50 protein-coding genes, 1 tRNA gene and 1 pseudogene (1 of these 52 cut by a window edge) are annotated in these 57,082 nt (G+C 65.8%); 27 read left to right on the forward strand and 25 right to left on the reverse strand.

From position 1 onward, the window contains the following. Positions 1-48: 48 nt before the first annotated feature. The 12 genes from Q376_RS0115540 to Q376_RS0115590 all read right to left on the reverse strand — a co-directional run bounded on the left by Q376_RS0115540 (position 49) and on the right by Q376_RS0115590 (position 8,783). Positions 49-822 (reverse strand): hypothetical protein, encoded by a 774-nt coding sequence (locus Q376_RS0115540; protein ID WP_027351086.1) that lies wholly within the window; start codon positions 820-822, stop codon positions 49-51. 439 nt (positions 823-1,261) lie between these two features. Next, complete coding sequence (locus tag Q376_RS22985) at positions 1,262-3,163, reverse strand: DUF927 domain-containing protein (RefSeq protein WP_081803596.1); 1,902 nt, start codon at positions 3,161-3,163, stop codon at positions 1,262-1,264. Beyond that, positions 3,160-4,215: a toprim domain-containing protein gene (locus tag Q376_RS22990; protein ID WP_052365390.1), complete on the reverse strand. Its 1,056-nt coding sequence runs from the start codon at positions 4,213-4,215 to the stop codon at positions 3,160-3,162. Before Q376_RS22990 ends, Q376_RS22985 begins: the two co-directional genes overlap by 4 nt. After that, positions 4,208-4,717: a DUF222 domain-containing protein gene (locus Q376_RS0115555; protein WP_027351087.1), complete on the reverse strand. Its 510-nt coding sequence runs from the start codon at positions 4,715-4,717 to the stop codon at positions 4,208-4,210. The genes Q376_RS22990 and Q376_RS0115555 overlap by 8 nt, the downstream gene beginning before the upstream one ends. Then, positions 4,710-4,982 (reverse strand): hypothetical protein, encoded by a 273-nt coding sequence (locus Q376_RS0115560; protein ID WP_027351088.1) that lies wholly within the window; start codon positions 4,980-4,982, stop codon positions 4,710-4,712. Before Q376_RS0115560 ends, Q376_RS0115555 begins: the two co-directional genes overlap by 8 nt. After that, the gene (locus tag Q376_RS0115565) at positions 4,975-5,226 is read right to left on the reverse strand and encodes a hypothetical protein (protein ID WP_027351089.1); all 252 of its coding nucleotides are present in this window, start codon (positions 5,224-5,226) and stop codon (positions 4,975-4,977) included. The genes Q376_RS0115560 and Q376_RS0115565 overlap by 8 nt, the downstream gene beginning before the upstream one ends. Continuing rightward, the gene (locus tag Q376_RS0115570) at positions 5,219-5,461 is read right to left on the reverse strand and encodes a hypothetical protein (protein ID WP_027351090.1); all 243 of its coding nucleotides are present in this window, start codon (positions 5,459-5,461) and stop codon (positions 5,219-5,221) included. The genes Q376_RS0115565 and Q376_RS0115570 overlap by 8 nt, the downstream gene beginning before the upstream one ends. 518 nt (positions 5,462-5,979) lie before the next feature. Beyond that, the gene (locus tag Q376_RS0115575) at positions 5,980-6,207 is read right to left on the reverse strand and encodes a hypothetical protein (protein WP_027351091.1); all 228 of its coding nucleotides are present in this window, start codon (positions 6,205-6,207) and stop codon (positions 5,980-5,982) included. Continuing rightward, positions 6,204-6,491 (reverse strand): helix-turn-helix transcriptional regulator, encoded by a 288-nt coding sequence (locus Q376_RS22995; RefSeq protein ID WP_052365392.1) that lies wholly within the window; start codon positions 6,489-6,491, stop codon positions 6,204-6,206. The genes Q376_RS0115575 and Q376_RS22995 overlap by 4 nt, the downstream gene beginning before the upstream one ends. 219 nt (positions 6,492-6,710) lie before the next feature. After that, positions 6,711-7,268 (reverse strand): hypothetical protein, encoded by a 558-nt coding sequence (locus Q376_RS24945; protein WP_155834378.1) that lies wholly within the window; start codon positions 7,266-7,268, stop codon positions 6,711-6,713. Between the two features lie 76 nt (positions 7,269-7,344). Next, complete coding sequence (locus Q376_RS23000) at positions 7,345-8,538, reverse strand: tyrosine-type recombinase/integrase (protein ID WP_043448272.1); 1,194 nt, start codon at positions 8,536-8,538, stop codon at positions 7,345-7,347. Positions 8,539-8,706: 168 nt separating this feature from the next. Then, positions 8,707-8,783 (reverse strand) — tRNA-Arg (locus Q376_RS0115590). A gap of 132 nt (positions 8,784-8,915) precedes the next feature. Between Q376_RS0115590 and Q376_RS0115595 the strand changes: the two genes are divergently transcribed. From Q376_RS0115595 to Q376_RS24485, 3 genes are all read left to right on the forward strand, one after another. Then, the gene (locus Q376_RS0115595; RefSeq protein ID WP_043448275.1) at positions 8,916-9,677 is read left to right on the forward strand and encodes a methyltransferase domain-containing protein; all 762 of its coding nucleotides are present in this window, start codon (positions 8,916-8,918) and stop codon (positions 9,675-9,677) included. 41 nt (positions 9,678-9,718) lie between these two features. Next, on the forward strand, positions 9,719-10,729 hold the full coding sequence (locus Q376_RS0115600; protein ID WP_027351093.1) for a methyltransferase: 1,011 nt from the start codon (positions 9,719-9,721) through the stop codon (positions 10,727-10,729). A gap of 197 nt (positions 10,730-10,926) precedes the next feature. After that, positions 10,927-11,262, forward strand: coding sequence for a hypothetical protein (locus tag Q376_RS24485; protein WP_081803597.1), 336 nt, complete (start codon positions 10,927-10,929; stop codon positions 11,260-11,262). Between the two features lie 25 nt (positions 11,263-11,287). Here Q376_RS24485 and Q376_RS0115610 read toward each other — a convergent pair whose 3' ends face one another. Both Q376_RS0115610 and greB read right to left on the reverse strand, forming a co-directional pair. Further along, positions 11,288-11,917: a DUF4136 domain-containing protein gene (locus Q376_RS0115610; RefSeq protein WP_081803598.1), complete on the reverse strand. Its 630-nt coding sequence runs from the start codon at positions 11,915-11,917 to the stop codon at positions 11,288-11,290. 67 nt (positions 11,918-11,984) lie between these two features. Continuing rightward, complete coding sequence (gene greB, locus Q376_RS0115615; protein WP_081803599.1) at positions 11,985-12,512, reverse strand: transcription elongation factor GreB; 528 nt, start codon at positions 12,510-12,512, stop codon at positions 11,985-11,987. A gap of 269 nt (positions 12,513-12,781) precedes the next feature. Here greB and Q376_RS0115620 point away from each other — a divergent pair, with 269 nt between their 5' ends. The 5 genes from Q376_RS0115620 (at position 12,782) to cysN (ending at position 17,243) form a co-directional block, all read left to right on the forward strand. Continuing rightward, positions 12,782-13,438, forward strand: a complete 657-nt coding sequence (locus Q376_RS0115620; RefSeq protein ID WP_052365393.1) for an NUDIX domain-containing protein — start codon at positions 12,782-12,784, stop codon at positions 13,436-13,438. Continuing rightward, positions 13,435-13,896, forward strand: a complete 462-nt coding sequence (locus Q376_RS0115625; protein WP_027351097.1) for a DUF1249 domain-containing protein — start codon at positions 13,435-13,437, stop codon at positions 13,894-13,896. Before Q376_RS0115620 ends, Q376_RS0115625 begins: the two co-directional genes overlap by 4 nt. Positions 13,897-13,926: 30 nt before the next feature. Continuing rightward, entirely contained in the window at positions 13,927-14,661 is a 735-nt protein-coding gene (locus tag Q376_RS23010; RefSeq protein ID WP_052365395.1) for a metallophosphoesterase family protein, read from the forward strand. Positions 14,662-14,806: 145 nt separating this feature from the next. Further along, positions 14,807-15,751 carry a sulfate adenylyltransferase subunit CysD gene (cysD, locus tag Q376_RS0115635; protein ID WP_027351098.1) on the forward strand — a complete coding sequence of 315 codons (945 nt, stop codon included), beginning with the start codon at positions 14,807-14,809 and terminating at the stop codon, positions 15,749-15,751. 55 nt (positions 15,752-15,806) lie between these two features. Continuing rightward, on the forward strand, positions 15,807-17,243 hold the full coding sequence (cysN, locus tag Q376_RS0115640; protein WP_027351099.1) for a sulfate adenylyltransferase subunit CysN: 1,437 nt from the start codon (positions 15,807-15,809) through the stop codon (positions 17,241-17,243). Positions 17,244-17,362: 119 nt separating this feature from the next. Here the strand turns inward: cysN and Q376_RS0115645 are convergent, their stop codons facing one another. The 3 genes from Q376_RS0115645 to cmoA form a co-directional block, all read right to left on the reverse strand. Next, entirely contained in the window at positions 17,363-18,337 is a 975-nt protein-coding gene (locus tag Q376_RS0115645) for a ChuX/HutX family heme-like substrate-binding protein (RefSeq protein WP_027351100.1), read from the reverse strand. A gap of 184 nt (positions 18,338-18,521) precedes the next feature. Next, complete coding sequence (cmoB, locus tag Q376_RS0115650) at positions 18,522-19,517, reverse strand: tRNA 5-methoxyuridine(34)/uridine 5-oxyacetic acid(34) synthase CmoB (RefSeq protein ID WP_027351101.1); 996 nt, start codon at positions 19,515-19,517, stop codon at positions 18,522-18,524. Between the two features lie 17 nt (positions 19,518-19,534). Continuing rightward, entirely contained in the window at positions 19,535-20,284 is a 750-nt protein-coding gene (gene cmoA / locus Q376_RS0115655; RefSeq protein ID WP_027351102.1) for a carboxy-S-adenosyl-L-methionine synthase CmoA, read from the reverse strand. Between the two features lie 247 nt (positions 20,285-20,531). On the opposite strand from cmoA, the gene pgi reads away from it, so the two are divergent. From pgi to Q376_RS0115685, 6 genes are all read left to right on the forward strand, one after another. Beyond that, positions 20,532-22,169 (forward strand): glucose-6-phosphate isomerase, encoded by a 1,638-nt coding sequence (pgi, locus tag Q376_RS0115660; protein ID WP_027351103.1) that lies wholly within the window; start codon positions 20,532-20,534, stop codon positions 22,167-22,169. Between the two features lie 211 nt (positions 22,170-22,380). Further along, positions 22,381-22,968, forward strand: a complete 588-nt coding sequence (locus tag Q376_RS0115665) for a YqiA/YcfP family alpha/beta fold hydrolase (RefSeq protein WP_027351104.1) — start codon at positions 22,381-22,383, stop codon at positions 22,966-22,968. A 67-nt stretch (positions 22,969-23,035) separates the two neighbouring features. After that, positions 23,036-24,916 (forward strand): DNA topoisomerase IV subunit B, encoded by a 1,881-nt coding sequence (gene parE, locus Q376_RS0115670; RefSeq protein ID WP_027351105.1) that lies wholly within the window; start codon positions 23,036-23,038, stop codon positions 24,914-24,916. A 48-nt stretch (positions 24,917-24,964) separates the two neighbouring features. Next, positions 24,965-27,238, forward strand: coding sequence for a DNA topoisomerase IV subunit A (gene parC / locus Q376_RS0115675; RefSeq protein WP_027351106.1), 2,274 nt, complete (start codon positions 24,965-24,967; stop codon positions 27,236-27,238). Beyond that, positions 27,235-28,446 carry a phosphoserine phosphatase SerB gene (gene serB, locus Q376_RS0115680; RefSeq protein ID WP_027351107.1) on the forward strand — a complete coding sequence of 404 codons (1,212 nt, stop codon included), beginning with the start codon at positions 27,235-27,237 and terminating at the stop codon, positions 28,444-28,446. Before parC ends, serB begins: the two co-directional genes overlap by 4 nt. Further along, positions 28,427-28,870: an NUDIX hydrolase gene (locus tag Q376_RS0115685; RefSeq protein ID WP_027351108.1), complete on the forward strand. Its 444-nt coding sequence runs from the start codon at positions 28,427-28,429 to the stop codon at positions 28,868-28,870. The genes serB and Q376_RS0115685 overlap by 20 nt, the downstream gene beginning before the upstream one ends. A gap of 115 nt (positions 28,871-28,985) precedes the next feature. Here the strand turns inward: Q376_RS0115685 and Q376_RS24490 are convergent. Beyond that, positions 28,986-29,258, reverse strand: a pseudogene (locus tag Q376_RS24490) (isocitrate lyase/phosphoenolpyruvate mutase family protein); the annotation flags it as partial. 343 nt (positions 29,259-29,601) lie between these two features. Here Q376_RS24490 and leuA point away from each other — a divergent pair. Continuing rightward, complete coding sequence (gene leuA, locus Q376_RS0115695; protein ID WP_027351110.1) at positions 29,602-31,311, forward strand: 2-isopropylmalate synthase; 1,710 nt, start codon at positions 29,602-29,604, stop codon at positions 31,309-31,311. 122 nt (positions 31,312-31,433) lie between these two features. After that, positions 31,434-32,630 (forward strand): MFS transporter, encoded by a 1,197-nt coding sequence (locus Q376_RS0115700; RefSeq protein WP_081803601.1) that lies wholly within the window; start codon positions 31,434-31,436, stop codon positions 32,628-32,630. A gap of 35 nt (positions 32,631-32,665) precedes the next feature. On the opposite strand, the gene gcvA is transcribed toward Q376_RS0115700, so the two are convergent. Then, complete coding sequence (gene gcvA / locus Q376_RS0115705; protein ID WP_043448280.1) at positions 32,666-33,586, reverse strand: transcriptional regulator GcvA; 921 nt, start codon at positions 33,584-33,586, stop codon at positions 32,666-32,668. Positions 33,587-33,813: 227 nt separating this feature from the next. Here gcvA and Q376_RS0115710 point away from each other — a divergent pair, with 227 nt between their 5' ends. Then, a complete protein-coding gene (locus tag Q376_RS0115710) occupies positions 33,814-35,130 on the forward strand; it encodes an aspartate aminotransferase family protein (RefSeq protein ID WP_027351113.1) in 1,317 nt (438 codons plus the stop codon). Positions 35,131-35,264: 134 nt separating this feature from the next. Further along, on the forward strand, positions 35,265-36,293 hold the full coding sequence (locus Q376_RS0115715; RefSeq protein WP_027351114.1) for an amino acid ABC transporter substrate-binding protein: 1,029 nt from the start codon (positions 35,265-35,267) through the stop codon (positions 36,291-36,293). 133 nt (positions 36,294-36,426) lie between these two features. On the opposite strand, the gene Q376_RS0115720 is transcribed toward Q376_RS0115715, so the two are convergent. The 3 genes from Q376_RS0115720 to Q376_RS0115730 all read right to left on the reverse strand — a co-directional run bounded on the left by Q376_RS0115720 (position 36,427) and on the right by Q376_RS0115730 (position 41,304). After that, positions 36,427-38,904 (reverse strand): glucose/quinate/shikimate family membrane-bound PQQ-dependent dehydrogenase, encoded by a 2,478-nt coding sequence (locus Q376_RS0115720; RefSeq protein ID WP_027351115.1) that lies wholly within the window; start codon positions 38,902-38,904, stop codon positions 36,427-36,429. A 400-nt stretch (positions 38,905-39,304) separates the two neighbouring features. Beyond that, positions 39,305-40,174 (reverse strand): transporter, encoded by an 870-nt coding sequence (locus Q376_RS0115725; protein WP_052365397.1) that lies wholly within the window; start codon positions 40,172-40,174, stop codon positions 39,305-39,307. A gap of 122 nt (positions 40,175-40,296) precedes the next feature. Then, on the reverse strand, positions 40,297-41,304 hold the full coding sequence (locus Q376_RS0115730) for a carbon-nitrogen hydrolase family protein (protein WP_155834379.1): 1,008 nt from the start codon (positions 41,302-41,304) through the stop codon (positions 40,297-40,299). Positions 41,305-41,466: 162 nt separating this feature from the next. On the opposite strand from Q376_RS0115730, the gene Q376_RS0115735 reads away from it, so the two are divergent. Further along, the gene (locus tag Q376_RS0115735; protein ID WP_027351118.1) at positions 41,467-42,420 is read left to right on the forward strand and encodes an AraC-like ligand-binding domain-containing protein; all 954 of its coding nucleotides are present in this window, start codon (positions 41,467-41,469) and stop codon (positions 42,418-42,420) included. Between the two features lie 196 nt (positions 42,421-42,616). Here the strand turns inward: Q376_RS0115735 and Q376_RS0115740 are convergent, their stop codons facing one another. Beyond that, on the reverse strand, positions 42,617-45,022 hold the full coding sequence (locus Q376_RS0115740; RefSeq protein ID WP_027351119.1) for a glucose/quinate/shikimate family membrane-bound PQQ-dependent dehydrogenase: 2,406 nt from the start codon (positions 45,020-45,022) through the stop codon (positions 42,617-42,619). Between the two features lie 308 nt (positions 45,023-45,330). Beyond that, positions 45,331-46,389 carry an EF-P beta-lysylation protein EpmB gene (gene epmB, locus Q376_RS0115745; RefSeq protein ID WP_027351120.1) on the reverse strand — a complete coding sequence of 353 codons (1,059 nt, stop codon included), beginning with the start codon at positions 46,387-46,389 and terminating at the stop codon, positions 45,331-45,333. A 124-nt stretch (positions 46,390-46,513) separates the two neighbouring features. Here epmB and efp point away from each other — a divergent pair, with 124 nt between their 5' ends. Together efp and epmA are read left to right on the forward strand one after the other, a co-directional pair. Then, positions 46,514-47,080: an elongation factor P gene (gene efp, locus Q376_RS0115750; RefSeq protein WP_027351121.1), complete on the forward strand. Its 567-nt coding sequence runs from the start codon at positions 46,514-46,516 to the stop codon at positions 47,078-47,080. Between the two features lie 92 nt (positions 47,081-47,172). Beyond that, positions 47,173-48,168, forward strand: a complete 996-nt coding sequence (gene epmA, locus Q376_RS0115755) for an EF-P lysine aminoacylase EpmA (protein ID WP_043448283.1) — start codon at positions 47,173-47,175, stop codon at positions 48,166-48,168. Here the strand turns inward: epmA and Q376_RS23015 are convergent. After that, a complete protein-coding gene (locus Q376_RS23015) occupies positions 48,085-49,107 on the reverse strand; it encodes a LysR family transcriptional regulator (protein WP_052365399.1) in 1,023 nt (340 codons plus the stop codon). The two genes, epmA and Q376_RS23015, sit on opposite strands and share 84 nt — an antisense overlap. Before the next feature lie 256 nt (positions 49,108-49,363). Here Q376_RS23015 and Q376_RS0115765 point away from each other — a divergent pair, with 256 nt between their 5' ends. The 6 genes from Q376_RS0115765 to Q376_RS0115790 form a co-directional block, all read left to right on the forward strand. Beyond that, positions 49,364-50,851 carry a M81 family metallopeptidase gene (locus Q376_RS0115765; protein ID WP_027351123.1) on the forward strand — a complete coding sequence of 496 codons (1,488 nt, stop codon included), beginning with the start codon at positions 49,364-49,366 and terminating at the stop codon, positions 50,849-50,851. Positions 50,852-50,983: 132 nt separating this feature from the next. Further along, entirely contained in the window at positions 50,984-52,582 is a 1,599-nt protein-coding gene (locus tag Q376_RS0115770; protein WP_081803603.1) for an ABC transporter substrate-binding protein, read from the forward strand. A 50-nt stretch (positions 52,583-52,632) separates the two neighbouring features. Next, positions 52,633-53,550 carry a LysR family transcriptional regulator gene (locus Q376_RS23020; protein ID WP_052365402.1) on the forward strand — a complete coding sequence of 306 codons (918 nt, stop codon included), beginning with the start codon at positions 52,633-52,635 and terminating at the stop codon, positions 53,548-53,550. Between the two features lie 97 nt (positions 53,551-53,647). Next, positions 53,648-55,039, forward strand: coding sequence for an amidase (locus tag Q376_RS23025; RefSeq protein WP_043448286.1), 1,392 nt, complete (start codon positions 53,648-53,650; stop codon positions 55,037-55,039). A 61-nt stretch (positions 55,040-55,100) separates the two neighbouring features. Further along, a complete protein-coding gene (locus Q376_RS0115785) occupies positions 55,101-56,711 on the forward strand; it encodes an ABC transporter substrate-binding protein (protein ID WP_211266690.1) in 1,611 nt (536 codons plus the stop codon). 167 nt (positions 56,712-56,878) lie between these two features. Then, on the forward strand, positions 56,879-57,082 hold the beginning of the coding sequence (locus tag Q376_RS0115790; protein ID WP_027351126.1) for an ABC transporter permease. It continues 738 nt past the right edge of the window; the window shows 204 of its 942 coding nt (coding positions 1-204); its start codon is at positions 56,879-56,881; its stop codon lies beyond the right edge, outside the window.

Genomic DNA, 57,082 nt, shown 5'->3' on the forward strand with positions numbered 1-57,082 from the left:
AAAAGGCCGCGCGGTGCGCGGCCAAGGCTGGGTGAGCGTCGTTGGCGGTCAGCTGCGCTGGCGCTGTCTGGCTTGCTCTCGCTCCACGCGTCTGCGGTGGCGATACGCAGGAGAATGCACCTTCTGGGCGTCGCCTTCGCGCCTATCACGCTGGATCAGGCGCATCGACTCGGGCAATGGATCCTGCTTAGGCTCGCCTTGCCGATGTCGTTCGACCAGCGCTTCGAGCCACTCACGGTAGCGGTGCGTCGTGACCTGCCGCTCCTCGACCTGACCGGCAAGGGTGGGCGCGGAGATACCGAAGCTGCGCCCGACGACGGGGTCTTGCGCGACCTGCTCCTCGATCAGCGCGCGGTGCGAGGCGATCGCCGCGAGTAGTGCCTGCCCCGCCTCGGTGCCGAACACCTGCTCGGCCAGGGTATCCACGCGGTAGCGGCGCCATCCCTCCCTGGCGGCCCGGTAGTGGCCCAGGTAGGCGGTGCGACGATCGGCATTGTCGAAGCGTACCTCCTCGAGGTCGGCCTCGAGCGTGTCGGCGAGTTGCTCGTACTCCCCGGCTAGCTCCGCATGCTCGGCCGCCTTGGCCTTGAGCTGGCGAATCGGCTTGGTCAGTTCACCGTCGGCGTCACGGAAGCGGTCACGCCATTGCCGGGTCGCCTCCTCGGCTTCGAAGCGGGCGGCGTTCGCCGCCTGGCGGTGTTTGTCGACCCGGTCGGCCATGGCCAGGGTCTTGGTGCGGCTCTCCTGATAGCCGGCCTTGGCCTGGTCGTGGGCGTCGAGTTGGTTGACGAGCAATTGGGGCAGTGTGGCGCGGTCGTTCATGGTCGTTCCTTGGGGTGGTGTCGGTGTCGTGGTCCTGGTCTTTTTCGCCGGCCAGGAAGGCGGATCCGGTCGCGTTTCGGGGGTGTCGGTGGAGTGTGTCCTCCCTATAAAACGTTCCTCTCTGTATAAAATCGGCTGCAACACGTGCAACGAGGCAACAACCCATCAACCATGCGGGTTACAGCGCGATTTCGATGTGCAACGGCCCCGTGCAGCAGTGCAACGGACCTCCGTTTTCGGAATAAGAGAAAGAAATGGTCTTAATAAAAAGCTATATGTGTTGCCCCGTTGCCTCCTTCTTTTTTAGCGGTGCAACGCTTGCGCCCAGCAGTGGCGGGGGCGTTGCACCGTTGCCCGTGTTGCCCCGGCTTTTTCTGCCGGGAAACCAATGCCCTCACCTTCGTTGTCTCTTGGGTCGTCGCTTCGAGGTGATGTTTTGCTAGCAGGCTAAGCTTTTTCTTCCGTGCTCGGCATCGCGATCGACCTCCCTTTCCTGGCCAGCGAATACCTCGAGGCGGGTAGGATCGATGACGTAGAGGCGGGTCTGTCCGCCGTTCTTGAGCCGGTAGTTCTTTTGCCATTTGCCGGCATCGCGTTTGGCAAGCGCCTCGGCGGCGACGAGCGCCTTGACGATGCGATCGAGCCCGAACCCCGGCGCGGCCTCGGCAAGTCCGGCACGGTTGAACAGGTACAGCCGTTGATCGTCCTGGAGCTCCCAATAGCCGGCGCGCTGGTTGACCACCACGAAGCTATCGATGCAGGAGAAGCGGCTATCGCCGTGGCGGTCGATGAAGTCGGCGATGCTGGCGAGAATCTGGCGATCCTCGGCGTTGCCGTCGCCCACCCGGGCCAGCCACTCGGCAAACAGTTGGCGGCAGGCATTGAGCGCATCACCCTCCTGCCAGGGCAGCAGTGCCTGGTCGATGGCCAGTTCTCCCGCCAGCGCGATCAAAGCGAAGCGATCGGCGACCCGGCCAGCCTGGGCGTTACGGACGTCGAAACCGTTGCGGATCTCGGCGAAGCGGGCACACAGTCGGTCGAGGTCGTCATGCTCGAGCAGCCGCTCGACGAACACCGGGCCGGCATGGCCATAGCTGCCATGGGTGGCCACGGTCAGGGTGCGGTGGAATTCCTCGCCGCTCAGGCCGTGGAGGTCATCGAAGGCGCGATGGCGACGGGAGCCGGCGTTGACGTCGACCATGCGCAGCTCGGCGCCGGCGTGGGCCGGGTTGCCGGAGATGGCGGCATGCTCACTCAGCGAGCGTTCACCGCTGGAGAGCGCCAGCAGTCGCCAATAGAGCTTGGGCCGCCCCTCGCGCTCGCGGGTCATCGTGCCCTTGCCGGTGCCGTTGGCGATCGCATAGGCCATCTCCTGCACCCGCTTGGGATCCGCCCGCTTGATCTCATCGAGGATCAGAATGGTGTCGTTCCGGCTGGTGGCCTCGATCTCGACCCCGCCCTTGGAGATGTCCCAAGAGGCGGCAAACACGCCGGGATCGCCCCAGACCGAGGCGGCGACTAGCTGGGCGAGTGATTTTCCGCTCGAGGAGTCGCCAACCAGGTGCACGCCGCCGCCGTGGACGCCGACCTTGTAGAGCAAGGGGCCAGCGAGCGCGCAGCACAGCGACAGGATCAGCACCGGGTTGCCGAGGCAGGGCCTGGCCACCTCGGCTTGCCAGGCGGCCAGCGTGCCGGCCTGGGTGAACAGGCGCACCCCGCGCCCGCTCTCCTGGTAGCGCACCTCGGCCTCGCCGATGATCCTACCCGGCAGCACGAAGGCGCCGGAGGCGGCGTGCCAGCCCGGTTTGGTGGTAGTGGCCAGCACCTGGTCAAGCCGGTGGTGGCTGGCGATATAGGCCGGGATCAGCTTGCGCTGGTAGTACTCGACCACCAGGCCCTGGCGCATCAGCGCGCGCAGCAGCTCCTCGCCCTTGCCGGCGAGCGACTCCATCGCCATCACCCATTCGACAGTGCGGCCGCGATAGTCGAAGCGCAGTAGCCGGCCGACGCTGCCATCCTCACTGTCGACGGTCTCGGCGACCACGAACAGCGGCGCGCAGATCCAGTGATCGACCGGGATCCCTCGGTCATCGCCGGGGCTCTGCTTGAGCCCGTGGTACCAGGTGCCGGCGACGTAGTGCTTGCCCTCGACCGTGGTCGGCTCGGTGTAGACCGCGAAGCATGGACGCGGCGGCATCAAGCGCTCGACGGGCGCCTGGTCCTCGCGGACACCTTCCGCGATAAGGGTCAGTTGATCTTCCTTACGCCGAGGTGCCGTCTCCCCGGACGTCGGGAACCGCTCGGCCTGGTCAGGTACTGCTTCATGGGAACGACGACTCATGGGCGGCCCTCCTCGCCGAAGGCGTCATTCATCGCCGCCTGGCTGGACGGGCCAGGAAGCCGCCCGAGCCGCCAGCGATAGAGGTCGTTGAAGTCGGTCAGCCCGTCCGGGCTCCCTACTGGCCAGCGAGGAAACACCACCCGCGCCCCGTGCGCCTCGGCGGCGACGATCGCCGCCTGACGTCCGGGATTGCCTTCGGTCTGGCGGTCATCGTCGCCGGTGACGATCAGCCGGGCGGCCGCGCCATAGCGTTCGCGCAGGCGGGCCACCACCGCCGCGAGGTTGCCGGCATGCATCGCACAGGCGACCGCCCGCCCGGTGACATGATGCAGCGTCGCGCCGGTGGCCCAGCCCTCACAAATGAACAGCGGCGCCCCCTGGGTGACGCGGCCAAGGGTGGCATACGCGCCGGCGACCCGGCCGCCGCGCAGGAAGCGCTTGCGGCCGTCGATGCCGATGCATTGCAGGTTCACCAAGCGCCCATCGCCGTAGAGCGGCACCAACAGGGTGCCGTCGCCACCCTGGCGCAGCTTGAACGGCGGCAGCGCCTTGGCCACCAAATAGGGATGCGAGGGACTGGCCGGCTGCGCCGCGTCCCACAGCCAGCGCGCACGGCGCTCGGCATCGCGATGGCGGCGGCGCTGTTCGGCCTGGGCCTGCCGCTCGCGCTGCGCACGCTCGGCGATCGCCTCGGTGGATGCAGGCGCCGCCTCGCTATCGCTTGGGGACGATGAGGAAGTAAAAGCACCGAGCCCCAGGGCACGATCGATCGCCATCGCCGCATCGACCTGGCGGCAGCCGTGCAGGTAGGCATATAGCGACACCAGGTCGCTGCCGTGGGCGGCATGTGAGGCGAAGTCGTTCCACTTGCCGCTGACCAGCGAAACGCCGAAGGAGCCGGCCGCACGGTCGCCGCGGGCCGGGTTGCGAGCGACCCACTCGCTACCCTGGCGCTTACCCTCGGGCAGCCAGGTGGCGACCAACCGCTCGGCGGCCGGGAGCGCCCGCTGGGCCACGGCGCGGATCTTGGCGAAAGTGGCGTGCTCATTCATCGCTCGGCCCTCCCTGGGTGGGGGTCGCGTCATGGGCAGCGCCAAATGACACGCGCTTGACGATCCGCGCGACGTAGCAGAGATGATGGCGGGCACGCAGCGTGGTCGCCTTGAGCTCGCCGCCATCGGCGAGCGCTGCACACATGCCCAGCAGCAAATGGAGGTTCTCGGTCAGCTCGGAGCCCAGGGCCAGCGCCTGGCGATGGCTCGCCTCGGCCCGCTGTGCCGCTTGTCTCGGTTGGAGCTCGGCGGGATCGGCGATCGCGATCGCGAACTGCTCCTCGAGCGCGGTGAGGGCTCGCTCGAAGCGTTTGGCCTCGTGCTCGGTCAGCCAGCCGGCGGCGAAGGCGAACTGGATCTGGCCATGGGTCATCCAGATGTTCGCCGCCCGCGCCGAGCGCGGTGCGCGGCGTACCGCCTCGAGCCGGCGTTCGAGTAGCTCGGTGACGCGGGGGCGTTGGAGGTCGGTGGGAATCGCGCTCAGGGTGGGACGCTCAGCCATGGTGCACCTCCGCCCGCTTGGCCTGGCGATAGGCGGTGAACAGCAGCGCCTCGGCGTGCTCGAGCAGCAGCTGGATAGCGGCGGCGACCTGGGTCACGTCGCGGCCGTCGCTGGTCTCGTCGAGCTTCACCAGGGTGAAGGTGTCGGCCAGCCCGCGGGCGGCGTTGAGGTAGCGCTCGCCGTCGGCGAACAGCGCTGCGTGGCTGACGGCCGGATTGATGATCAGCGCCGGAGCGGCATGTTGAGGAATCGCAAGATCAGCCATGGCTCACCTCCTGACCGCGACGGTGATAGGCGTGACCGAGCAGCAGCGCGGCGTCAGCGACCAGCAGCTGGGCGGCCACGGTGATGGCGTGGAGGTCAGCTTGGCCGGCGCCGTCGAGGTCGTGGCGGTTGGCACAGGCCAGGAGCTCGAGCACGGCGCAGAGCCGGCGGTCGCCTTCCTCGAACAGCGTGCGATCGGAGGCGTGGGTATCGTCCAAGTGCGGCGGGAGCAGAGAGTTAGCCATGCGCCACCTCCGACGGCTGGAGCTGGTCGAGGATGGTGGTCAAAGCCTGGTGTTCTGGGGTGGGGAGTGCGCCGAGGGCTTGGGCCATCGCCAGCATGCCGAGCAGCTGCTCGCGCTGTGCGGGACGGCGATTGACGCGATAGACGATCAGCCGGGCACCGAGCTGGGCGACGGCGATCTGTTGTAGCGAGGGAGATTCGGGACGTGCGGGCGCACGACTGGCGTGAATGGCCATGGGGTAAGACTCCTTTCAGTTCCTTGGAGTCGCCCTCAATCGTTCTCACACAATTGGGGGCGACCGTACGCGGGGTGAGAAACCGGTCTGAAAGGACACCGGCCGGACCGAAGCCCGCCCACGCACGGCCGCCATAACACATTGCAAGCGTAAAAAAAGCGCCAGCAATGATAGGGGCGCTACTGCGCCTTTCAGAACTCGGGTTCTCACGCCCGGTCACGGAATTTGCCGTGACCGGCGCATCATAGCCAGCCCGGCGAAGGCGAGGCAAGCCCGGAGAGGAAAACCCTAGCCGTTGCGTCACCCTTGAACCGGGGTGATAAAGGCCGCTAGGCCGCTCGCCATAGGGTATGGGCGTGATATCTTGATCGTGATCGATCGAGGTGAGGATCCCGGCAGCGTTGGCGCGCTGACCGGGGTTTTTGCGTTGTTTGGGCACGACAAGGCTCCTGCCGCCCGATGGCGGGCATCGGGCAGTGATCGAATCGAGAGGTGTTGAGGGGGCCGGCGAGCGCGGCCTAGTAGTCGACTTGCTCCGAGTCGAGCGCGTCGTTGGCGGCATCGCGTTGCGCGAAGCCGTGGCGGTCGTCCTGCATCACTACCGAGACGAGACCGCTTGCGCCATAGCGCTGGATCCGCGCACCGGGCCGCTGGGTAGCACTGGCCAGCGCGGCCTGGATGGTGTCGATGTCGTCCTCGGTGAAGCTGAGCGTTTGTCCAGCGACGGTCATGGTGAAGCGTTTCATGCGCGGGCCTCCTGGCGGATCTCGAACGGAGCGTTCAGGGTCTGGTTGCGGGCGGCGACCCGCTCGGCGATCCAGCGATCGATCTCGGCTTCGAGCCAGGCGACGCTGTTCTCACCGATCGGCACCGGCGCCGGAAAGGTGCCCTTGTGGATGCCGTCGTAGATCGCCGAGCGGCTCTTGCCGGTCTTGAGCTCGACCTCGCGGCGGCGCAGCAGGCGGTTGCCAAGCTTGAGCGCATCGACGGGGGCGAAAGGTCGGTCGTGGTCGGGGTGTGGCGTGGTCATCTCTTGTCCCTGTAAGTCGGTCGTCGATTCCGAGCCTGGCGATACCCACGTTCCAACGGGGTAGGCCGGCTCGGGACAGGGACAGCTTGCCGGGGACGAGCAGGGGCCGCGAGCGATCGGCGTTGTAAAAATGGGTTTTACAACGCTGTTGTCTAATGGGGGAGGAGGTTGGCCTCTGGGAGATATTCGAATGGAAGAGAATTTATGTGGCACTGGGGCCTATTTTTTTTTCAACTCGTTCGGATCTGATAAGTACATTTTTATTATGTCTCCGTGTTGTAAGCCAAAATTACTATTTCCGAGATCACTTCGAATGGCCTTGTAAACATTGTCTACAGCTATCAAAATGTCTTCAGGATTATTGGGCCCCGAATTATGCGATTTAAATTTTAACCATGCTTTTATTACTTTTGGTGAAGACCAAAGTACGATGCCATCATTTAACTTGTCGAATTGATCCTTGTAATTTTCAAAAATTTCTTCCGGTGTAGAAAGCTCGCTATTCATTCGCTGCTGATCTCTTAACTCTCTTACTACATCAAAAAATATTTGATAAACTTCTATCTTATTCTCTCTGTGGCTTTCTGATATTTCCCTTTTTTTGCTCTGCCATTGAGAAAATATGATTCCGCATAAACCTATGAATGCTGCAATAATAGTTGCTAAGGCGGTTTTTTCCATATTGTGCAACATGGATATGAATGAATAGATGGAATAGAGTGCGGTAATGATAATAATTATTGGTATTATGAGTAAAGGTATTGTTTTGATTTTCATTTAGGCAATGTCCATTTAGGGGTGATCCATTTTGAGTCAGCTGAAAATCTTGTGGCTTGAAATGTATGTATCAGATTTAGAGAAATCTATCTAATGTATCCGCCCACTCCTGCATCATCTTCGGTCGTTGCTCGGGCGCCATATGTTCAGCATGGGTATAGACGCCTTCAATGCCGGGCAGCTTGTGCGATAGCTGAGTTTCGATCCATTCACGTGGATAGCCGCGCTCCTTGAGTCCGGTGGCGACTACATGGCGGGTGCCGTGGGGCACGTGGCGGCCGGCGTAACCGAGGCGCTTATAGGCCATGGACATGGTCATATCGGACATTGGTTTGCGAGTATCGTTACGGCCAGGAAAGAGAAGGGGATAGCTGCCGGTCATGTCGTGGAGCTCGTGCAGCAGCTTTACCGCCTGGCGGGGAAGGGGCACTTGGTGGGCACGGGCCATCTTCATTCGCTCGGCAGGGATCCTCCAGAGCTTGTTACCGAGATCGAACTCCTCCCACTTCGCTAATCGCAGCTCACCGGGGCGAACGGCGGTAAGAAACAGCAGACGTAATGCCCGGGTCACTAAAGGGTTGCCGTCGTAGTTAGCCAGCGCACGAATGAGTGCGGGAAGCTCTGCCTGACTGACGTGGGGGAAGTGGCGCTTGGTGGTAGCACGCTCGAGCGCGACGCCGAGATCGGCCAAGGGATTACCCGAGGCGCGGTCGGTGACGACGGCGAGGCGGTAGATATCGCGGCAGAAGGCATGCACGCGGCGTTTCTGCTCGTGTTTACCGGCAGCTTCGAGGCGCTTGATCACTTCCAGCCATTCCAATGGCTTGATCGAGTCGATTGGACGGTTGCCGACATGGGGAAAGACGTGCTGCTCGAGCGCGGCCCAGCTGAGCCTCGTTCGGTTGGAGGTCGGCTTCCAGCGCTTCGAAGCGTTGTCATGCCACTCCCTAGCCAAAGCCTTGAAGGTGTGCGACTCGTTGAACAGCTGGGTTCGCTTCTCTTCCTTGCGCTGTTCGGCAGGGTCGATGCCACGGCGCAGCAGCTTGCGCGCTTCGAAGACATACTCACGCGCATCGGACAGCGAGACTTCGGGAAAGCGGCCGAGCCCGAGCATGTTGCGCTTGCCGTTGGGGCGGTAGTAGCGCCATTGCCAAGCCTTGCGGCCGTTGGGGAACACGGTGAGCTGTAGGCCGTTGCCATCGGTGAGGGCGTATTGCTTTTCGGCCGGCTTGGCGCGGCGCACTTCCAGTACGGTCAGGGTCGTAGGCATACAAGAAAGATCTAACAGGGGGTGTATGCCTGCCAGTATGCCTATAAATGCATAGATCGGTCGAGATTGGACAGGAAGTGAGAGGAACTGAAATCGCCGAGATGAAGCGTAACTATTTGAATTTATTTGATTTATTTGGAATGCTCAGGAACGGTGCGGAAAGTCGGGTGGTGCCCCCAGCACGATTCGAACGTGCGACCTTCCCCTTAGGAGGGGGACGCTCTATCCAGCTGAGCTATGAGGGCGAGACGGTGATGGGCCGCTGCGGCGCACGATTATAGGGGTTCGATCGTGCGAGGAAAAGGCGCGGCTGGGCAAGCCGTGGGGTGGGGGGTAGAATCCGCGCCCTGACAAGGGCTGACCGATGGGGCTTGGCGATGCGCGAAGATCGGCATTTCGTCGGCGAGATGGCGGCGAAGTTCGAGCGTAGCCTCTATGGGGCGTCGCGGGGCCAGCTGCGTTTGGCGCTGCTGCAGGATACGGTGGCGCGTGAGTTGCCGCTGTCCGCTGAGCCGCTTTTGGATGCGGGCGGTGGGCTTGGGCAGATGGCCGAGTGGGCGGCGCGGCGCGGCCATGCGGTGACGCTGGTGGAGCCGGCGCAGGAGATGCTGTTGCGGGCGCGAGAGCGCTTGGCGGGTCTCGACGTGCGCTGCCTGCAGGGGGATTTGCAATCGCTCGAGCGGCTTGCGCCCGGGCCTTGGCCGCGTATCTTCTGCCATGCGGTGCTCGAGTGGCTGGCCGAGCCGCGCGCGGGGCTCGAGGCGCTGGCCGCGCAGCTGGCGCCGGGGGGCTGGATGTCGTTGATGGTGTTCAATCGCGATGCGCTGCGGTTCTCCAACGTGGTCAAGGGCAACCTCGAGCGGGTGCTGGAGGATCGTCTTGCCGGCGATGGTCGCCGCACTCGGCTGACGCCGATCTCGCCTTTGGGTCACGATGAAATAATCGATTGGCTCGATGCGTTGGGTCTCGAGGTCCACGGGGTCACCGGGATCCGGGTATTCCACGACTACCTGCGCAGCCGCTATCCGAGCGAGGAGGAGCTCGTCCTCCTGCGTCGGCTCGAGTTCGCCTACTGCCGCGCGGAGCCCTACTGGCGCCTCGGGCGCTACCTTCATTACAGCGTGCATCGCCCTGCCTGAATCCTGGGCGCGCGTTCCATTCCTATCGTTGCGGAGTTTCCATGAGTGCCATCGCCCCCGTCTGCCAACTGCTAGAGCGCCATGATCCTGCCCGCTATCGCGGCTGGTGGCGCGTCGCGCCGCCGCTCGAGACCAATCTGGTCCGAGCCGGTCGCGAGGCGTTCTGGAGCTCGAACGAGGCGGTGGGTGCTGCTTTCGCCGAGCGCGACCAGCAGGTTCACATCGGCATCGACGCGCCTGCGGAAAAGGGCGAAGGGGCGCTGCTGTTCTGGCCGAAGAGCCATGCGCTCGGTATCTGGTGGCTCGAGACCCTGTGCCGCTGGCTGGCGCCGGGGACGCCGATCGAGATCGTCGGCGAGCACCAGGGCGGGGTCAAGCGCGTGCCCAAGGTGCTCGAGGCGCACGCTATGCCGTGCGAGCGGATCGACAACGCGCGGCGCTGCTCGCTGTTCTCGAGCCGCACGGTGGCGCTGCCTGAGGGCAACGACGGATGGAGCGAGTTCGAGGCGCTGGGGCTGCGGCTCGCGAGCCACCCCGGGGTATTCGGCCACGGCAAGCTCGATGCCGGTACCGGGATGCTGCTCGAGCGGCTCGGCGAAGAGTACGCCAAGCGCGCGCCTGCGACGGCGCTGGACGTCGGCTGCGGCGATGGGGTGATCAGCGCTTGGCTGGCCCGCGCGGGCAGCCGGGTTTCGGCGCTCGATGTCGATCACTTCGCGGTCGAGGCTACCCGGCGCAGCCTGGCGCTCAATGGATTGCAAGGCGAGGTGACCGCCCACGACATGCTCCTGGGGGTGGAAGGGCGCTTCGATGCGATCGTCTCCAACCCGCCATTCCACCAGGCCCGTGATATCGACTACGGCCCCGCCCGCCGGTTGATCGAGATGGCGCCGTCTCACCTGAACCCCGGCGGTCGGCTCTACATCGTCGCCAACGTCTTCCTGCCTTATCGTGCGCCGCTGGAGGCCAGCTTCGAGCGGGTCGACACTTTGGTCGAGGATGGGCGCTTTCGGGTCTATCGCGCCGATCGCCCGCGGCCGAAGCGTCGCTGATCGTCTTCCCGCCTGTTCGTGGCTGTGCATCGCAGCTGGGGCAATGGCGCGGAATTGGCTGAACTCGTAGTCGATCAGGCGGTCACTTGTGGGAGGCTGGTCACTGCGCAGGCCAGGCCTGCGCGCCTTGGAGCGGCTGCGCCCATTCGCCGCGCTGCTCGACCGCTCGTCGATCACCGCCACGCTATGAGGTCAGGATGAGATCAGTAGGACTATCTGTAGGACGACGCACGCTACCCGCACTGCTTTTCACCGCCCTGCTCGCCGGCTGCGCGAGCGCGCCGGGTGGTGGGCAGGAGGGGGGGAGTACATCGAGTAGCGATGCCGGCGCACCGACGCTCGGTACCCCCGAGTGGCAGGCCTGGGTGGATCGCAAGATCGGCTCGGGTGATGGCCAGGGCCATGGGCCCGACGTGGGCTCCTCCGAATGGTGCTCGACGATCGACTTCCGGCTGTTCGGTGGCGCTTCCGGCCTGCCGCCGTGCTCGCCGCTCTGGAACCAGCGCGTCCATCACATGCTCACCGGCGAATGAGCCGGTGATGAGCGGGTATCCGCCGCTAGCGTGGCACCGGCGGATACTCGGTCAGCACCTGCGCCAGCAGCTCCGCGATCGCCTGAGCACGCTGGTCGGGGTTGTCGAGCTGGCCTAGCCCCTTCTCGGCGCGTCCGCGCCAGATCAGCCGGCCATCGCGGCCGTCGTACATGTCGATCTGCAGCAGGGTGGAGCTGTAGTAGCTCACCTGCGAGCGAAAGTAGGCCGGACCGCCCCAGGGTCCACCCCAGGGGCCATAGCGCCCGCGGGCGCCATAGGGGCCCCAGCCGCCGTAGTAGTAGTCGTAGAGCGTTTCGGTCTGCACCGGACGCTTGATCTCGGCCACCGAGGCCTGGATGCGCATGTCGGGCTGGGTTCCAGCGGCTGCCGGCAGCAGCCCCTTGGCCGGCAGCTGCTGTTGGAGCGCCTGGTCGATTCGCTGGCGGGTGAGGTCACTGCGCGTCAGCGGGTTGTCGGGGGTGAAGGTGACCGCCGGATCCATCCAGCTCCAGCTATGGTAGCTGGCGAAGTTACGGTTGGGGTCGAAGTCGCGCTGCGTCGTTACGCTGGCGCACGCACCGAGCACCAGCAGCATGGTGAACACGCTCGCGCCGCGCAGCGTGCGCTTGATGAGGGAGTGCATGACGGAATTCATGACGTGGCCCTCCTGGCCTATACGGCTGTATCTAGTGTAGACCCGGTGGCGGAGGCTACGTTCGATGTCAATGATAGTCGATCTCGATTATTACATAGCGGCGTAAGCCACCCGGCGTTTCGACCTCGATCTCGTCGTCCAGGCGCTTGCCGAGCAGGGCGCGAGCGAGCGGGGCGTCGATGCTGATCCAACCGCGCTTGCCGTCGGTCTCGTCGGGGCCGACGAGGCGCAGGCGCAGCTCCTCGCCGTGGTCGTCCTCGAGGCAGACGTAGGCGGCGAAGAACACCCGCTCGCGGTCGTCCGGTTTGCGTTCGACCACGGTGAGTTCGTCGAGCCGCTTGCCGAGGTAGCGGATCCTCGCGATGGTCTTGTTCAGCTCGCGTTTGTTGTACGTGTAGTCGGCGTTCTCGCTGCGATCGCCTTGGGCTGCGGCCTCGGCGACCTTGCGTGAGAGCTCGGGGCGGCGTTCGCTTCTCAAGTGCTCGTAGAGCCCTTGCATGCGCTCGAAGCCCGGGCGGGTGATCAGATTGCTCTTGGGTTCCTGGCGGGGATCCTTGGCCGGATCGCGCCAGCGGGTCATGTTGCGGCCTTTCATCCAGGCTCCTGGTCGATGCGGGACGCAAAGTCGCCGCGCTGATTCATGCTGATCGACGCCTCGCTTGAATTTGTCCGGCGAAACCATCATGTTGACAGCACACCCTGCACGTTCTCGATCGTCGCTCAGCCGGGACGATCCGCCGAAAGCCCCGCTAGTATCGCATTCGCCACACGGCCCGCAAGCGCGAGCGCTCGCACCGTGGGGATGACGTATAGCTGTATGGCCGGTTCACTAGCAGCGGTTCTCACATTGGCAGGGAGGAGAGCATGGATTCAGCAGACAGCCCCGAGCAGCGCGGCCAAGGCGAGGTCGAATTCGGCGCCGACGACGTCCGGTCCCAGCCAAGCGAGCTGCTCTACGAGGGATTCTTTCGCTTCGAGAAGCGTCGCTTCGTGCATCGTCGATTCGACGGCGGGTGGAGCGACGAGGTGGTTCGCGAGGTGCACGTTCGCTATGACGCGGTCGGTGTGCTGCTCTACGATCCCGCGCAGGACTGCGTGGTGATGGTGGAGCAGGTGCGCGCGGGAGTGGTCGGCCGCCCCGATGCGCCGACGCCGTGGCTGATCGAGCCGGTCGCCGGGCTGATCGACTCCGATGAGTGCCCCGAGCAGGTCGCTCGTCGCGAGACCATGGAGGAGGCCGGCTGCACCGTGGACGAGCTGATCCCGCTTTATGCCTACTACCCGAGCCCGGGTGCCTCCACCGAGCGGATCCAGCTCTACTGCGCGCTGATCGACAGTCGCGGCGTCGGCGGGGTGTACGGGCTTGCCGATGAGCAGGAAGACATCCGCGTTCACGTGATCGCGTTCCGCGACGCCTGGTTGCAGGTCGAGTCGGGAGGCATCGACAACGCCATGGCCTTGATCGCACTTCAGTGGCTGGCGCGGGAGCGCGCCACGCTTCGAGCTAGGAGCAATCGATGAACCAATCGACCAACAACAAGACCGCCTACGTCACCGATCTGAAGAGCCTGCAGGCGGAATGCACCAGCAACTTCCTGCGTCTGGTGCGCCTGCTCGGCGACTCGGATGCCGGCGAGCGAATCGATATCTCATTGGGGCGCGACGACCGTTCGTTCGGCTGCCTGCACCTCGAGATCGAGTCGCGCGCACCCTATACCACCGTGCTGCGCGTAAGCCAGAGCGGCGTACTCGAGGCGCTGATCGATTCGCCGCGGATGCGCGTGCATCTCTATCACGACGTACGCATGGCGGAAGTCACCGATTTCCAGCGCAAGCGCCATTTCCAGGGCCGCTATCGCTACCCCAACGCGCAGATGCACCAGCCCGATGAGAAGCTGCAGCTCAACCGCTTCCTCGGTGAGTGGCTCGACCACGCGATCGCCTATGGCCATACCGCCGACGTATCGCCATTGGGTTGAGCCGGGCGGCCCCGGCACCAGGAGCAATCGATGCGGCTGATCCAGCTCGGTGACATCCATCTGCGCGCCGATCCCGCGGCGCTGGTGCGCGGTGAGTCGCCGAACCGCCGCTTCGAGGCGGCGATCGCGGCGATCGGCCGCGAGCATTTCGATCATCTGCTGCTCGCCGGCGACGTCAGCGACGATGGCTCGGTAGCCAGCTATCGCCGGGTGATCGATGCCTGCGACGCTTTGGGGCGTTCGTGGAGCTGGATTCCCGGCAACCATGACGATCCGGCGACGATGGCGCGGCTGCGCCCGCTCGATGCGCCTGTGATGCTGGGCCGTTGGCGGTTGCTGCCGTTGGACAGCTGGGTGGCCGGAAGCGACGGCGGCGAGCTCGGGGCGGCCCAGCTCGCTCGCCTGGCCCAGTCGCTCGATCAGGCGTCCGGGCCGACGCTCGTCGCCCTCCACCATCCACCGATCGAACCGCCGGCGCGCTGGATGGGGGCGATCGAACTGTCTGATCGCGACGCCTTCTGGGCGACCCTCGATGCCGCCCGGCGTCCACCGCGCGGCGTGCTTGCCGGTCACATCCACATGGCGCTCGAGCAGCGTCGAGGAGACGTCCGGGTGCTGACCTCGCCGGGCTGCGTCGACCAGTTTCGTCGTGACGCGGACGAGTTCAGCGTCGATCGCGAGACGCTCCCGGGCTACTTGCGCCTGACCCTCGGCGATGATCAGTTCGACGTCGAGGTGGTGCGCTTCCCCTTCGACGCTCGCTGACGGCCCGGATCGATAGCGTTATAACTCGATCGCTCAAATACAGACATGCTGATTCTTTGACGTTATTAGCCGTGCCTATTAGGGTGGGGCGCATTTCCCCGTCCGTTCGTGGATGGCGGCTTTCCTCTTATTCGCGAGGTCCTGCATGACAGTCGATACGCATCCCACCGCTCAGGCGACCCCATCGCCCGAGCGGCTTACCCATCTCAAGCAGCTCGAAGCGGAATCGATCCACATCATCCGCGAGGTGGCGGCCGAGTTCCGCAACCCGGTGATGCTCTACTCGATCGGCAAGGACTCCTCGGTGATGCTGCACCTCGCACGCAAGGCGTTCTACCCGGGGCCGCCGCCGTTCCCGCTGATGCATGTCGATACCACCTGGAAGTTTCGCGAGATGATCGAGTTCCGCGACCGCATGGCCGCGGACTCGGGCATGGAGCTGATCGTCCACGTCAACGAAGAGGGGCGCGCGGCGGGGATCAACCCCTTCGACCACGGCAGCGCCAAGTACACCGACGTGATGAAGACCCAGTCGCTCAAGCAGGCGCTGAGCGAGCATAAGTTCGACGCGGCCTTCGGTGGCGCGCGGCGCGACGAAGAGGCCAGCCGGGCCAAGGAGCGCGTCTACTCGTTCCGCGATCGTCACCATCGCTGGGACCCGAAGAACCAGCGTCCCGAGCTCTGGAACCTCTACAACGGCAGGATCGACAAAGGCGAGTCGATTCGTGTCTTCCCGCTCTCCAACTGGACCGAGCTCGATATCTGGCAATACATCTATCTCGAGTCGATCCCGATCGTGCCGCTTTACTTCGCTGCGCCCCGGCCGGTGGTCGAGCGCGATGGCATGCTGATCAAGGTCGACGACGACCGCATGCCGCTGGAACCGGGCGAGGTACCGGAAGAGAAATGGGTGCGTTTTCGCACGCTGGGCTGCTATCCGCTCACCGGCGCGGTGGAGTCCCACGCCTCGACGCTGCCGGAGATCATCCAGGAGATGCTGTTGACCCGTACCTCTGAGCGTTCGGGGCGGGCGATCGACCACGACCAGGCGGGCTCGATGGAGCGCAAGAAACGTGAAGGCTATTTCTGAGGCGGCCGCGTCGCCGTCCCGCTCCCTTTGATTCGAGCTTTTTGAGGATTTCCACATGGCACACCAATCCGAGCTGATCGCCTCCGACATCGATCGCTACCTGCGCGAGCACGAGCGCAAGGACCTGCTGCGCTTCATCACCTGCGGCAGCGTCGACGACGGCAAGTCGACCCTGATCGGGCGGCTCTTGCACGACTCCAAGATGATCTTCGAAGATCAGCTCGCGGCGATCACCCGCGACTCCAAGAGCCGCGGCACCACCGGCGACAGGGTCGACCTGGCGCTGCTGGTCGACGGCCTGCAGTCCGAGCGCGAACAGGGCATCACCATCGACGTCGCCTATCGGTTCTTCTCCACCGACCGGCGCAAGTTCATCATCGCCGATACCCCCGGACACGAGCAGTACACCCGGAACATGGCCACCGGCGCCTCCACCGCGGCGCTCGCGGTGATCCTGATCGATGCGCGCTACGGGGTGCAGACCCAGACCCGCCGTCACAGCTTCATCTGCGACCTGCTCGGCATCCGCCGCCTGGTGATCGCGATCAACAAGATGGACCTGGTCGAGTTCAGCCAGTCGCGCTTCGAGGAGATCAAGCGTGACTATCTTGCCTTCGCCGAGAACCTCGATGGTCCCGAGCTGAGCTTCATCCCGATGTCGGCGCTCGAAGGCGACAACGTGGTTGGCCGCAGCGTCCATACCCCCTGGTACTACGAGGACCCCGAGGCCAAGCCGCTGCTCGAGCTGCTCGAGACGGTCGATATCGAGCGCGACAAGAACTTAGACGACCTGCGCTTTCCGGTGCAGTACGTCAACCGCCCCAACCTCGATTTTCGCGGCTATGCGGGAACGCTCGCCGCAGGCGTGCTGCGCCCCGGGCAGCAGGTTCGCGCGCTGCCCTCGCAGCGGGTATCGACGGTCGAGCGCGTGGTCACTTTCGATGGCGACCTCGACGCCGCCTATCCGGGCCAGGCGGTCACCGTGACCCTCGCCGACGAAATCGACGTCTCGCGCGGCGACTGGCTGGTGGGCATCGACGATCAGGTCGCCGAGAGCGATACCTTCGACGCCGACCTGGTCTGGATGAGCGAGCAGCCGCTGGTGCCAGGGCGTCAGTACGACTTCAAGCTCGCCACCCGCGAGGCCAGCGGCCAGATTGGCGAGATCCTCTACGGTATCGACGTCAACAGCCTCGATCACTACGCCACCGGGCAGCTGGCGCTCAACGACATCGCCAGGGTCCAGGTCGCGTTGACCCAGTCGGTGCCGCTCGATCGTTATCGGGTGAGCCCGGGGACCGGCAGCTTCATCGTCATCGACCGGTTGAGCAACGTGACCGTCGGTGCCGGCATGATTCGCGAGGCCCGCGAACCCGGCGAGGCATCGCGCGAGGTCGACTGGCAAGGCTTCGAACTCGAGCTCAATGCCCTGGTGCGGCGCTATTTCCCGCACTGGGAAGCCAAGGACCTGAGCGAACTGCTCAAGCACTGAGCCAGCGAGTGTAAGTCACTGGCCTGAATGAAAAAGAAGCCGGATCGCCATGGCGATCCGGCTTCTTTTCCTGCGGCAATGCGTTTTGCGATGCGCAGGGAGCGCACTCCTGGCCACTCCTAGCCGAACAGGCTCATCGCGCTGGGGGTGCTGACCGGCAGTCGGGAGGGGGCGGCGTCGGCGAGCTGGGCGATCATCCGCCCGCTGTGCCCGAAGGCCTCGAGCCGGCACTGGATGCCATCGGCGCTCGGCTGGCTGATCAGCCAGGTCTCGGCGATCGCGCTGCGCTCCAGGCTCAGGCAGGCGCCGCCGCCGAGCGCTTCGATGTGATCCGCACGCTCGCCGACGTGGCCGTACAGCGCCGCGTGGCTGTGCACGCCCCCTGCGTTGGCGACGCTCAGGCGCAACGCGCGACGCGCGCGGGCCGCGCGCTCGAGGGTGGAGACGAAGCAGCGCGGGGTCATTCGTTGGGCATAGCGGTTCTCCACCGCCCGGTAGGCATCGATGCGGCGCAGGTGGTGGCGACGCAGCAGCGCGGAGAACTCGGTCTCGTCGCGCATCGCCTTCCATTCGTCGACCAGTCGTGGCAACCGTTCGGGCGGCGCCGGGGCGACCTCCACCAGGTCGGTGAAGGCGGGCTCCCGTGCCCACTGCAGTCGGGCCAGCCGGTCCCAGCCTTCTCCGCGCGGCTGCTCCGGGGCGCTGCTGATCCGGTGCAGCATCCGCCCGTAGCGGTCGAAGACCTCGATCGCCGGTTCAGCGTCCTCGCTCAGGCAGGCCCAGTACCAGTGCGGCAGCAGCATGCGCAGGGAAAGCGCCGCGTTCTCGAGGCCCGCGATGCGCAGCCGTGGGCTTGTACTCTTCAGCCGCGCGTGGGGCGAGGTGGTGATGATCTCGAGCGCGCCGAGCGAGGGCAGGCGCATCACCAGGTCGCAGGGCGTGAGTGCGAGGCCGGTGACACCGTGGCCGAGGCGTGCCGCCTGGATCTGCCCCTGGCTGACGCCGAGCTGGCCGGCGAGCTTATGGATGCTGAAATCTGGCACCCGCGAACGGGCTTCGAAGAACGCCTCACGAATGAAGGGAGCTTGGCTCATGTCGACACCTCGCGAGCGGCTTGAGGCTCCGCGCCTTCGATACGATGGCGCGGAGCAAAAATGCGGTAGGAGTGAAAACGAGAATATTTGCTATTAACGCGACAGGCAATCATCACCGGCTTCTGTCGGTGAATGAATTTATATCAATATCTGTTTCGTGATTGTTCGTGGCTATGGATGGGGTTCATCGCCCGCGCTGAGCGATCAGCACTGCCCGGCGCGGTGCGGGGTGGCCCTCCACGGTCAGCCGGCGATCGTCGGGATCGAGGAAGTCGGCGAGCGATTGAAAGCGCATCCAGTCGGTGCTGCGCTGCTCTTCGAGCGAAGTGTCGCCCTCGTCGACCACGCGGACGTTCTCGAAGCCGCAGCGCTCGAGCCAGTGGGCCAGCGCCTGGGACGAGGGCAGGAAGTAGACGTTGGGCATGCTGGCATAGCGCTCGCCCGGCACCAGCACGCGCTCGGCATCGCCTTCGACCACCAGGGTCTCGAGCACCAGCTCGCCGCCCGGGCGCAGCGCCTCGCGCAGCTGGTGGAGATGATCGAGCGGGGAGCGGCGATGGTAGAGCACACCCATCGAGAACACCGTGTCGAAGGCCTCGAGACGCTCGGGCAGCGCCTCGATGCCGACCGGAAGGAAATGGGTGCGCCCGCCGTCGGCGTCGCCGACGAAATGGCGCACCGCCTGGAACTGGAAGAAAAATCGCGGCGAAGGGTCGATCACCAGCACGAAGGCCGCCCCGGCGCCGGCCATCCGCCAGCCGTGGTAGCCGCTGCCGCCGCCGACGTCGAGCACCCGGCGCCCGCGCAGCTCTTGCAGGTGTGGCGCGATACGCTGCCACTTCCAGTCGGAGCGCCATTCGGTATCGATCTCGATGCCGCCGAGCGAGAACGGCCCTTTGCGCCACGGCATCAGCTGGCGCAGCAGGTTCTCGCAGCGCGCGCGATCCGCGGCTGACAGCGCGAGATCGACCTCCACCCGGTCGGCGTCCAGCCTCACCCGGCGCTCGGCCGGCAGTACCGGCAGCTTCTCCACCGCGCGCTGCCAGCCGGGCAGGTCGCCGTGGCGCCTGCGGTCGAGTCCGGTGGCGAGCTGCTCGGGCAGGCGCGCCAGCCAGCGTTCGAGGCCCTGGTCGACGAACGCATGGAAGAGGTCGTGGTGGTGGGGGTCGTAGGTCGACAACGTGCGGCTTCCCGAGCTTAGCTGGCCTTGAGGGCGAGGATCGAGGCGAAGTTGAGATACTGGAACCAGGTGAAATGGCGGGCGAAGCCGGCTGCTTCCAAGCGCTGGTGGTGGAGCTCGAGGGTGTCGGTCAACATCACCTCTTCCAGGGCGCTGCGCTTCTGGCTGATCTCGAGCTGGGAGTAGCCATTGGCGCGCTTGAAGTCATGGTGCAGATCGAAGATCTCATGCTCGATCTCTTCGGGCTCGAAACGGACCTTCTCCGACAGCACCAGCACTCCGCCCGGCTCGAGCGCGTCGAAGAGCCGCTCTAGCAGCTCTGCGCGACGCTCTGGCGGCAGGAATTGAAGGGTGAAGTTGAGCACGATCATCCCCGCGCTTCGATACTCGAGCGCGAGAATGTCGCCCTCGATCAGCTCGACGTCGTCGAGCCTCGCCGCCGGGCAGTGCGCGGCGAGGTTGGCCCGGGCCCGCGCCACCATCGCCGGCGAGAGGTCCACCGCGGTGAGGGTGAACGGGCGCTCGGCGAGGCGTTCGCAGATCGCAAGGCTCGCCGCGCCGTGGGAGCAGCCGAGATCATAGATGTGGGCGCCGGGGCGCAGGTGGCGTTCGGCGAACAGCGCACACATCGCGGTGATCTGGGCATAGCCCGGCACCGAGCGGTTGATCATGTCGGGGAAGCAGTGGGCGACGCGCTCGTCGAAGGAGAAGCGCGAGATACGCTCCTGCGGCGTGGCGTAGATCTGATCCTGCTGGGCGTCTTTCATTGAGCTTGACCGAAACTTTCGTAAGATGACGAGCTAGCGGAACCATGGCCTCGTCGCTGAGCGCCATTCTACGCCGTCGATGCCGCTGGTTACACGGCGGCAGGCGACTTGTAGCGGCGCGACGAGCTATCCTGCCGCACACTGGCTTATGCTTACGGAAGATTCAAAGGTTCGCCGAACCCGAGCGGCCGCGCTCGCGCGGGCGCGGCGACCGCCCCACCGTCCACCCCGGGAGAGAGCACGCAAGATGTCGATCACACAGACCCCCGCATGGAAGGCCCTCGAATCGCACCTCGAGGGCGGTATGCGCGACGTCCACCTCAAGACCTTGTTCGCCGAGGGCGAGCGGTTCACCGACTTCTCTCGCCAAGCGGCCGGCATCACCCTCGATCTGTCCAAGCAGCGGATGCGTCGCGAGACCCTCGATAAGCTGCTCGCGCTGGCCGAGGAGGCTGGGGTCAAGGAAGCGATCCAGCAGCTCACCCGGGGTGATGCGATCAACCTCACCGAAGGCCGCCCGGCGCTGCATACCGCGCTGCGCCTGCCCGCCGACGCCGAGCTCGAGCTCGATGGCCGCAACGTGGTCGCCGATGTCCACGCTTCGCTGGCGAGAATGCGCACGCTGGTCGAGCGGCTTCACTCCGGGCAGTGGAAGGGCGCCACCGGCAAGGTGATCACCGACGTGGTAAACCTCGGCGTCGGCGGTTCCGATCTCGGTCCGCTGATGGTCTCGAGCGCGCTGCGTGGCTACCGGGTGGATGTCGACAACCCGGTCGCGGTCCATTTCGCCTCGACCATCGATGGCACCCAGCTCGCCGACGTACTGCCGAAGCTCGACCCCGAGACCACCATCTTCATCTACTCGTCGAAGTCGTTCGGCACCATCGATACCAAGGCCAACGCCGATACCGCGCTGGTCTGGCTGAACCGGGGCACCGGCGTGGAGGAGGCCGCGCTCAAGGCGCAGCACTTCATCGGCGTCTCGACCAAGCCCGAGAAAATGGCCGAGTGGGGCTTCGCCGAAGAGCACCGGGTGCTGTTCTGGGACTGGGTCGGCGGGCGCTACTCGCTATGGAGCGGGATCGGGCTCGGCATCGCGATCGAGGTCGGGATGGACAACTTCCAGCGCCTGCTCGCCGGTGCCCACCAGATGGACGAGCACTTCCGCCATGCTCCGCTGGCCGACAACCTGCCGGTGCTGTTCGCCCTCGCCGGGATCTGGAACGTCAATTTCCTCGATATCCGCTCGCTCGCGGTGCTGCCCTACGATGGCCGGCTCAAGTACCTGCCCGGCTACTTCCAGCAGCTCGAGATGGAGTCCAACGGCAAGTCGGTGACCAACGCCGGCGCCCCGGTCGATTATTCCACCTGCCCGGTGCTGTGGGGCGAGGTCGGGCCGAACGGCCAGCATGCCTTCTACCAGCTGCTCCACCAGGGTACCCAGGCGGTCGCCTGCGACTTCATCGCGCCGATCAACCGCTATGATGAGATCGAGAACGACGCCCTGCGTGAGAGCTTCAAGACCCAGCATCGCCTTGCGTTGGCCAACTGCTTCGCCCAGTCGCGGGTGCTGATGCTCGGCGATGAAGCGGTCAAGAGCGAGCAGACGCCGCCTCCCTACAAGCGCTACGCCGGCAACCAGCCCTCCTCGACGATCCTGCTCGAGTCGATCACCCCGGAGAGCGTCGGCGCCCTGGTCGCGCTCTACGAGCACAAGGTGTTCGTCCAGGGGGTGATCTGGGACATCGATTCGTTCGATCAGTGGGGCGTCGAGCTCGGCAAGAAGATCGCTACCGAGACCGAGGCGATCCTGCTCAGCGGCGAGGGGCTCGACCAGCTCGACGACTCCTCGCGCCATCTGGTCGAGCGGGTGCGGCGCGGCTAGTCCGACCGGCAGCGGCTCGCCTCCCCGGCGCGTTCGAGCGTCGGCGAGGCGAGCGTGAAAGAGAAATGCGGCTGTCTATGCATACAGGTTATGCGCTATGCTGGGTCGCCTCTCTGGCGTTGGTGTCTCGCTGAGCGTCGATCGCGCCGGCGCCAGAGCGGGCATTGCCTTACGTCGTCGCCTCGTGGAGCGGCGCGAGCGGAGAAAGCGAGTGTCCGTCGACAACGTCCTCTACCTGCACGGCTTCAATAGCCATCCCGACTCCCCCAAGGCTCGACAGACCTGTGACGCCTGTGCGCGGTTGGCGTCGCGGCCGCGTTTCGTCGCGCCGGTATTGCCCAACCGTCCGGCGGACGCGTTCGCGGTGGTGCTCGAGGCGTTCGATTCCCTCGAGGGGCCGACGCTGGTGATCGGCAGCTCGATGGGGGGCTTTCTCGCCACCTGCCTGGCCGAGCGCCGGCAGGTCGCGGTGCTCGGCCTGATCAATCCGGCGGTGCACCCGGTTCGCCTGGCGCGCGGCATGGTCGACGTCGAGCAGGTCAATCCGGTCACCGGTGCGCGCTCGCGGGTCGAGCCCTGCTACGTAGACCAGCTGCTCGAGCTCCAGCCGGGCAGGCCGCGCGAGCCCTCGCGTTTCACCGTGCTGCTCGGCGGCTGCGACGAGGTGCTCGATCACCGCGAGGCGCTGCGTTTCTACCGCGGCGCGCGGGTGCTGGTGGTACCAGGAGACAATCATGCGCTCGGCGCCTATCCGCGCCTGCTGCCCGGGCTGTTAGCCCGCGCCGGCCTGATCGGATAGGATTCCGGGCAACCCGTGACGCCGCAGGGCGTCGCCCCAGTTCATCATTCGCGATTATCCAGCCCTAATGAGTCAATACAGCGCCAGCTCCATCGAGGTCCTTTCCGGTCTCGACCCGGTGCGCAAACGCCCGGGGATGTACACCGACACCAGCCGTCCCAACCACCTGGTCCAGGAGGTGGTCGACAACAGCGTCGACGAGGCGCTGGCCGGCCACGCCCGCTCGATCGTCGTAAGGCTGCGCGAGGACGGCGGGATTGAGGTCGAGGACGACGGCCGGGGAATGCCGATCGACATCCACCCCGAGCACGGGGTCAGCGGGGTCGAGCTGATCCTCACCCGGCTGCATGCGGGGGGCAAGTTCTCCAATTCGAGCTATCGCTTCTCCGGCGGCCTGCACGGGGTCGGGGTGTCGGTGGTCAACGCACTGTCGACCCGGCTCGAGGTCGAAGTCAGCCGCGACGGCGCGCGCCACGCGATCGCCTTCGCCAACGGCGACAAGGCCGAGGAGCTGCATCAGATCGGCAGCGTCGCCAAGCGGGCCACTGGTACCCTGGTGAGGTTCTGGCCGGATGCCAGCTACTTCGACAGCGCCAAGGTCTCGGTCTCCCGGCTGCGCCACCTGCTGCGCGCCAAGGCGGTGCTCTGCCCCGGGCTCAAGATGACGCTGGTCGACACCGACGGTGCCGAGAGCGTATGGCAGTACGAGGACGGCCTGCGCGACTATCTGGTCCAGGCGCTCGATGGCTTCGAACTGCTGCCGAGCGAGCCCGTCCTCGGCCACGGCGAGGATGACGAGCACCACGTCGATTGGGCGGTGCAGTGGCTGCCCGAGGGCGGCGAGGCGCTGCAGGAGTCGTACGTCAACCTGATCCCCACCCCGCTTGGCGGCACCCACGTCAACGGCCTGCGCAGCGGGCTGGTCGAGGCGCTGAAGGAGTTCTGCGACTACCGCAGCCTGGTGCCCAAGGGCGTCAAGCTGACCGGCGACGACCTGTGGGAGCGGATATCCTTCGTGCTCTCGGTGAAGATGCATGACCCGCAGTTCGCCGGCCAGACCAAGGAGCGGCTCTCATCGCGGGCGGTCGCCGGGGTGGTGTCGGCATCGGTGAAGGACGCCTTCTCGCTGTGGCTCAACACCCACACCATGGAGGCCGAGCAGCTCGCCGAGCTCGCGATCAGCGCCGCCCAGCGCCGCCTGCGCGCGGCCAAGAAGGTGGTGCGCAAGAAGATCACCCAGGGCCCCGCGCTGCCCGGCAAGCTGGCCGACTGCTCGAGCCAGGACCCGGCGGCGAGCGAGCTCTTCCTGGTCGAGGGCGACTCTGCCGGCGGCAGCGCCAAGCAGGCGCGGGATCGCGAGACCCAGGCGATCCTGCCGCTGCGCGGCAAGATCCTCAATACCTGGGAAGTGGATTCCAACGAGGTGCTCAATTCCCAGGAGATCCACGACATCGCCGTCGCCCTCGGCCTCGACCCGGGCAGCAGCGATCTCTCCAAGCTGCGCTATCACAAGGTCTGCGTGCTTGCCGACGCCGACTCCGACGGTCTGCACATCGCCACGCTCCTGTGCGCGCTGTTCGTTCGCCACTTCCCGAGCCTCGTCGATGCCGGCCACGTGTTCATCGCGATGCCGCCGCTCTATCGCATCGACCTCGGCAAGGAGGTCCACTATGCGTTGGACGAGAGCGAGAAGGCGCAGATCCTCAAGCAGCTCGCCGGCAAGCGCGGCACTCCGAACGTGCAGCGTTTCAAGGGGCTGGGCGAGATGAATCCGATCCAGCTGCGCGAGACCACCATGGCGGCGGACACCCGGCGCCTGGTGCAGCTCACCCGCGACGCAGGCGACGGCACCCTCGATCTGCTCGACATGCTGCTGGCGAAGAAGCGTGCCGGCGACCGGCGCAACTGGCTCGAGCGCTACGGCGATCTCGCCGAGGTGGAGGCATGAGGTTGATCAAGTCCAGGCAAGCCGTAGCAGTGAAGGAAGTCCGATCCAATGGCCGATAATTCCGATTTCGAAGCACCCGTCGCCGTGGGCGAGGGCGATGTCGAGCGCCTGCCGCTCAAGCGCTACACCGAGAAGGCGTATCTCGACTACTCGATGTACGTGATCCTCGATCGCGCGCTGCCCAATATCGGCGACGGCCTCAAACCGGTGCAGCGGCGCATCATCTATGCGATGCGCGAACTGTCGCTGACCGCCAACGCCAAGCACAAGAAGTCGGCACGTACCGTCGGCGACGTGCTGGGCAAGTTCCACCCTCACGGCGACAGCGCATGCTACGAAGCGATGGTGCTGATGGCGCAGCCGTTCAGCTATCGCTACCCGCTGGTCGACGGCCAGGGCAACTGGGGCAGCCCCGACGATCCCAAATCGTTCGCCGCGATGCGCTATACCGAGGCGCGGCTGTCGCGCTTCTCCGAGGTGCTGCTCGGCGAGCTCGGGCAGGGCACGGTCGACTGGGTACCCAACTTCGACGGCACCCTCGACGAGCCGGCGGTGCTTCCTTCACGGCTGCCGCACGTGCTGCTCAACGGCGGCTCCGGCATCGCCGTCGGCATGGCCACCGACATCCCGCCCCACAACGTCGGTGAGCTGGTCGAGGCGACCATCCACCGGCTGCGCCATCCAGAGGCGACGGTCACCGATCTGTGTCGCTACCTGCCGGCGCCCGATTTTCCCACCGCCGCCGAGATCGTCACCCCTCGCGACGATCTCACCAAGCTCTACCAGAGCGGGCGCGGCTCGGTGAAGATGCGCGCGCGCTACCGGGTCGAGGAGGGCGACGTGGTGATCACGGCGCTGCCCTACCAGGTCTCCGGCGCCAAGGTGCTCGAGCAGATCGCCGCGCAGATGCAGGCCAAGAAGCTGCCGATGGTCGCCGACCTGCGCGACGAATCGACCCACGAAGAACCGACGCGGCTGGTGATCGTGCCGCGCTCCAACCGGGTCGATGTCGAGGCGCTGATGGCGCATCTGTTCGCCACCACCGATCTCGAGAAGAGCCACCGGGTCAACATGAACCTGATCGGCCTCGATGGGCGCCCGCGAGTGATGGCGCTCGACGAGCTGCTCGGCGAGTGGCTCGAGTTCCGCCGCACCACGGTGCGCCGGCGCCTCGAGTACCGGCTCGGCAAGGTGGTCGATCGGCTGCACATCCTCGAGGGCCTGCTGGTCGCCTACCTCAATATCGACGAGGTGATCAGGATCATCCGCGAGGAGGACGAGCCGAAGCAGGCGCTGATGGCGGCCTTCGCGCTGAGCGAGCGCCAGGCCGAGGCGATCCTCGAGCTGCGGCTGCGTCACCTGGCCAAGCTCGAGGAGTTCAAGCTCCGCGGCGAGCAGGAGGAGCTCGAGGCCGAGCGCAAGCGGCTCGAGGCCCTGCTCGGCAGCGAGTCGAAACTCACCGACCTGATCGAGCAGGAGCTGCGCGAGGATGCCGAGAAGTTCGGCGACGAGCGTAGAAGCCCCTTGGTCGAGCGCGAGGAAGCCCGTGCGCTCTCCGAAGTCGAACTGCTCGGTGCCGATCCGATCACCGTGGTGCTCTCCAGCCGTGGCTGGATCAGAAGCGCCAAGGGCCACGACATCGATCCCACCTCGCTCTCCTACAAGGCCGGCGACGATTATCTCTGCAGCGTGCGCGGCAAGACCAACCAGAGCCTGATCCTGCTCGACGACAGCGGGCGCAGCTACACCCTCAGCGCCCACCAGCTGCCCTCCGCCCGTGGCCAGGGCGAGCCGGTCACCGGCAAGGTCAACCCGCCGGCCGGCGCGCAGATGGTGGCGATGATGCTCGACGTCCCCGAGGCGCGCTATCTGCTCGCAAGCGATGGCGGCTACGGCTTCGTCACCGCGCTCGAGTCATTGGTCGGACGCTCGCGCGCCGGCAAGGCGGTGCTCACCCTGCCCAAGGGCTGCGCCGTGCTTCCGCCGCGGCGGGTCGAGCCGGACATGCGCATCGCGCTGGTCTCGAACGTCGGGCGGCTATTGGTCTTCGATGTCGGCCAGCTGCCCGAGCTGAACAAGGGCAAGGGCAACAAGATGATCGACATCCCCGGTGCGCGCGCCGCCTCGCGCGAGGAGTTCGTCCGCGACCTCGTGCTGCTGCCGCAGGGCGCCTCGCTGGTGATCCACGCCGGCCGGCGTAAACTGACCCTCAAGCCCGCCGACATCGAGCACTATCTCGGCGAGCGCGGGCGGCGCGGAAGCAAGCTGCCCCAAGGGCTGCAGCGCGTCAGCAAGCTCGAAGTCGAGGAGGTGCGTGGATGACCCTGCGTTTTCTGATCCATGCCGCCGGTGCCGCCCGGCCGGGCCAGCTCGCGGCCCTTGGGCTCGCGCTGGCGCGCGCCGACGCGAGGCTGCTCGACGTCGAGCAGCGGGTCACCTTCGGCAGCGTCGATTTCGACCTGCTGGTGGAGATCGAGGGCGATGCGTCTCGCGAGGCGCTCGAGGGCGAGCTCAGCGACGCGAGCGACCAGAGCGGTCTGGAGGTCACCCTGTTCTCGGTCGAGCGCGCTGATCAAACCCGCTGGCACGAGGCCGGCGCCCAGCCGCGGCTGGTGCTCTCGCTGATGGGACCGCGGCTGCCCGCGCTGGTGGTGGCCGAAGTAGATCGGCTGATCGGCACCCATGGGCTTGCGATCGAGGGGATCGAGCGGCTCTCCGGCCCTGGCGCCCTCGACGATGAGCCCGGCACCTTGGGTGCCTGTCTCGAGTTTCGCCTGCGCGGTGAAACCGATATCGATGCCCTGCGCCGCGCGGCGCAGGGCGTGGGCGAAACCCACGGCGTCGACATCGCCCTGCAGGAGGACGACGTCTGGCGTCGCCACCGTCGGTTGGTCTGCTTCGACATGGACTCGACGCTGATCAAAGCCGAGGTGATCGACGAGCTGGCGCGCCGCCACGGCGTGTATGAGGAGGTCGCCGAGGTCACCGAGCGTGCGATGCGCGGCGAGCTCGACTTCCAGCAGAGCTTCCGGCAGCGGATGAGCAAGCTCGACGGGCTCGACGAGTCGGTGCTCGCTGAGATCGCCGATGAGCTGCCGCTGATGGACGGTATCGAGCGGCTGATGGGCGAGCTCAAGCGGCTCGGCTATCGCACCGCCATTATCTCCGGCGGATTCACCTACTTCGCGCGCCGCTTGCAGGAGAGGCTCGGCTTCGACGAGGTGCATGCCAACGAGCTGGTGATCCGCGATGGCAAGGTCACCGGCGAGGTGAGCGAACCGATCATCGATGCCGAGCGCAAGGCGTGGCTCTTGCGCCAGATCGCCGAACGCGAGGGGCTCGACATGGCCCAGACCGTAGCCGTAGGTGACGGCGCCAACGACCTCAAGATGCTCGCCGCGGCCGGGCTCGGAGTCGCCTTCCACGCCAAGCCGCTGGTACGGGAGCAGGCCCGCCAGTCGATTTCGACCCTTGGCCTCGATGCGCTGCTCTATCTGCTCGGCTACCGGCATGGCGAGCTCAACGCCTGAATCCGCCGTTCCCGCCGCCCGACCCCGGGTGGCGGTCGCCGCCGTGGTGATGCGCGCTACGCAGGTGCTGCTGGTCGGCAGCCATCGCGCTGGGATCGAAGGTTACTGGGGCTTTCCCGGCGGCAAGCTTGAGTTTGGCGAGACCCTGTTCCAGGCGGCCGAACGCGAACTCCTCGAGGAAACCGGGGTCGCGGCCGTCGCGCGCGAGGTCCTCACCGCGGTCGACGTGCTGGTGGGGGAGGCCGTGCGCCCGCGCGCCCACTTCGTGTTGATCGCAACGCTTTGCGAGTACCAGGCTGGTGAACCGGTCGCTGCCGACGATGCCGAGTCGGCGGGCTGGTTCCCGTTCGATCGGCTCGATTCTCTCCCCCTGTATCCAAGCGTCTCGGCAATCGTCGAACTCGCCCGGCAGCGCTCGAGCTGAGTTTTACCCGAGCGCTGCGTCCATTTCCCGTTCCCTGTCGCATCCCGGCGATGGGCCAAGGCTGATGCGCTTGACTCCGGCTTCCGCCAGCTCGGCGACGCTGAACGTCGGCACCGGCGGCTTCGAACGCTTGCAGCCTCCTGATGGTGTCGTCCAGGTCGGTACGGCCCCAGAGGAAGTTCTCGCAGCGCGCGGTCAGGACGAAATCGTGCGTAAGCGTATCGCGGGCTTCCGCCGCGGCCTGGATTCGTTCGACCGCTAGTCCGAAGTCATGGATCGGATCGTCCCGCCGAACGCGGTGGAAATGGCCCCGAACCCGGCGAGCGTCGCGGCTGGGGAGGGCGTGGGCCAGGGGATAGGCGATCGACGCGGGGTGATTGACCAGCATGCCGCTACGTGTTTATTTGGATGGCATGAAAAATTCATTGCCATTCGCCTCGCTTCGACTTACCCCGCCCGCACGCTGATGGCGTGCAGGTGCCGCTCCGTGCGGCGAAAAAGGGTTGAGGATCGAATCAGCGGGGTAGGGCAATGAGTGCACAACGATCGAATGAAGCAGTACGGTCGGATCGATACGAGGCGAGGGATCGCCGCGTCCAGGCATCATTTCCTACGCGCCAGCGGGCCATGTCCGCTGGCGCGTATCTTTTTCGTCATCTTTTCATTGGTAATTTTCATTTGCAGCAAGTCAATCCCCGGCGCCCGCGGGCGCCGCGAACTGGAGTGGTGAAATGAACGAGAGTCGCTTCCAGCCGGCCATGGGCAAGTACCGACCTTTCGATATCGTCGCGCTCGACGACCGCCAATGGCCGGGCAAGCGTATCGAGCGGGCACCGATCTGGGCCAGCGTCGACCTGCGCGACGGCAACCAGTCGCTGATCGATCCGATGGACGGCGAGCGCAAGTGGCGCTTCTTCGAACTGCTGGTGTCGCTCGGATTCAAGCAGATCGAGGTAGGGTTCCCATCGGCCTCGCAAACCGACTTCGATTTCCTTCGCGAACTGATCGAAGGCCAGCGGGTGCCGGACGATGTCACCCTACAGGTGCTCACCCCTGCGCGCGCGCCGCTGATCCAGCGCACCTTCGAGGCGCTTTCGGGCGCCAAGCGGGCGATCGTGCATCTCTACAACGCCACCTCGCCGCTTTTTCGCGAGACCGTGCTGGGGCTCGATCGGGATGGCTGCAAGCGCCTCGCGGTCGAGCATACCGCGCTGGTGCGTCGCCTGATGGAGGAGCACCCCGGCACCGACTGGACCTTCCAGTATTCCCCCGAGCACTTCACCACCACCGAGCTCGACTACTCGCTCGAGGTCTGCGAAGCGGTGCTCGATACCTTCGGTGCCAGCCCGGCGCGCAGGGTGATCCTCAACCTGCCGGCCACCGTCGAGGTCGCGACCCCCAACGTCTACGCCGACCAGATCGAGTGGTTCTGCCGTCATCTGCGCGTGCGCGAACGCGCCATCATCAGCCTGCATCCGCACAACGATCGCGGCACCGGGATCGCCGCCGCCGAGCTGGGCCTCATGGCCGGCGCTGACCGGATCGAGGGCACGCTGTTCGGCAACGGCGAGCGCACCGGCAACGTCGACATCGTCACCCTGGCGATGAATATGTTCATCCAAGGCATCGACCCCGAGCTCGACCTTTCCAATCTCACCCCGGTGATGCGCGAGGTCGAGCACTGCAATCAGCTGCCGGTGCATCCGCGTCATCCCTACGTCGGTGACCTGGTATTCACCGCCTTCTCGGGCTCGCATCAGGACGCGATCAAGAAGGGCATGGCGAGCCGCCGCGCATCGCTCGCCAGCGGCGAAACGCCGCTGTGGGAGGTGCCTTACCTGCCGGTCGACCCGCTCGACGTCGGGCGCAACTACGAGGCGGTGATCAGGGTCAACAGCCAGTCGGGCAAGGGCGGAATCTCTTATCTGCTCGAACAGGATCACGGCATCGCGCTGCCGCGACGGCTGGCGATCGAGTTCAGCCAGGTGGTGCAGGAGATCGCAGACCGCACCGGGCGCGAGATCACCTCCCCGATGATCCATCGCGCCTTCCTCGACGAGTACCGGCTCGATGCGCCCTATCGACTGCTGCGCCAGCGGATCGAGGAACGCAATGGCGAGGTTGCGATCGTCGCCGAGATCGAGGGGCCGCAAGGCGGGATTTCGCTTGCGGGGCAGGGCAACGGCCCGCTATCGGCGCTGGTGAATGGGCTGCGTGGCCAGGGCTTCGATATCGACGTGATCGACTACCACGAAAACTCCCGCGGCCAAGGCGCCGACGCCGAAGCGATCGCCTTCGTCGAGCTGCGTGCCTCGGGGCGCCCCGTGTTCGGCGTCGGGCTCCACGTCAACACCACCACGGCGACGCTGATCGCCGCGCTTTCCGCGCTCTCGCGCGCCGTGCGGCAGGACGAGGTGGAAGGGATGGCGCTGAGCGTCTGAACCCTAGGGCTTGATCGAAGCTTAACTCGGGGCTAGATTCGAGCGATGGATCCAAGCGCGCGAGGGCATCGTCTCTCGCGCGCTTCGTGTTTCATCCATCCATCTTCCCTGACGAGGTGCAAGTGGCGCACGACTCCTCCGAGCAGCTGAACTCCGCGGCACGTCTTTCATCCAGCCGCACTGCCCTGGCGATCCTGGCGTTGGCCGTGGGCGGCTTTGGGATCGGTACCGGCGAGTTCTCGATCATGGGCCTGCTGCCTGAACTCTCCGCCGGTCTCGGCATCGACGAAACCCGCGCGGGAGGGCTGATCAGCGCCTATGCCCTCGGCGTCGTGGTCGGCGCGCCGCTGATCGCGGTGGGTGCTGCGCGCTGGCCACGCCGCTGGCTGCTGCTCGCGCTGATGGGGATCTATGCGGCCGGCAACTTCGCAAGCGCCCTGGTCCCAGGCTTCCTACCGATGATGCTGGCGCGCTTCGTCAGCGGTTTGCCCCATGGCGCCTACTTCGGCGTTGCCGCCCTGGTCGCCGCCTCGCTGGTCGAGCCTCATCGGCGTGGACGAGCGGTCGGCCGGGTGATGCTCGGCCTCACCGTGGCGACGCTGATCGGCAATCCGATCGCGGTGTGGCTTGGCCAGCTGCTCGGCTGGCGCAGCGCCTTCGCCGCGGTCGGTATGATCAGCCTGCTCACTGTGGCGCTGCTGCTGGTCTTCCTCCCCGACGATCGCTCCGCTGCGAGCAGCTCGCCGCTTCAGGAACTCGGCGCGCTGCGCAATCCCGACATCTGGTTGACCCTGGGCATCGGTGCGATCGGCTTCGGCGGTATGTTCAGCGTGCTCAGCTACATCGCGCCGACCGTGACCCAAGTGAGCGGACTCTCGACCGGCTGGGTGCCGGTGGCGCTGGCGGCGTTCGGACTGGGCACCATCATCGGCAGCCAGGTCGGCGGCTGGCTTGCCGATCGCGGAGCGCTCTCCACCATCGGCTCAATCCTGCTCTGGAGCCTGGTGGTGATGCTTGTCTTCCCATTCGCCGCGCGCTCGGCCTGGAGCATCCTGCCGGCGACGCTGCTGGTCGGCACCGTCGTCGCCATGGTGCCGGCGCTGCAGATCCGACTGATGGACGTCGCCGCCGACGCCCAGACCCTGGCCGCATCGCTCAATCATTCGGCATTCAACGTCGGCAACGCGCTCGGCGCTTGGCTCGGCGGAATCGCCGCAGCCTATGCCGACGATTGGGCCGCGACCGGATGGGTGGGGGCGCTGCTGGCGGCTGGCGGACTGGTACTGTTCTTCATCGTCCGCCGGCGCGAGCGCGGGTAGCCATGCCGAAATGTTGCTTATCCATGCGATCGAATCTAACTATCCCCGTGGGCTTTTATCTCTTTTTCCAGCCAGGACGTGAACGCCGCTATCATTGACGTATTTTTGGCTTTGGGTGATTTGATCAAGAAATAAGTGGTGGCCTTGATGCTATGTTGGTCATCTTCAAAAGGGGCTATCAATTCACCGCTTTCAAGCTCCTTTCTTGCCAGGAATTTACTCTCGAGTATGACGCCCAGCCCGTTGATGGCTGCCTCGATGGCCATCATCGAGCGGTCGAGCCAAAGTCCATTTTGGCCGACGATGTTCTGATGACCTATTGCGCGAAAATACTCGGTCCAAGTCAGCGCATTAGCTGAGTGGATGAGTGTTACTCGGCTCAAGTCAGAGATCGTCTTCAGCCCTTTTTGCTCCGCTAATGTCGGGCTGCACAATGGACGAAGACGTTCCTCGATCAAAGGCTGCGCTTTGTTCTGTGACGTGTGCGCAGGCCAGTAGGGGATGGCGACGTCGAATTGACCCAGATCGAGCTCATCCTGGCTCGAAAGTGTCGATATGCGAATACCGATACCGGGGTGGCTGTTCAGGAAGCCAGGTAGGCGAGGCTGTAGCCATTTCACCGCGAAACTTGGGCCCGTCGCAATGACGAAACTTTTATCTTGGGACTGGGGCGATACGAGATGTGTGGCCGCCGAAATTATCCCGAACGCATGTTCTATTTCCCGCGCATAAGTCTTGCCCTCTGCGGTCAACAGCGTGCGACCCGCCAGGCGTTCGAAGAGCTTGACGCCTAGAAAGTCTTCGAGTTGATGAATCTGGTGGCTGATCGCCGAGGGGGTGACCGACAGCTCCTGCGCCCCTTGCGCAAAGCTACCGAGCCGGGAGGCTGCCTCGAATGCTCGCAGAGATTTTAGCGAGGGCAATCTTGCGCGATTGGGATCGATGGTTGAGCTCATTTCATGGGGGAGTGAGTTCTATGCGTTGGCGTCTGTTCGATCATGCTCGCTAGCATTATGCCCAGCACCAGAAAGCCCGGGCAAGCAGCTAGCCAGGCGAATCGGCCACCTTGGCTTGGCGGCCGATGAACTGACCTCCCGGGCTCGATGCGCGTATCGCGAGGCCGATCGTTGTGCCGCACTGGCGCGAGCGCGGTGGCTTGGATAAGGACAATGAGGAACGAGGCATGAGTGAAGAGCTTCTAAAAGCATCGAAGAAATTCCTGGTGAGATATGGCGGGGATGCCTTCCCAAATCTGTTCAGATTTGCCAAGGGAACCATCGTCACCGATAGCAGCGGGCGAGAATATCTCGATTTCACCTCTGGCCAGATGTGCGCCACCATCGGCCACAACCATCCTGCGATCGTCGAAGCCGTGCATCGGGCGGGAGAGAGGGCTTTTCACCTTTTCAGCGGAATGATTCCCGAGGCCGTCGCCGAACTTGCCCAATCGTTGGCTGAGGATTGGCTACCGGGTAAGCTCGAACGCACCATTTTCGTCAATACCGGTTCAGAGGCGACGGAAGTCGCGCTGCGAATGGCGAAGATGTACACCGGGGGCTACGAGGTGCTGGCCTTGGGCGGTTCATGGCATGGCATTACCGGCGGTGCGGGCACGGTTTCGTTCGCCAGCGATCGCCGAGGCTACGGCGTGCCCACGCCGGGGGTCTACATCATCCCCGAGCCCAACCCCTACCGTCCTTACATACCGGCGGCAACGTTCGAAGAGTCGGCACTGCTCAATCTCGAGCTCGCGCTCAAGATGTTCGATATGCAGTCCGCGGGCAAGGGAGCGGCGATCATCGTCGAACCCATCATCAGCGCGGGCGGGGTTCTGGTGCCGCCGCGAGCGTTCATGCAGGCATTGCGCAAAGCCGCGGATGACCGGGGAATGCTGCTGATTTTCGATGAGGCGCAGACCGCGTTCGGCCGCATTGGCACCAAGACGGGGGCGGAGTTCTTCGATGTCGTCCCGGACATCATGGCCATGTCGAAGACGCTGGGTGGGGGGCTGCCCCTGGCAGCCGTGGCCACTACGGCTGACATCGAAGATGACCTGCATGCCAAGCATTTCACCTATTACACCAGTCATGTCTCCGATCCATTGACCGCGGAAGTAGGGCTCGCGGTGCTCAAGGTCATCGCCCAGGAGGGCCTGATTGCACGCGCCAATCAAATGGGCGGCTATTTGCGCAGGCAGCTCGAAGGCCTGCAGCAGCGCTATGAGGCCATCGGTGACATTCGTGGCGCCGGTCTGCTGCTCGGGGTGGAGTTGGTCCGCGATCGCGAGTCGCGCTTACCTGCGCATGAACTAGGTGCGCTGACGACGGCTAGATGTTTCGAAAAAGGACTCAGCATGAACATTCGCCGACGTCCGGAACGTGGCTCGGTATGGCGCATCGCGCCGCCGCTGACGGTGTCGATCGACGAGATGGATCGAGCGATCGACATCCTCGACAGCGCGCTCGCCGAGAGCCTCGATGAGCTGGCGAGAAAAAGGTAGCCAGGCGGCAGCATCGATTCCATCGCCGCCCGGAGACGTAGGGAGGATTCGAACCTCCGGCGGTGATGGGGAGCAGTCTTTAGCGTGAGCGCAATCCACAAGATCAATGACCGTCTGCCATGGAGGAGCTGAAAATGAACAATAAAAGTCGGTTTTTGCTGGGCGCCGTTGTCTGCCTGTCCCCGCTCGCCGGTGCGCTCGCCCACGCTGGCACCCTGCAGAGTGTCGAAGCACGCGGGGCCTTGCGCTGCGGTGTGAGCCAAGGGCTTGCAGGGTTCAGCGCGCCCAATGCCCAGGGGCAGTGGGAAGGCATCGACGTCGAGCTTTGCAAGGGTATCGCCGTGGCGATCTTCAACGATCCGAGCAAAGTGATCTATTCCGCGCTGACCGCGAGCGAGCGCTTCACCGCGCTTCAGTCCGGCGAGGTCGACCTGCTGTCGCGCAACACTACCTGGAGTGCTACCCGCGACAACTCCCTCGGCCTCACTTTTCCCGGTGGGGTGACGTTCTACGATGGTCAGGCATTCATGGTGAAAAGGGCGCTTGGCGTTACGCATATCGCCGACCTGGATGGGGCGACGGTCTGTGTGACGACCGGCACCTTGACCGAGACCAATCTTGCCGACTACTTCGACAGTCACGGTCTGCGCTATCAGGCCATCTCATTCGACGAGCCCAGCCAAAGCGCCGGCGGATTCGACAGCGGCCGATGCGACGTACTGACCTCCGACTCGTCCCAGCTCGCGGCGCTGCGTCTTCAGCTCAGCGATCCTGACAGCGCGGTGATCCTGCCGGAGATGATCTCCAAGGAGCCATTGGCACCTTTGGTGCGCCGGGACGACGAGAGCTGGGGCAAGCTGGTGAGCTGGACGCTTTACGCGATGCTCAACGCCGAGGAGTTGGGGGTAACCAGTGAGAATGCCGGGCGGATGCGCGACAAGCCTCCCAGCCCCGATATCGCCCGGCTGTTGGGCCGCGACGGCAACGTCGGTGAGCAGCTCGGGCTCGACAACGAGTGGGCCTTCAACGTCATCAGTACGGTGGGCAACTATGCAGAGATCTACCAGCGCACGGTCGGTGACCGCTCGGCATTGAATATCCCTCGCGGCATCAATGCATTGTGGAACGTGGGCGGCATCCAGTATGCGCCGCCGATACGCTGACCGAGGCGTAGCGAAAGGCTGGGGTGCGACTGGCCCCGTTGCAAAGCTCGGTCAGCGATTTGCGCGGCGAGGGGGAGGGCCCCTCGCCGCGTTCGCTTGATTGGCGGGCGCCGGTTGGTCGCCCGCCCCGGGGTCACGGCGTTTCGGGCAGCGCGTAGGCGATCACGTAGTCGCCCATCTTGGTGCCGAAGGAGCCATGGCCGCCGACGCTGACCAGCACGTACTGGCGCCCGTCCGCGCCGCGATAGCTCATCGGCGTGGCCTGTCCGCCGGCCGGCAGGCGCGCTTTCCACAGCTCCTTGCCGGTGGTGATGTCGTAGGCGCGCAGGTACTGATCCAGCGTACCGCTGAGGAAGCTTACCCCGCCTGCGGTAGTCATCGGTCCGCCCATCGCCGGTACACCGAGGTTGAACGGCAGCGGCACGATCGGCGAGCTGTCGCGGGAGGTGCCGTTGGGACGCTTCCATACCACCTTGGATTCGGCCAGGTCGACGCCGGCCACGTCACCCCAGGAGGGTGCCTGGCAGGGGAAGCCGAGGCGCGAGAGGAAGGGCTTCATCTCCACCGCATAGGGCGCGCCGAGGTTGAGCAGCAGGCCATTGCCCTCGGAGGCCTGGGCGCTGTCGGCCGGCACCTCGGCGCGCGGCACCAGCCGGGAGGTGAAGGCCATGTAGTTCGGGCTGGTAAAAATCGCCTGGCGCGCCGGGTCGACGGCGACACCGCCCCAGTTGAACACCCCGACGTTGCCGGGATAGACGATCGAGCCTTCGAGCGACGGCGGCGTGTACTGGCCTTCGTAGCGCAGCGACCTGAACGTGATCCGGCACATCAGCTGGTCGAACGGCGTCGCGCCCCACATCGAGGCTTCGGTCAGTTCGGGCGGCAGCAGGTTGAGCCGCGAGCGCGGCTGGGTCGGCGCGGTATGGTCGCCCTCGATCGCGCCCTGGGGGGCGGCGATCTCGTCGACCGGGATGATCGGCTCGCCGTTGCGACGGTCGAAGACGTAGAGGCTGCCCTGCTTGGTCGGCTGGATCACCGCCGGGCGCATGCCGTTGGGAGTCGCCACGTCGGTGAGTATCGGCTGGGCCGGTACGTCCATGTCCCACAGGTCGTGGTGGGTCAGCTGCTGGTGCCAGCGCACTTGGCCGGTGGCGAGATCCAGCGCGACCAGGCCTGCGCTGTAGCGTTCGGCTCCTTCGCTGCGCTCGGCGCCGTACTGGTCGGGCATCTGGTTGCCGACCGGCAGGTAGACCAGTCCCAGTCGTTCGTCGGCGCTGATCATCGACCAGACGTTGGGCGAGTTGCGGGTATAGCGCTCGCCGTCGGCCAGCGGGGCCGTGGCGTCGGGGTTGCCGCTGTCCCAATTCCATACCAGGTGGCCGTCGCGCACGTCGTAGGCGCGGACCACACCCGAAGGCTCGTCGGTGGATTCGTTGTCGGTGACGTGGCCGCCGATGATCACCAGGTCACGTGTCACCACGGGTGGCGAAGTGGCGTAGTAGCCACCCGGGGTGAATTCTCCCAAGCCGCGGGTCAGGTCGACCTCGCCATGCTCGCCGAAGGCCTCGCAGCGCTCACCGCTGTCGGCGTCGAGCGAGATCAGCCGGCCGTCGGCGGTGGGCAGGAAGATCTGCCGTGGGCACTGCGTGGCGGTCTCGCTCGCACCCTCGGCGAAGAGCCTGGCGGTGTCCTCGGCCGCGCCGCTGCGCTGGGCATCGACGCTGGCGATGGGCCGGGCGTCGACAGGCCGGGCGGCGGGGTAGTCGGCCTGGTCATGATAGGCGACGCCGCGGCAGGTCATGTGCGCCCAACCGGAGAAGTCCTTCGCGCCCTGCAGGCTGAGCTGTGGGTCGAAACGCCATTTGGTTGCACCGCTGGTTGGGTCGAGCGCCAGCACCTGGCTGTGCGGGGTGCACAGATAGAGCGTGTCGTTGACCTTGAGCGGGGTGTTTTCGCTGGTCAGTTCGCCGGGATCGCCGGCCCCTGGCCGGTCGCCGGTCTGGATCCGCCAGGCTTCCTCGAGCCGAGTGACGTTTTCAGGCGTGATGTCGCCCAGCGAGGAGTAGTGGGTGCCGGCGTTGGTAGCGCCATAGGCCCGCCAGTCGTCGCCGCCGGCGTAGGCGGGGTCCACCTGCGCCGGCGCGCGCTCGGCGATCTCGCCCTGCAGGGTGCCGGGGGCGGTGAACTGGCTCGCCAGCGCCGTGGCGCCGGCGAGTACCACGGCCACGCCCAGCGCCACGGTGGCGAGCGGTGCGCTTCGCTGGGCGACCAGCGGGCGGCGTACCCAGGGCAACAGCAGCAGGATACCGAAGACGAACCACAGCGCCAGCCGCGGTACCAGCTGCCACCAGTCGAGACCGACCTCCCACAGCGCCCAGAGGTTGCTGGCGAAAAGGGTGAAAGCGTAGAGCCAAAGCGTGGCCCTTCGCGCGGCGATGGCCAGCGCACCGCTCAGTGCGATACCGATGCCTGCGAGCAGGTAGTACCAGGATCCGCCGAGCGTGACCAGCCGGATGCCGCCCGCCAGCATGGCGAGCCCCATCAGCAGCAGTAGCACGCCCACGGCGATCAGAGGCAAGCGGGTCGCCCGGCTCTTGTGACTGTCGAGCATGGCGTTCGACTCCTTGAAAAAGTCCATTCGATGATGATGAGATGCATTCTTGCCGCGTGCATGGGCCCAATGGTCCCCTTGGGCGGCTCCAATGAGGACAATGGACGTCGAGGGGAGGAGGAGAGGGACCACGAACTTAGGTGCAGCTGAATTATACGCCGGGGAAATATGTTGACAATCAGTTGGTAGTAAAATTACTAGATTTTGTGGTCGCGCAGCAGCCCACGCCAGCGCCCCCGGTCGACAGGCCGGAGGCGACAAGGCGCTGAAAAGAGGGCTGCATGGGTCGGCTTTACATCGCTGCGCAGTGGGCCGATGCCTTTGCCGACCATCCTTGGCGGCTCAGCAAAGAAGGGGAAGGGGGAGCAATTCCATTGCGTACTGGTTGACGAATGTCGGATTAGAGCAGCATCCCCAGTCGTAGCGTCAGGCTGGTGTCGGCTTTGAACCCCTGTTCGACCTTCAGGTCCCGGCCCACCACCGCCTGCAGTTGCACCGTCGGGGAGATGAACTGCGCCACCGACAGCCTGGCGTAGGTGGTGCTCAGCCGGTCGTGCTGCGCGGCGCCGTCGAGGCTGCTCGCCGCGCCGGTGATCCAGCCGCCGCCCAGCCCCAGCTGGGTCTGCGGGGTCGGGCTGTAGCGCAGATAGGCCTGGTACTCGTAGCGCGGTCTTTGTCGCTGCGTTTGGCCTGCGTACTCATCGTTTTTCGTCACCCAGGAGACATCCGCGCCGGTGTCCAGCGCCCAACGCTCTGAAAAATGATGGGTCCATGCGGCTTGCAGCAGAAAACGCCAGCGGTTTTCTCCCAGATTCAGAGGCTTGTCCTGGTCGTACGCGCCGGTGGGTAAATAGATGAAAGGAGCCAGCACCAAAATGTCTTTGCCCGGGGTCGCCAGGGTGGTGAGAACCGGCATGCCGACGATAGCGTCGCCCATGCCGGACGATTTCCCCAACGCGCTCGAATCTCCGTAGGCCTTCGCCCTACCGAATGGCAAGATCATTTGCGGCTGAATGCTGACGTTTTCCACCGGATGATAGGCATGGATGAAACGCAGCATCGTAACGTCGGTGCGTAGTTTGTTATCGCCAGGGGTTTTGTCCCCTTGGGAATAAAAGGCATCGCTGTGGCTGTATTTATAATAAGTCAGAAAGAAATTCGATCCATCGGGAAGCGGCTCGTAATCACCAGGTGCGAATTCCAGTGCCTGGGCGGGCGCAGCCAGCACTGCCATCAAAGCGATGGCATATTTCATGGCCTTGATTGTCATTGTCCATTCCTTACGCGGTTTTCAGTGACCCGTCATTGGCGTGGCAGTCGATCTATTCGACATGCTGCGTACCGGTGGTGGCGCGCCAGAGGCAGACGTTGCCGGACCGCCGGGTCCATCGCCTATTGCTGCGGATCTTCCGGCAGCACCAGCCATTCCGGCTCTGCGGCGGGCTGAGGCTCGATGGTGACTACCGGTTTGTTGGCAGCAGGATTGAACAGCAGGCGGGTCACGTCCGGTCGTGAGTAGTGGCCGACCGGGTCCGCCGCGGCTTTGGCGAAGGTGATCGCCGCGGGATCCAGGGTGGCGAACAGCAGCCCCTCTTCGTTTTCCGCCAGCGGCGTCGCCAGCTCGCTGCCGTCCGGCCCGAAGATGCGGGCATGCCCGCCGCCGGCCTTTAGCAGCTGGCGCTTGGTTTCATCGGTGCATAGCTGCTCGATCATCTCCGGCGAGACTATGGCGCACGGCGCGATCACGAAACACTGCCCTTCGGCGGCGTACAGCCGCGACGCCGCCGTGTTGACTTCCGGCCCCAATGCCGCCGTGGCGCCCTGGTACAGGCTGAAACTGGGCCAGGCGGCGATGTGGATCTGCTCGTGCTGGGCGTACATGGCGTAGCGCGTCAGCGGTTGAAGATGTTCCCAGCAGCAAAGCGCACCGATGACGCCCAGCGGTGTTTGGTGAGTGCGTAGGGACGAGCCGTCGCTTTCGCCGAACAGCGTGCGCTCCACGTGCGTGGCTTTCAGCTTGCGGCGGGTGGCGACCGTGGCGCCGTGGTTGTCGATGATCCACTGGGCGATGTACAGGCTGCCGTTGTCGCGTTCGCTGAACCCCAGCGCCACCCAGATGTCGTTGGCCGCCGCCGCCGCCGCGATGCGCCGCGCTTGGTCGCTGTCCAAGGCCAGTGAATTCTGGTGATAGCGGTAGACCCACGGCATGGAGGCGGCCGGCGAGTCCAGCCACAGGAACCACGGGTAGCCGGGGACCCAGGTTTCGGGGAAGGCGATCAGCTCAGCGCCGCGCTGCGCCGCTTCTTCGATCAATGCGATGGTTTTATCCACCGTGGCGTTCAGATCCATGAACACCGGTGCGGCCTGCACGCAGGCGACGGTGACGGCTCGATTCATCATGTCTTGCTCTCCGTTTGACGAGGTGTCACTGGCGTTTATAGGGCCAATGCCGCCACCGACGTTATGACCCAGAGGAACGGAAAACTTGACTGAGGCGGAACAGCGTATGGCACGCAATTTGCTCTTTCCGTCCCGGATCAGGGAGATGTGCGGGAGTGCGGCATGAAGGTGTTCGATACCAGAGAGGCGCTGGGCAAGGAGCGTCAGGACTACTGGCGGGAGGCGATCAGCCAGACGTTCGTACCCTTGGAGTGCCGGATCGAAAGCAGCGATTACCACTGCCGGTTGCAGTCCCGCACGCTGGCGGATATCGCGCTGGTGGAGGTGCAGGGCGCGCCGCAGACGGTGAAGCGCACGCTCGGCGCGCTCCGGCAGTATCGCGACGATGTGATACTGCTGAGCATGGTGCGGTGCGGCCGCACGGGAGTGGTGCAAATGGGGCGGGAGGCTGCACTAGGACGCGGCGAATTCGCGCTATACGACACCCGTGTGCCTTACGAGCTGCACCTGAATGGGGAATTTCAGCAGTTGGTGGTGCAATTTCCTCGCCAGCATCTGCAGCGCCGGCTGGGGCGTTTCGACGATCTGACCGCGATCAGCTTCGGCGGCGGGCATCCGCTGAGCGCACTCATCGAAAGCTTTCTCATCGGCCTGTTTCAACTGCCGGAAACGCTGCCGGACCAGCAGCAGCGCCACCTGATCGAGCAGGCGATGGATCTACTGGCCACGGTGATCGCCGACGGCAGTGGCCAACCGGCACAGGCTGCCGGCGCGCTGCTGTTCCAGATCAAAATGCTGATTGACGATCACCTGTCCGAGCCGGATTTGAGCGTCGGCGCGGTGGCGCGCAGGTTCAACATTACGCCGCGCTACCTGAGCATGCTGTTTCAAAAAGAGGGGCAGACTTTCGGCCGCTACCTGCTGGCGAGTCGCCTGCGAAAATGCGCCGGCGCGCTTCGGGACCGACGGGCACGGCACGGCTCCATCAGTGACGTCGCCTACCGCTGGGGATTCAGCGACCCGGCCTACTTCTCTCGTGAATTCAAGAAGGCGTTCGGCATGACGCCGCGTGACTATCGGCGGGAGGTCACCCCCCGCGGTAGCCGATACGGATAGCGCGATGCGCTGAGCAGGGATTCGAGGGGCGCAGGGGATAGGCGTCGCCGCCGATGCCCAGGTGGTGGCCGTGCGGGTTCGAGCAAATGCTGAAAGAGGATGAGAGTCAGAAACGCCCCGAAGGTTGGATTAATCATCCAGCCTTCGGGGCGGTTCACGATGGGTCGGTGCGGGAGGCCATCACCTCAGCGAGGCTTCACTGCTCCAGCGCATAGCCGATCACATAGTCGCCGAGTCTGGTACCGAAGGTGCCGTGTCCGCCGGCGGTGACGACTACGTACTGGCGACCGTCGTTGCCCTGGAAGGTCATCGGCGTCGCTTGGCCGCCGGCCGGCAGGCGAGACTTCCAAAGCTCCTCGCCGGTGGTGATGTCGTAGCCGCGCAGGTACTGATCGAGCGTACCGCTGAGGAAGCTGACGCCGCCCGCGGTGGTGATCGGGCCGCCGAGCGCGGGTACGCCGACACCGAGCGGCATCGGAATCGCTGCGCTGTCGCGGGCGGTGCCGTTGCGATGCATCCACTTCACCGAGCTGTCGCTCAGATCGACCCCGGCGACGTTGCCCCATGAGGGCGCCTGGCAAGGCAGGCCGAGCACCGACAGCAGCGGGCCGAGCTCGACGGCGTAAGGGGCGCCCTGGTTGAGCTGGAGACCTTGCTCACCGGCGGCCTGGACGGCGTCGCCGGGCAGGTCGCGCTTGTCGACCAGGCGCGAGACGAAGGCCAGATAGTTGGGACTGGTGAATATCGCCTGGCGCGCGGGGTCGATCGCGATGCCGCTCCAGTTGAACACGCCGACGTTGCCCGGGTAGACGATCGAGCCCTCGAGCGACGGCGGGGTGTATTGCCCCTCGTAGCGCAGCGAGTGGAACTGGATCCGGCACATCATCTGGTCCAGCGGGGTGGCGCCCCACATCGAGCTCTCGGTCAGCTCAGGCGGCAGCAGGTTGAGCCGCGAGCGCGGCTGGGTGGCCGCGGTCCAATCGCCTTCGATCGCACCCTGCGGGGCGGGAACCTCGTCGATCGGCACGATCGGTTCGCCGCTGCTGCGGTCGAGCACGTAGAGGCTGCCCTGCTTGGTCGGCTGGATCACCGCCTGGCGCACGCCGTCGGCGGTGGCGATATCGATCAGCACCGGCTGGGCCGGCGTATCCATGTCCCACAGGTCATGGTGGACGAACTGGTAGTGCCAGCGGATCCGGCCGGTGGCGAGATCGAGCGCGACCAGGCCAGTGCTGTATCGTTCGTCATTCTCGCTGCGATCGGCACCGTACTGGTCGGGGGTGGCGTTGCCCATCGGCAGGTAGACCAGCCCGAGCGACTCATCGACGCTGATCGGCGCCCATACATTGGGAGAGTTGCGGGTATAGACCTCGTCCTCGGCCAGCGGCTCGGTCCGCTCGGGGTTGCCGCTGTCCCAGTTCCAGACCAGTTCGCCGCTGCGTGCGTCGAACGCGCGGATCACGCCGGACGGCTCGTCGGTCGAGGCGTTGTCGGTGACGTGGCCGCCGAGGATCACCAGGTCGTGGGTCACTGCGGGAGGCGAGGTGGAGTAGTAGCCGCCCGGGGCGAAGTCGCCGATGTTGCGAGTCAGGTCGACCTCGCCGCCGTCGCCGAAACTCGCGCAGCGCTCGCCGGTGTCGGCGTTGAGCGCGATCAGGCGCGCATCCGCGGTGGGCAGGTAGAGCCGGCGCGGGCAGGTCACGTCGGTTTGGTCGAGCATCGCAGGCGTCTCTTCGCCGCCGCTGGCGTCGCCCTGCTGGGTAGCCACGTCATAGTAGGCGAGCCCACGGCAGGTCATGTGCGCCCAGCCGGAGAAGTCCTCGGCGCCCATGGTGCTGATCTCGGGGTCGAAGCTCCACTTGGTCTCGCCGGTCTCGGGCACCAGCGCCATGACCCGGCTGTGCGAAGTGCAGATGTAGAGGCTGTCGTTGACCTTGAGCGGCGTGTTCTGGTTGGTGATCTCCGGCGGTGAGTTCGCATCGGCGATATCGCCCGTGCGGATGCGCCATACCTCCTCGAGCGAGCCGATGTTCTCCGGGGTGATCTGGTCGAGGGCCGAGTAGTGGGTGCCGGCGTTGTTGCCGCCGTAGGCGGTCCAGTCTTCGCCCGCGGCCTGGGCCGGGTTGACCGGGCCGGCCGCGCGATCGCTCGCCAATCGGCCCTTGGTCGCCTGCGGGTCGTCGAACTGGCTCAGGATCGCGACCAGCGCGGCGATCGCCACCGAGGCCAGCAGCGCCAGGCTGCCGCCGCGCTGGCCGTGAGCCAGCGGCCGGCGCCACCAGGGCAGCAGCAGGACGATGCCGATCGAGCAGATCAGCGCTACCCGTGGCACCAGCTGCCACCAGTCGAGGCCCACCTCCCACAGCGCCCAGGCAGTGGTGGAGAGCAGCACCAGGGCGAACAGCCACAGTGCCGATGGGCGTCGCGCGATGATCAGCATACCGGCAAGGCTGAGTGCCGCGCCGCTGATCAGGTAGTACCAGGAGCCGCCGAGGGTGGCGAGATAGCCACCGCCGGCGAGCATGCAGAGCCCCAGCAGCAGTACCAGCAAACCGAGTAGCAGCGCTGGCAGCTTGGGCCCTGGCGAAGACGAAGAGGTCATAGCGGTGTTCCCCTGATGATTCGAATGGGCTTCGGCGGTGGAGATGCATCGGGCCCACCGCCCTGGATGGCAGCCACTTTTTTCTTTATCTCGGGATGGTTCTGATCAAGAGGTCGCGGATCGTAAAGGTCGGCAGAAATGGTGGTAAGTTTACTACATTTTTCAAGCTGAGCGGTGCTGCGCCAATCGTCGCAGCCTGCGCTCTGGCCTGATCCTCAGCATAGTAGGCGAGCGAAAGATTGCAGCCAGTCGAGGTGGTCTAATCCTCTGGTCCCATGGCGAGGCCCCGGACCCGCGCCGGCTCAGCTCTACCCTGGCTGCACCGAGCGCTGCGGCAGCGGGGTCTTCGAGCGTTCGCCCGGTACCTCGCGCACCAGGCGCGGCATCAGGAAGCCGGCGAGCCGCGCGCGCAGGCGCTCGACCAGTTCGACCGCCTCGCCATCGGGGACATCGAAGTGAGCGGCGCCGGCCACCGGGTCGAGGACGTGCAGGTAGTAGGGCAGCACGCCGGCGGCGAACAGCGTCTCGGAGAGCTCGGCCAGGGTGTCGACGTCGTCATTGACCCCGCGCAGCAGCACGCTCTGGTTGAGCAGCGTCGCACCGGCCTCGCGCAGGCGCGCGCAGGCGCTGCGCACCGCCGGGTCGATCTCGTTGGCGTGGTTGACGTGCAGCACCACGACCTTCTGCAGCCGGCTCGCCGCCAGCCAGCCGAGCAGCGCGGAGTCGACGCGGTCGGGAATCACTACCGGCAGGCGGGTATGGATCCGCAGGCGCTGCAGGTGGGCGATGCTTTCGAGCCGTTCGACCAGCCAGCCGAGCCGCTCGTCGCTCGACGCGAGCGGGTCGCCACCGGAGAGGATCACCTCGTTGATTTCGGGTCGGCTGCGCAAATAGTCGAGCACCGCCTCCCATTCGCGTCTCGACGGGGTGTTGTCGGCGTAGGGGAAGTGGCGGCGAAAGCAGTAGCGGCAGTTGACCGCGCAGGCGCCGCTCACGATCAGCAGCACCCGGTTGGCGTACTTGTGGATCAGCCCGGGGAGCGGGCGGTGCTCCGCCTCTTCGAGCGGGTCGGAGACGAACCCCTCCACCGCATCGGTCTCGCGATCGATCGGCAGCACCTGGCGCAGCAGCGGATCGCACGGATCGCCATGGCGCATTCGCGCCAGGTAGGCATGCGGCACCCGTATCTTGAACAGCCGGTGGCCCGCCTGCGCCCCCGGCAGCCAGGCGGCGTCCAGGCCGAGTGCGTCGCACAGCGTTTCGGGGTCGCGAATCGCGCCGGCCAGCTGGCGGCGCCAGTCGCCGCTGTGCTCACCATCCTGGTCGCAGGCGACGGTCTGCACTCTGTTCACACTTCGGGTTATCATCTGCGCACTTCTTTGGGGTTGTCACCGCCGGGCGGTGAGGGTCTGGAGAGTCACGCGGGCGTGCCGCGACCATTTCAAATAGCGTTAGGCGGCGGTGAGTCCGCCGTCCATTCGAGAGGCGTTCATGGCGAGTTATTCTACCAACGAATTCAAGGCCGGGCTGAAAGTGATGCTCGACGGCGACCCCTGCTCGATCGTCGAGAACGAGTTCGTCAAGCCGGGCAAGGGGCAGGCGTTCAACCGCGTCAGGCTGCGCAACCTGATGACCGGCCGGGTATGGGAACGCACCTTCAAGTCGGGCGAGTCACTCGAGGGTGCCGACGTCGTCGATCTGGACATGGAGTATCTCTATACCGATGGCGAGATGTGGCACTTCATGAAGACCGACGGCTCGTTCGAGCAGTTCGCCGCCGACAAGAAGGCGATCGGTGACAACGAGAAGTGGCTCAAGGAGCAGGTCAAGTACATCATCACGCTGTGGAACGACAACCCGATCTCGGTGACGCCGCCCAACTTCATCGAACTCGAAGTGATCGAGACCGATCCCGGCCTCAAGGGCGACACCGCCCAGGGGGGCTCCAAGCCTGCGAAGCTCTCCACCGGCGCGGTGGTGCGCGTGCCGCTGTTCATCAACCAGGGTGAAGTGCTCAAGGTCGATACCCGTACCGGCGACTACGTCAGCCGCGCTTGAATCCCCCCGGGGCGTGTCGATACGCCCGATCCAGTTCCCCCGCGTAGGCCTCCAGCCCGCGCGGGTGTCGATTCACCGTACTGGACCCCGCGATGATCGAATCCACAGATTGGACCCCGAGCGCCTCGCTCGAGGCGCTGCGCTTTCGCGCCGATCGCCTGCGCGAGATTCGCCGCTTCTTCGACGAGCGGCAGGTACTCGAGGTCGAGACCCCGGTGCTCGGCCACGGTGGCAGCGTCGACCCGCTGCTCGATTCGCTCAGCCTCGAGGCGCGCGGACCCAAGGGGCTCGAGCGGCTGTGGCTTGCGACCTCGCCGGAGTTCCACATGAAGCGGCTGCTCGCCGCCGGCAGCGGACCGATCTATCAGCTTGCCCGTGCCTTTCGCGATGGCGAGCGAGGTCGGCGCCACAACCTCGAGTTCACCCTGCTCGAATGGTATCGGCCCGGCTACGGCCTCGAGCTTTTGCGCGAGGAGTGCGTCGAGCTGATCGAACGGGTGATCGAGCGCCCGGTGCAGCTGCGCGTGCACCGCTACCGCCAGCTGTTTCGCGATGCGCTCGACATCGACCCGTTCGACGTCGGCGGCGATGAGCTCGCTCGCCTGGCCGCTGAGTTCGCCGCCGTCGACTGTGCCGGCTGGGAGCGCGACGACTGTCTCGACCTGCTGTTCAGCCATGCGATCGAGCCCGCCCTCGGCGCCGACCCGGGAGGTCCGGTTGCGCTGCTCGACGCGGTGGTCGACTACCCTGCGAGCCAGGCGGCGCTTGCCCGCAAGCGCTTCGATCCCGAGGACGGGGCCGAGCTCGCCGCGCGCTTCGAGCTCTACTGGCAGGGGGTCGAGCTCGCCAATGGCTATCACGAGTTGCTCGATGCCGGCGAGCAGGCGACGCGCTTTCTCGCCGACAACGCCGCGCGGCGCCTGCGCGGCAAGCCCGAGGTCGATATCGACCGCGCGCTGCTCGCCGCGCTCGATCATGGTCTGCCGGCCTGCAGCGGTGTAGCGCTAGGCGTCGATCGGCTGCTGATGCTGGCCGCGGGGGAAGCTCGCATCGACGCCGTGATCGCCTTCCCCTTCGAGCGCTGCTGAGTCCTCGCCGAACGGTGGCAGGCGGCGGATCTCCTCGAGCAGGTGCCGGCACGCCCGCGACAGCGGGCGATGCTGGCGCACCATCAGGTGGACCTCGGCGGCATTGAGGATCGGGTGGTCGATCGACAGCGCCCTGAGCCGCCCCGGCGCCAGCGACTCGGTGTAGGGCGGATTGGCGAGGAAGGTCACCGCCTGGGTATCGCAGACGTACTCGCGCAGCATCGCCAGCGAATTGCTCTCCAGGCTGGGTTCGAAGTGGCACTTGTCGAGCGCCTCGACGGTGTCGAGCAGCTGGCGCAGCCCGTAGCCGCAGGCCACCAGCGCCAGTGGATAGTCGAGGATGGCGTCGAGGGAGAGCGGCTGCTCGAGCCGGGTCAGCGGATGGTTGGCGTTGACCACCGCACAGACCGGCTGCGGCGCCGATGCCACCGATTCGATCCCCGGCACCAGCCGCGGCGAGTAGCCGAGTCCGATATGCGCATCCCCCTCCAGCACCTGGCGGACCACGACCTGCACGTTGGCGATCATCAGCTCGATGCGCAGCCGCGGATGGCGTCGGGCGAAACGAGTGATCACCTGCTGCATCAGCCGCTCGCTGTAGCCTTCGCTGACCGCCAGGCGCAAAGTGCCGCGCTCGAGCCCGTCGAGGGCGGAAAAATCCCCAAGCAAGGCCTCTTCGGCGACCCGTCGTTCGCGGTGGAAGTCGAGCAGCAGCAGGCCCGCTTCGGTGGCGCGTACGCCGCGGCCATGGCGCTCGAGCAGGCGCACCCCGAGGCTTGCCTCGAGCCTTCGTATCTGGCGGCTGATCACCGAGGGTTCGACCTCGAGACGCTCGGCGGCGCGGCGGATCGAGCCGGATTGGATCGCCTCGGCGATGTAGCGCAGCCGGCGCGGGCTGAGATGCTCGTCGAGCTCGAGCTGGAGAAAGGGTGTGACCACTGGTGTGCTTCCTTCGAATGACGGGGGCTGCATCATGCGGGTCTTGAACTCAGCGCCGTGGAGGTTTTTTCAGCAATGATTCAGCGCCCGGCTGCATGAGGTCGCTATTAGCGCCGGTCGCAGTGAGCGTTGCCCTCAGGGCAACGCAATCATGATGCGGCGGTCGTTGCATGTCCAACCGTCACACGCATAACGTTAAAGCGGTTCGGACCGTTCGTGTCCACGCATCGACCTACAATCAAAAGGCCAAGACGTCATGCGCATCCTGATTGCTGGTTTCCAGCATGAAACCAATACCTTCGCGCCTACGCCGGCCGACTATCGAAGCTTTCTCCACGGTGGTGGATTTCCCGCGCTATGCCGGGGACAGGCGCTGTTCGAGCTCGCCGAGGTCAATCTGCCCCTCGGTGGCTTCATCAGCGCAGCGCAAAGCGCCGGGCATACCCTGGTGCCGGTGCTGTGGGCGGCGGCGGCGCCCTCGGCCGCGGTGACCGAGGAGGCGTTCGAGCGCCTGGCGGGGGAGATCGTCGAGGCCGCCCGGCAGGGCGGGTTCGATGCGATCTATCTCGATCTCCACGGGGCGATGGTCTGCGCGCACTGCGACGATGGCGAGGGCGAGCTGCTCTCCCGGCTGCGCGAGGTGGTCGGGCCTGAGCTGCCGATCGCCGCGTCGCTCGATCTGCATGCCAACGTCACCGCTGGGATGCTCGAGCACGCGAGCGTATTGGTCGCCTATCGCACCTATCCCCACGTCGACATGGCGGCCACTGGCGCCCGCGCGCTGGGCCTGCTCGAGCGCATTTTCGCCGGTGAGCGGTTGTACCATCACGCGGTGCGACTGCCGTTTCTGATCCCGATCAACGCAGGCTCCACCATGCTCGAGCCCGCGGCCTCGGTGTATGCCGGGCTCGAGCTGCGCGACCGCGAGAGCGCGGCGACCCTCTCCTTCGCCGCGGGCTTTCCCGCCGCCGACTTTCCCGAATGCGGCCCGGTGGTCTGGGGGCACGGCGCGGATCGCGCTCGGCTGGTCGAGGCGGTCGAGGCGCTCGCCGCCGAGATCGTCGCGCTCGAGCCGCGCTGGTCGGTGCCGTTTCTCGACGCCTTCGATGCGGTCGCCGAGGCGCAGCGGCTCGCCCAGGGCGCGAGCCGCCCGGTGGTGATCGCGGATACCCAGGACAATCCCGGCGCAGGGGGCGATGCCTCGACCGTTGGGCTTCTGCGCGCGCTGCTCGCAGCCAACGTCGAGCGTGCGGCGCTGGGGCTGATCTGCGATCCTGAGGCAGCCGAATTGGCGCACGCCGCGGGGGAGGGCGCGCGGCTGCGGTTCAGCCTGGGCGGCACCCCGAGCCTTGGCGAGCCGCCACTCGAAGTCGACTGCGAAGTGATCCGCCTGAGCGACGGGCGCTGTCGCTACGATGGGCCGATGATGCACGGTACGCTGGCCGAACTCGGCCCCTGCGCCCAGCTCGCGATCCAGGGCGTGCGCGTGCTGGTCAGCTCGCGCAAGGCCCAGCTGCTCGATCGCAACCTGCTGCGGATGGTCGGGATCGAGCCCGAGCGGATGGCGATCCTGGTGCTCAAGAGCTCGGTACATTTTCGCGCCGATTTCGCCCCGATCAGCGAGGCGATCCTGGTCGCCAAGGTGCCGGGGCCGATGGCGGCCGATCCCGCCGATCTGCCCTGGCAGCGGCTTGGCGAGGGCATGCGTACGAAGCCGATGGGGGTGCCCTTCAGCCCGGCCTGAGCCCGCCTGGCCAGCGGCCGCCGCCAGGGAGCGAAAGCAGCGACGGTCATTCCCAGGGATACTTTTCCATTAAGTCCCACCAAGCATTCAAGACCCGGCATCGATAACAATCACAAACGAGGAAGTGCGAAGATGATCGACCCCAAACTGCTCCAGATCGACCTGCGCAAGCTGCTCGGCGCCGCCCTGCTCGGCGCGGGCGCGATGGCGGCGAGCATGCCGGCCTCGGCACAGACGGTGAATGCGATGATGCACTCGGGGCTGCGGGTGCTCGACCCGATCCTCACCACCGCGCACATCACCCGCAACCACGGCTACATGGTCTACGACACGCTGCTCGGCATGGACGAGAACTTCCGGCCCCAGCCGCAGATGGCGGACTGGCAGGTATCCGACGATGGCCTGACCTACACCTTCACCCTTCGCGAAGGGCTCGAGTGGCACGACGGTACCCCGGTCACCGCGGCCGATTGCGTCGCCTCCTTGCAGCGCTGGGGCAGCCGCGACTCCGGCGGCCAGATGCTGATGAGCCACGTCGCGAGCCTCGAGGCGAGCGACGACCGCACCATCACTCTGACGCTTGCCGACCAGTTCGGCTACGTGCTCGAGCTGATCGCTAAACCCTCCTCGGTGCCGGCCTTCATGATGCCGACCCGGCTCGCCGAGACCCCGAGCGACCAGCCGATCCCGGAGCAGATTGGCTCCGGGCCGTTTCGCTTCGTAAGCCAGGAGTTCGATCCCGGCAACCGGGTGGTCTATGAGAAGTTCGAGGACTACGTGCCGAGGAGCGAGCCGCCGAGCTGGACCGCGGGCGGCAAGGTGGTCAACGTCGATCGGGTCGAATGGCTGACGATGCCCGACCAGCAGACCGCGGTCAACGCGCTGAACTCGGGCGATCTCGACTTCATCGAGCAGGTGCCGATCGATCTGCTGCCGCTGCTCGAGGGCAGCGACGGGGTCTCGACCGGCGCGATCAACCCGCTGGGCTACCAGACCATGGGTCGGATGAACTTCCTCTACCCTCCCTTCGACGACATCAAGGTGCGCCAGGCCGCGCTGGTCGCGCTCGACCAGGAGGACGTGCTCGCCGCGTTGATCGGCAACCCCGAATACTATGAGGTCTGTCCTTCCTTCTATGGCTGCCAGTCGCCGCTGGCCAGCGACGAAGGGACCGAGGGCTTCACCGCCAACGGTGACATCGAGCGCGCCCAGGCGCTGCTCGAAGAGGCCGGCTACGATGGCACCCCGGTGGTGATCCTCCAGCCCACCGACGTGGCCACGGTCAGCCCGCAGCCGGTGGTCGCGGCGCAGGCGCTGCGCCAGGCCGGCTTCAACGTCCAGCTGCAGCCGATGGACTGGCAGACCCTGGTGTCGCGCCGGGCCAGCCAGCAGCCGCCGAGCGAAGGCGGTTGGAACCTGTTCTTCACCAACTGGATCATCCCGGAGGTGTGGAACCCGATCGTCAACCCGATGCTCAACGGCCACGGACGCGAGGGCGGCTTCTTCGGCTGGCCGACCGATCCGGAACTCGACCGGCTGCGTGGCGAGTTCGCCGCGGCCCAGGACGACGCCGAGCGCGAGCGCATCGCCGGGGTGATCCAGGCCCACGCGCTCGAGCAGGTCAACTACATCCCGCTCGGCGACTACCGCTCCGTTTCCGCTTGGTCGGACCAGCTGGAGGGACTGCTGCCGGGACCGGTACCGGTGTTCTGGAACCTGACCAAGGACTGACCACCGTGATCACGCCTCGCGTCGAGCGAGGCGTGAGGAGGGAATAGCCCATGCAGCTGCGTTCGCTTCACTATTTCGATGCCGTCGCCCGCTGTCGCTCGCTGCGCCAGGCGGCGGCGCTCCTGCACATCGTGCCCACCGCGCTGAGCCGCCAGATCGTGCAGCTCGAGCATGAGCTCGGCGCCAGGCTGATCGAGCGCAGCCCCAAGGGCGTGCGCCTGACCGCCGCTGGCGAGCTGCTGGCCGAACAGGCCTCGCGCACGCTCAAGGAGCTCGAGCGGGTTCGCGAGCGGATCGACGACCTGCGCGAGCTCGGCGCCGGCCACGTCAGCCTCTACGTGACCGAAGGACTCGCCGCCGGGTTGGTCGCACCGGTGCTCGCCAAGCTCACGCGCGATCATCCGCGGCTGCGCTTCACCCTTTGCATCCAGAGCGCTCCGGCGATCGTCAGGGCCCTGCGCGAGGGAGATTGCGACATAGGCGTTGCGTTCTTCATCGACGAAGAGGAGGGCATCGAGCGTCGGCGGGTCGGACGCCTGGAGCAGTGCATGATCGTCGCGCCCTCGCACCCGCTGGCCAATGCCCAGCGGGTATCGCTGGCGACGCTCGCGGCCCAGCAGCTGGCGCTGCCCGATCAGGGCTATGGCGTGCGGCGCACCCTCGATGCCTTGGCCAAGGTGGCCGGGGTGGAGATCGACCCTGCCTATGTGACCCCTTCGATCGAGATGCAGAAGGCGCTGGCACGCTCGGGCGCCGCCGCCCTGGTGCTGCCGCGGCTCGCGGTGGCCCACGAATGCGCGCAAGGAGAGTTCGTCGCGGTGCCGATCGACGAGCCCAGGCTGAGCAGGGTGGCGATCGATCTCTGCGTGCCGGTCCATGCGCAGCCCGGTTTCGCCGTGGTCGAGACCCTGGCGCGGCTCGTCCATGCCTTCGATGAGGGAGGCGTGGCCCAAACGTGTGCAGCCTGAGCGCTAAATTGAACTGCCGAGCTCGTTACCAGCCTGGGTAGAGTGGCGTGGTCATATCCCGACAATCACAACCATGCCTCGATGGGAGGTGAACCCGATGTTGCCATGTCATCAACTCGATGCGACCCAGGTGCTCGAACTGTTCCGCAGCCGCGAACTGTCACCGAGCGAGTATCTGTCAGAGATCGAAGCCCAGATCGCTCGCTGGGAGCCGCGGATCAATGCGCTCTACGGCTACGATCCCGAGCCGCTGCGCGCCGCCGCCGCCGCCTCCAGCCAGCGCTGGGCGAAGGGCGAGCCGCTGGGGCCGCTCGACGGTGTGCCGGTGACGCTCAAGGAGCTTATCGCGACGCCTGGGCTGCCGATCCCGCTTGGCACCTCGACCACCGAGCTGGTCCCGGTGCAGCATGAAGCACCGCCGGCGGCGCGGATGCGCGAAGCTGGTGCGCTGATGCTGGCCAAGACTACCTGCCCGGATTTCGGCATGCTCTCATCGGGGCTTTCGAGCTTCCACGGCACCACGCGCAACCCCTGGAACCTCGACTGCAACACCGGCGGCTCGAGCTCCGGCGCCGGAGCGGCTGCTGCTGCTGGGTTCGGTCCACTGCACGTCGGCACCGACATCGGCGGCTCGGTACGCCTGCCGGCGGCCTGGTGCGGGGTCGTCGGCTTCAAGCCGAGTCTTGGACGGATCCCGATCGATCCTTACTATGTCGGTCGCTGCGCCGGGCCGATGACCCGCAGCGTCGAGGACGCCGCGCTGATGATGGCGGCGCTGGCCCAGGACGATCGACGGGATGCGATGCGCCTGCCGCCGGCGCGGATCGATTGGTCGAACCTGCCCACCTCGGTGGCGGGGATGCGGATCGGCGTGATGATCTCCTCCGGCTGCGGCCAGCCGCTCGACGATGAGATCGCGACCGTGGTCGAGCGCGCGGCCAAGTGTTTCGAGGCCGCCGGCGCCATATTGGTGCCGCTCGAACCGGTGCTCACCCGCGAGATGCTCGATGGGCTCGACGACTTCTGGCGCGCCCGCCAGTGGAGCCAGCTCGAGCGGCTGCCGGCGGCCAAGCGCGAGGAGGTGATGCCTTATATCCTCGACTGGGCCCGGCGCGGCGGCGAGATCGACGGTGTCACCGCGGTGCGGGGGTTCGAGCAGACCATGATGATGCGCGCGGTCACCGAGGCGGTGTTCGATCGGGTCGATGCGCTGCTTTCGCCGACCACCCCGGTGGTGTCGTTCGCCGCCAGCGCTCACTCGCCGCTCGACGATCCCCAGCGCCCGTTCGAGCACATCGCCTATACCCTGCCATGGAACATGGGCGAGCAGCCTGCGCTTTCGCTCAACGCCGGCTGGAGCCGCGATGGCATGCCGATCGGCTTGCAGATCGTCGGTCCGCGCTTCTTCGATCGCGAGGTGCTCGGTCTCGGCCGCGCGTTCGAGCTGTTCGGCGAGGTGGAGCGTCGCAGCCCAACGCTACCCGGCTGATCGCGGCATCCGTCGATGCCGCGACCGCCCTCAACACAGTCACTCTCATGAAAGGCCGCCCATGACCATCATGTATCCCGGCGTTCTGCGCCATTCCCGCCAGCTGGCCGTCGCTGCAGCGCTCGGCCTCGGCACCCTCGCCTCGCCGCTCGTCGCCGAGGCGGCCACCACCATCCGTGGGGTGATGGATTCGCCGCTGCGGATGCTCGACCCGATCGCCACCACCGCGCACATCACCCGCAACCACGGCTACATGGTCTACGACACCCTGCTCGGTATGGACCTGGACCACCAGCCGCGCCCGCAGATGGCGGACTGGACGGTGTCCGACGACGGGATGACCTATACGTTCACCCTGCGCGATGGACTGAAATGGCACGACGGCGCGCCGGTCACCGCTGCCGACTGCGTCGCCTCGATCCAGCGCTGGGCGGCGCGCGACGCGGGCGGCCAGATGCTGATGGCCAACGTCGCCGAGCTCGAGGCCAGCGACGACAAGACCATCACGCTGAGTCTCTCCAAGCCGTTCGGCTACGTGCTCGAGCTCTTGGCCAAGCCCTCCGGGGTACCGGCGTTCATGATGCCGGAGCGGATCGCGCGGACCCCGGCCGACCAGGTCATCAGCGAGGCGATCGGCTCCGGGCCGTTCAAGTTCGTCGCCGATGAGTTCCAGCCGGGCGTCCAGGCGGTGTATGAGAAGTTCGCCGACTACGTGCCGCGCTCCGAGCCGCCCAATGGCACCGCCGGTGGCAAGCAGGTCGAGGTCGATCGGGTCGAATTCGTCGCCATGCCCGACGCCCAGACCGCGATGAACGCGCTGCAGTCGGGGGACATCGACTTCTTCGAACAGGTACCGATCGACCTGCTGCCGCTGCTCGAGGGCAACGATGAGATCCACACGCAGGTGCTCAACGAGCTCGGCTACCAGAGCATGGGGCGGATGAATTTCCTCCAGCCGCCGTTCGACGACGTGAACATCCGCCGCGCCGCGCTCACGGCGCTCGGCCAGGGCGACGTGCTCGCCGCGATGGTCGGCAACCCTGAATACTACGAGACCTGTGGGTCGGTGTTCGGATGCGGCACGCCGCTTGCAGATGAAACCGGCAGCCAGAGCCTGGTCGACGGCGGTGACCCCGCCAAGGCCAGGCAGATGCTCGAGGAAGCGGGGTACGACGGCACGCCGGTGGCGATCCTCCAGGCCACCGATGTACCGATACTGGTCGCACCGCCCGTGGTGGCGGCCGAGCAGCTGCGCAAGGCCGGGTTCAATGTCCAGCTGATGCCGATGGACTGGCAGTCCATCGTCGCCCGCCGGGTCAACCAGGGGCCAGTGGCGCAGGGTGGTTGGAACATGTTCTTCTCCAACTGGATCGTCCAGGAGGTGTGGAACCCGATCAACAACCCGATGCTCAACGGCGGTGGCCCGGGCAAGGCGTGGTTCGGCTGGCCCGAGGACGAAGAGATCGATCGCCTTCGCGCCGAGTTCGCCGCGGCGACCGACGAAGCCACCCAGCGCGAGGTGGCGAGCCGGATCCAGGCCCATGCGATGGACTACGTAAGCTACGTGCCGCTCGGCCAGTACCGGGTGGTGAGCGCCTGGCGCAGCGAGCTCGAAGGCGTGCGCCCGGCGCCGGTGCCGGAGTTCTGGGGCGTGAGCAAGCGCCAGGATTGAGCCGCCGGACCGCTATCGGCGGTCGGCCATAACCACAGGGCAAGGCACTGCGACGAACAGGTATGCGACAGGCCTCGCTCCATTGTTAAGCTGTCCCGGGCATCCTCGAGCGGGTGCCCGGGAGTCAACCTCAACCGCCCTTTACAACCACAACCAAAGGAGGCGTCATGCTCAGCTATTTCGTGCGTCGCGTCATCGCGGCGATTCCAGTGATGCTGGTGGTCGCGCTGTTCGTCTTCCTGCTGCTCAGGCTCTCCCCGGGCGACCCGGCGGCGATCATCGCCGGCGACATGGCCACTCCCGAGCAGCTTGCCCGTATCCGCGCCGCCCTGGGCCTCGACGAGCCGCTCTACATCCAGTTCTTCGTCTGG

The organism is Halotalea alkalilenta DSM 17697, assembly GCF_000621205.1.
Taxonomy (GTDB): Bacteria; Pseudomonadota; Gammaproteobacteria; order Pseudomonadales; family Halomonadaceae; genus Halotalea; species Halotalea alkalilenta.

Coding starts and splice junctions, on each gene's coding strand:
- Q376_RS0115540 (WP_027351086.1), bottom strand. CDS start 822: ATGAACGACCGCGCCACACTGCCCCAATTGCTCGTCAACCAACTCGAC.
- Q376_RS22985 (WP_081803596.1), bottom strand. CDS start 3,163: ATGAGTCGTCGTTCCCATGAAGCAGTACCTGACCAGGCCGAGCGGTTC.
- Q376_RS22990 (WP_052365390.1), bottom strand. CDS start 4,215: ATGAATGAGCACGCCACTTTCGCCAAGATCCGCGCCGTGGCCCAGCGG.
- Q376_RS0115555 (WP_027351087.1), bottom strand. CDS start 4,717: ATGGCTGAGCGTCCCACCCTGAGCGCGATTCCCACCGACCTCCAACGC.
- Q376_RS0115560 (WP_027351088.1), bottom strand. CDS start 4,982: ATGGCTGATCTTGCGATTCCTCAACATGCCGCTCCGGCGCTGATCATC.
- Q376_RS0115565 (WP_027351089.1), bottom strand. CDS start 5,226: ATGGCTAACTCTCTGCTCCCGCCGCACTTGGACGATACCCACGCCTCC.
- Q376_RS0115570 (WP_027351090.1), bottom strand. CDS start 5,461: ATGGCCATTCACGCCAGTCGTGCGCCCGCACGTCCCGAATCTCCCTCG.
- Q376_RS0115575 (WP_027351091.1), bottom strand. CDS start 6,207: ATGAAACGCTTCACCATGACCGTCGCTGGACAAACGCTCAGCTTCACC.
- Q376_RS22995 (WP_052365392.1), bottom strand. CDS start 6,491: ATGACCACGCCACACCCCGACCACGACCGACCTTTCGCCCCCGTCGAT.
- Q376_RS24945 (WP_155834378.1), bottom strand. CDS start 7,268: ATGAAAATCAAAACAATACCTTTACTCATAATACCAATAATTATTATC.
- Q376_RS23000 (WP_043448272.1), bottom strand. CDS start 8,538: ATGCCTACGACCCTGACCGTACTGGAAGTGCGCCGCGCCAAGCCGGCC.
- Q376_RS0115595 (WP_043448275.1), top strand. CDS start 8,916: ATGCGCGAAGATCGGCATTTCGTCGGCGAGATGGCGGCGAAGTTCGAG.
- Q376_RS0115600 (WP_027351093.1), top strand. CDS start 9,719: ATGAGTGCCATCGCCCCCGTCTGCCAACTGCTAGAGCGCCATGATCCT.
- Q376_RS24485 (WP_081803597.1), top strand. CDS start 10,927: ATGAGATCAGTAGGACTATCTGTAGGACGACGCACGCTACCCGCACTG.
- Q376_RS0115610 (WP_081803598.1), bottom strand. CDS start 11,917: ATGAATTCCGTCATGCACTCCCTCATCAAGCGCACGCTGCGCGGCGCG.
- greB (WP_081803599.1), bottom strand. CDS start 12,512: ATGAAAGGCCGCAACATGACCCGCTGGCGCGATCCGGCCAAGGATCCC.
- Q376_RS0115620 (WP_052365393.1), top strand. CDS start 12,782: ATGGATTCAGCAGACAGCCCCGAGCAGCGCGGCCAAGGCGAGGTCGAA.
- Q376_RS0115625 (WP_027351097.1), top strand. CDS start 13,435: ATGAACCAATCGACCAACAACAAGACCGCCTACGTCACCGATCTGAAG.
- Q376_RS23010 (WP_052365395.1), top strand. CDS start 13,927: ATGCGGCTGATCCAGCTCGGTGACATCCATCTGCGCGCCGATCCCGCG.
- cysD (WP_027351098.1), top strand. CDS start 14,807: ATGACAGTCGATACGCATCCCACCGCTCAGGCGACCCCATCGCCCGAG.
- cysN (WP_027351099.1), top strand. CDS start 15,807: ATGGCACACCAATCCGAGCTGATCGCCTCCGACATCGATCGCTACCTG.
- Q376_RS0115645 (WP_027351100.1), bottom strand. CDS start 18,337: ATGAGCCAAGCTCCCTTCATTCGTGAGGCGTTCTTCGAAGCCCGTTCG.
- cmoA (WP_027351102.1), bottom strand. CDS start 20,284: ATGAAAGACGCCCAGCAGGATCAGATCTACGCCACGCCGCAGGAGCGT.
- pgi (WP_027351103.1), top strand. CDS start 20,532: ATGTCGATCACACAGACCCCCGCATGGAAGGCCCTCGAATCGCACCTC.
- parE (WP_027351105.1), top strand. CDS start 23,036: ATGAGTCAATACAGCGCCAGCTCCATCGAGGTCCTTTCCGGTCTCGAC.
- parC (WP_027351106.1), top strand. CDS start 24,965: ATGGCCGATAATTCCGATTTCGAAGCACCCGTCGCCGTGGGCGAGGGC.
- serB (WP_027351107.1), top strand. CDS start 27,235: ATGACCCTGCGTTTTCTGATCCATGCCGCCGGTGCCGCCCGGCCGGGC.
- Q376_RS0115685 (WP_027351108.1), top strand. CDS start 28,427: ATGGCGAGCTCAACGCCTGAATCCGCCGTTCCCGCCGCCCGACCCCGG.
- leuA (WP_027351110.1), top strand. CDS start 29,602: ATGAACGAGAGTCGCTTCCAGCCGGCCATGGGCAAGTACCGACCTTTC.
- gcvA (WP_043448280.1), bottom strand. CDS start 33,586: ATGAGCTCAACCATCGATCCCAATCGCGCAAGATTGCCCTCGCTAAAA.
- Q376_RS0115710 (WP_027351113.1), top strand. CDS start 33,814: ATGAGTGAAGAGCTTCTAAAAGCATCGAAGAAATTCCTGGTGAGATAT.
- Q376_RS0115715 (WP_027351114.1), top strand. CDS start 35,265: ATGAACAATAAAAGTCGGTTTTTGCTGGGCGCCGTTGTCTGCCTGTCC.
- Q376_RS0115720 (WP_027351115.1), bottom strand. CDS start 38,904: ATGCTCGACAGTCACAAGAGCCGGGCGACCCGCTTGCCTCTGATCGCC.
- Q376_RS0115725 (WP_052365397.1), bottom strand. CDS start 40,174: ATGACAATCAAGGCCATGAAATATGCCATCGCTTTGATGGCAGTGCTG.
- Q376_RS0115730 (WP_155834379.1), bottom strand. CDS start 41,304: ATGATGAATCGAGCCGTCACCGTCGCCTGCGTGCAGGCCGCACCGGTG.
- Q376_RS0115735 (WP_027351118.1), top strand. CDS start 41,467: ATGAAGGTGTTCGATACCAGAGAGGCGCTGGGCAAGGAGCGTCAGGAC.
- Q376_RS0115740 (WP_027351119.1), bottom strand. CDS start 45,022: ATGACCTCTTCGTCTTCGCCAGGGCCCAAGCTGCCAGCGCTGCTACTC.
- epmB (WP_027351120.1), bottom strand. CDS start 46,389: ATGATAACCCGAAGTGTGAACAGAGTGCAGACCGTCGCCTGCGACCAG.
- efp (WP_027351121.1), top strand. CDS start 46,514: ATGGCGAGTTATTCTACCAACGAATTCAAGGCCGGGCTGAAAGTGATG.
- epmA (WP_043448283.1), top strand. CDS start 47,173: ATGATCGAATCCACAGATTGGACCCCGAGCGCCTCGCTCGAGGCGCTG.
- Q376_RS0115765 (WP_027351123.1), top strand. CDS start 49,364: ATGCGCATCCTGATTGCTGGTTTCCAGCATGAAACCAATACCTTCGCG.
- Q376_RS0115770 (WP_081803603.1), top strand. CDS start 50,984: ATGATCGACCCCAAACTGCTCCAGATCGACCTGCGCAAGCTGCTCGGC.
- Q376_RS23020 (WP_052365402.1), top strand. CDS start 52,633: ATGCAGCTGCGTTCGCTTCACTATTTCGATGCCGTCGCCCGCTGTCGC.
- Q376_RS23025 (WP_043448286.1), top strand. CDS start 53,648: ATGTTGCCATGTCATCAACTCGATGCGACCCAGGTGCTCGAACTGTTC.
- Q376_RS0115785 (WP_211266690.1), top strand. CDS start 55,101: ATGACCATCATGTATCCCGGCGTTCTGCGCCATTCCCGCCAGCTGGCC.